Genomic DNA, 57671 nt, shown 5'->3' on the forward strand with positions numbered 1-57671 from the left:
ATACATAATTCCACATTATAATAAAATAAACATAGAACATATTCTTAAATAGTTTTTTAAAATTTAAAAAAAAAAAAGCTCAAGAAAATTCTTGGGCTTTACTTTTTATAAAAAATAAACTCAAAAACTTACCTAATAAAGTGTTTCAAATGATAATCAAATAAGACAAATGCCCTATTTGATATCAATTAAAAAATGCTCATTTTTACCAAGAAAGTTTTGAGTAAAATGAAATTACAATCCATTTTAAAAATAGATTATCTATCACTGTTTTTTATGACAGTTTTTACAGCATTTTCAATAGTTAACAAAGAAATAAGCGTTTTTTATATCATTTATCTTTTTTGGTTTCATGAGTTTCTAAGAAATAGTATTAAAATCGGTTTTTATCTATTTAAAAAAGAAAAAATAGCATTTCCTGAAGTTTATTTAAAGACTATAAAAAGTAAATCATTCATTTTGTTTGTCTATTTTATTTTTATTTTCATCTTTTTTGGATTAATGTTAGATTGGGAAAATACTGATTTGATTATGATAAATTTTGAAGTATTAATGTTTAAAAACACATTATTCAACCTTACAACTGCTCTATTTCTAGCCAGAGAATTAATGTCTTATTATAATAATGAATTAGAGAAAAATTATAAAAACGTATTTTTATCAAATGGTGTTATAATTCTTCATATTTCTATCATCTTAGGAATGTTGATTTGGGGGTTTTTACCTAAAAGCATTTATGAAAACAACAGTTCTAATATTTTATCAGCAATTGTAATAGCACCTTTTTTAATATTGAAACTATTTTTTGAAATTGTAGGAATTAATCATCATTTAAAAAAATAAGAAAGTATTATAAATTCTTTTTAAAACTTCATTTACAAACTACTATTTTTGCACTTATGGAGAATGAAAAGCAAATTACCAAAAAGCTACAAAAAGCAGTAGCACAGGCCATTCAGCAATTTCAGATGATTGTAGAAGGTGATAAAATTATGGTATGTTTATCTGGTGGAAAAGACAGCTACACAATGCTAGAAATGTTGTTGTATTTTCAGAAAGTTGCCCCTATTTCATTTGAGATTATTGCTGTTAATTTAGATCAAAAGCAACCAGGATTTCCAGAAGAAGTTTTGCCAAATTATTTATCGAATTTAGAAATTAACTACAAAATTATAGAAAAAAATACCTATAAAGTTGTAATGGATAAAACTCCAGAAGGTAAAACTACATGCAGTTTATGTTCGCGTTTAAGAAGAGGAACTTTGTATGAAGCTGCTAAAGATTTAGGTTGTAATAAAATTGCTTTAGGCCATCATAAAAATGATATTTTAGAAACTTTTTTTCTAAACTTTTTCTTTTCTGGAAAATTAGAAACCATGCCTCCTAAATTTAAAAATGATGCTGGAGATTTAATCGTTTTAAGACCTCTCGCCTTTTGCAACGAAAGTGATATTGAGCTATTTTCTACTTATAAAAACTTTCCAATAATTCCTTGTAATTTATGTGGATCTCAAGAAAATTTACAACGTAAAAAAGTAAAAGAAATGATTGCTGATTGGGAAACTGAATTCCCAAATAGAAATGCGATTATGATGAATGCTTTGCAAAATGTTTTTCCCTCGCACTTATTAGATCATAATTTATATGATTTTAAGAATTTAGAAAGTAAAGTTCCTGAAGAAGCAATTCAAAATTAATAATTATAAAATCTATAAAACATAAAAAAGCCTATCAATATTTTGATAGGCTTTTCGATAAAAATTAACTAGTGTAATAAAATATATATTATAATACTCTTACGTTTACTGCGTTTAATCCTTTTCTTCCATCTTGTAAGTCGAATTCAACTTCATCGTTTTCACGAATTTCGTCAATTAATCCTGACACATGTACAAAATGTTCTTTGTTGTTTCCTTCTTCTGTGATAAATCCAAATCCTTTAGATTCATTGAAAAATTTTACGGTACCTTTATTCATTATAAAAATTTATTGTGTTGTTAAATTCATTCCTAACAACGTTTATTAAAGGAGCAAAGATAGTGCCAATTACAATACAAAGTTAAAAAAGATCAATTTTCTTTTAAAAAATAGTATTAAAGCTTATAAATAGTGGTTTTAACAGCGTTAAATTCGTTTACGATTTCTTCTAAAACGTCTTTAGCTGGTTTAATATCGTGAATAATTCCTGCAATTTGTCCTATTTCTAGCTCTCCATTCTCTAAATCACCTTCAAAAATTCCTTTTTTAGCTCTCGCTCTTCCCAACAATTTTATCAAATCGTCTTTAGATGGATTTTGTTGATACAAAGCTTGAACTTGTTCATAGAACTTATTCTTTACCAAACGCACAGGAGCTAATTCCTTTAAAGTTAAATGGGTATCACCATCTTTTACATCAACAATGGTATTTTTAAAATTGATGTGAGCAGAAGATTCTAAAGTTGCTGCAAATCTGCTTCCAATTTGTACACCATCTGCACCTAAAACCATAGCTGCCAACATTCCACGTCCAGAACCAATTCCTCCTGCAGCGATTACTGGTATTTTCACTTGTTCTTTAACCATAGGAATTAATGTAAAAGTTGTGGTTTCTTCACGTCCATTATGTCCTCCAGCTTCAAATCCTTCACAAACAACGGCATCAACTCCTGCATCTTCAGCTTTTAAAGCGAACTTAACAGAACTCACAACATGCACTACAGTTATTCCTTTTTCTTTTAAAAATAAGGTCCATGTTTTAGGATTTCCTGCAGAAGTAAAAACAATTTTCACTCCTTCTTCTATGATAATATCCATTATTTTTTCAATATCAGGATATAACATAGGCACATTTACACCAAAAGGTTTGTCTGTTGCTTTTTTACATTTTTGAATATGTTCTCTTAAAACTTCAGGATACATAGAACCTGCACCAATTAAACCTAAACCACCTGCATTAGAAACTGCTGAAGCTAATTTGAAACCAGAAACCCAAACCATTCCTCCTTGAATTATTGGATATTTGATATTAAAAAGTTGTTTGATTTTGTTTTGCATAAAATTGACTCTTGGATTATTGGATAATTAGAAATAAAAAAATATGATTACAAAACAAATCTAGACATCTAAAATCAAAAAATCTAGTTTAAGAAATTACTCCAGAACCTAATAGTTCTTCATCTTTATACCAAGCCACAAATTGCCCTTCCTGAATTGCAGATTGCTTACTTTCGAATTCTACATACAAACCGTTTTCAACCTTATGCAGAGTTGCACTTTGCAATGGTTGTCTGTATCGAATTCTAGCATCAACTTTTAAAATTTCTCCAGTTTTCAAACTTAAATCTTCACGAATCCAATGCATTTCTTCATTTGAGACAAACAACACATTTCTGTACAATCCTTGATGATTTTTACCTTCTCCAGTATAAATTACATTTTCATTTACATCTGTTTCTATTACATACAAGGCTTCTTTTGTGCCACCAACATTCAATCCTTTTCTTTGACCTTTTGTAAAATAATGTGCTCCTTGATGTTTTCCAACTTCTTTTCCATCTTCTTTATGGTAAGAAAACTTGGTTGAGAAATGTTGTAATTCAGCTTCCTTACTTTCAAATTTTGGAACTGACTTTGTATACTGCTCAAAATCAGCAGGAATATTTACAATAACTCCTTCTTTCGGTTGTAATTTTTGTTGTAAAAATTCTGGCAAACGCACTTTACCAATAAAACATAAACCCTGAGAATCTTTCTTTTCTGCAGTTATTAAATCTGCTTTTTTAGCAATTTCTCTTACTTCCGGTTTTGTCAATGTACCAATAGGAAATAATGCTTTTGCCAATTGTTCTTGTGATAATTGACATAAAAAATAAGATTGATCTTTATTATTGTCTTTACCTGCTAATAATTTGTATACAGGTTCACCATCAATAATTCCCTCTCCTTTTCTGCAATAATGACCAGTTGCAACATAATCTGCACCAAGCTTTAAAGCAATATCCATAAAAACATCAAACTTAATTTCTCTATTACAAAGTACATCTGGATTTGGCGTTCTTCCTTTGCTATATTCATCAAACATATAATCTACAATACGTTCTTTGTATTGTTCGCTTAAATCTACTACTTGAAAAGGAATTTCAAGTTTTTCTGCAACAATCATAGCATCATTAGAGTCTTCTAACCAAGGACATTCATTGGAAATTGTTACAGAATCATCGTGCCAATTTTTCATAAAAAGGCCAATTACGTCATATCCCTGTTCTTTTAACAAATGTGCTGTAACACTAGAATCTACACCTCCAGAAAGACCAACAACTACTCGTTTCATTTTTTATTTTTGAGGTTGCAAAGTTACACTTTTGATTATGATTTTTTAAATTGAAAGAATTGATGCAATCATTTAAGATATTGATGAATTCTGTTCAGAGTTAATTCTGTCTTTTCATCTTTAGATTTCAATAATAACTTTTCTCCTTCTATATTAAAATCATAAAAATTAAATTTTGGCGAATTGCTGTAATTTACCATTTCTAGTTGCTGTCTGCCTAAATGTGCTTTAAAAATTCCATATTTTTCTCCTAAAGGATAATTGTAAAGTGTGTATCCGTTTTCAAATCGTAAATGAAGCATGGCGTTTTTTGTTGGATTTAAGGAATCTGATACTTCTTTACCGTTAATTAAAATTGAATCAAATTTCCATAATCCAAATAATTTATTTGCTTCTAAAGTTGGTAAAGCATTTGTTTTTTCTAAACTAATTATTAGTTCTTGTTCTTCTTTTTTACCTTGTAAAGTCATTGAGTTTTCATTTATCAAAACCTTAAAAGAGTCTTCCAAATTCATAAATCCATTTAAACCATTATCATTTTTTACAGTTAACATTTCTGATTCATTTTGATATGACCAAGAACCAATAGAATGCTGCATCCAACCAGTTCCAGAAGCTTGTGTTGAATCTTTGTAAAAGTGAATCCAATTTGGACTTGGAGATAAATCTGTATTACCTATTGTTATTTTTTTAACCAACCACAAACCACTAATTTGGTTTTGAACTTCTGGTTTTATGTCATTTTTACAGGATGCTATAATTCCAAAAATTATAACCATTAAAAATATTCTATTTCTCATTCTTTATATACTCTTTACTTTTTTCAACTTCTTTTTTGTCAGCCACTTCTCCATCCAAATAATACTCCCACTTACCTACTCTTTTTCCATCTTTATAAGTACCAGATTCCTTTAAATTTCCATTCAATTCAAAGTATTTGGCAAGTCCATTTGGTTTATCATTTGAAAAAGTAACTTCTTCAATTAAAATACCATCACTGCTATATTTTTGGGAAACACCATGTTTTAAACCATTTTTATAAATGGATATTTCAGTTTCTTTTCCATTAGGATAGTAATTGATTAACTTACCTTCTAATTTATCTTCTTTGTAAAATTCTTCTGACATTATTTTTCCATCAGGAAAAAAATATTTCCATTCACCAACTCTTAATTTATTTATAAAGAAACCTTTTGTTTGGAGTTTTCCTTTTAAAGAAAAAAAAGAAACAGCTACAGTGTCATTTTTGTCAGAAAAAGTTTTGATAATTGTCGGATTTCCTGAATCAGAAATATCGTAAAATTTAAAAACACCTATTTCTTTTCCGTTTTTAAATTCACCTTCATAACGAATTTTATCATTTGGATAATATTTTTTCCAAATACCAGTTCGTTTTTTATTGGCATCAAATTGATTGATTTTCTGAGCATTAAATTCTAGACCTGAAAAAAAACAACTAAAAAACAATAAAACAAAACAAACTCTTTTTATATTTAACATGGCAAAGATTTTATAGTAAATATACATTAATCTTCTAAAATGAGTATAGAATTTTTAACAGAACAGCTCCAATTAGTAGAAAATGCTAAAAGAGAAAACCGACAAAGAGTTGCAAATATTGTGCTGGAAAATAAGAATTTATTTAAATATTTGGTTGCAATAACTTTTAAAGTAGATGATAAAATATCCATAAAAGCAGCTTGGATTTTAGAATGGATTTGTACACATCATCATTTAGAATGGATTTTACCTCATTTAGATGAGTTTTCTACTAGAATATCAACCTTAAAATTCGATAGTTCAATTAGACCTTGTGCGAAAATTTGCGAACATTTAGCAACAGCTTACTACTCTAAAACAGAAAATGATGTTCAAAAAACACTTACAGAAAATTATATCAAACTCATTGTAGAAGCTGGTTTTGATTGGTTAATTACTCCTCAAAAAATTGCAGTTAGGGCTTACACAATGAACACTTTATATCTATTTGGATTGGAGCAAGATTGGATTCATCCAGAATTAAAACATCTTATAGAAACCAAAATTATACACGAAAGCAAAGGTTGCAAAGCTCGTGGAAAACATGTTCTTTTATTGATAGAAAAACATCAAAAAACTCGTTTATAACTCTATTGAAATCCGTATTTTTGCATTTAATAACAGAACAAAATGAACCTGACACAATTAAATGCCATTTCTCCAATTGATGGGCGTTATCGAAATAAAATCTCAAAACTTGCAAATTATTTTTCTGAAGAGGCTCTAATAAAGTACAGAGTTCGTGTAGAAATAGAATATTTTATTGCTTTATGCGAAATTCCTTTGCCACAATTAACCGATTTTAATCCGGATTTATTTGAAGATTTGCGTAAAATTTATATTGATTTTACTACTGAAGACGCTCAAAAAATAAAAGATATTGAGAAAATTACCAATCATGATGTAAAAGCAGTTGAGTATTTTATCAAAGAAAAATTCGACAAGCTAAACTTGACTAGTTACAAAGAATTTATCCATTTTGGTTTGACTTCTCAAGACATTAATAACACAGCAATTCCTTTGTCTATTCAAGAAGCAATGAATGAAGTTTTTGTCCCTCATTATTTTGAAGTTTTAGAAAAATTAAAAGCCTTGGTTATTGAATGGAAAGACATTTCTATGTTGGCAAGAACGCATGGTCAGCCAGCTTCTCCAACAAGATTAGGTAAAGAAATTAATGTTTTTGTAGTTCGTTTGCAAGAGCAATTTAATTTATTAAATGATATACCAAGTGCTGCTAAATTTGGTGGTGCAACAGGTAATTTTAATGCACACAAAGTTGCTTATCCAAACATTAAATGGAAAAAATTTGGAACAAAATTTGTTCAAAAAAAACTAGGTTTACACCATTCTTTTCCAACCACGCAAATAGAACATTATGATCATTTAGCTGCCTTGTTCGATACTTTAAAACGCATCAATAACATACTGATAGATTTAGACAGAGATTTCTGGACCTATGTTTCTATGGATTATTTTAAACAAAAAATAAAAGCTGGTGAAGTGGGTAGTTCTGCAATGCCACATAAAGTAAATCCTATCGATTTTGAAAATTCTGAAGGAAATTTAGGAATTGCAAACGCTATTTTCGAACACCTTTCTGCTAAATTACCAATTTCTAGATTGCAACGTGATTTAACTGATAGCACAGTTTTACGAAATGTTGGTGTTCCTTTTGGGCATACCATTATTGGTTTTACATCTACCTTAAAAGGATTGAATAAATTATTGTTGAACAAGCAGAAATTCGAGGAAGATTTAGAAAATAATTGGGCTGTTGTTGCAGAAGCTATCCAGACAATTTTAAGACGTGAAGCCTATCCAAACCCTTATGAAGCTTTAAAAGGATTAACAAGAACCAATGCTAAAATTAATCAAAAATCAATTGCCGATTTTATTGATACGTTAGAAATTTCATCAGAAATTAAAGAAGAATTAAAGGCGATTACACCAAGTAATTATACAGGGATTTAAAATGAAGAAAGCTAAAAATTGTTGTAAGTTGGAAGCAAGAAGTTGGAAGTTTAGCAACTTTAGATTGACTTTGGTCTTCGTTCTTCTACCTTTATTCTTTCTTCTTTCTTCCTGTAATTCAGAACTTAAAGACAATTCAGACAGATTTAAAGAAGGTGTTTTCGAAATTCCTGCAGGTAAGGATTTTGTAAAGGAAACGATTATAAGAAAAGACAGTTTTCAGATTAGTAAATATGGAAATCATATTGATACTTTATCGATAAAATGGAAAAATAATTTTTTCTATACGTTAAAATATATCAACCCAAAAAACGATTTACAACAAGAACCCATGTTTATTCAAATTAATAAAATTCATGCAGATTCTTACGATTTTACCGTAAAAATCGGCTTTTCTGAGTACGCAAAAAAAGGTACTATTTATAAAATAAAATAAAATGGAAATTTTTTTACACCTAGAAACATGGGTTTCTTTAGTAACATTAACGTTTCTAGAAATTGTTTTAGGAATAGATAATATTATATTTATATCAATAACTGCTAATAAACTGCCAAAAAATCAAGTTCGAAAAGCAACTTTAATTGGATTGGCTATGGCAATGATTACCAGAATTTTATTGTTGTTTAGTATTACTTTACTAATTGCTTTAAAAAATCCTTTTTTTACGCTAGATATTGGGTGGTTTAAAACCTCAATTACAGGTCAAAGCATTATTTTATTTTTAGGTGGTTTGTTTTTATTGTACAAAAGCACAAAAGAAATTCGACATAAAGTTTCTTCTAAAGAGCACGAAAAAAAAATAAAAACGCCCAAAATTATATCATTAAAAAATGTAATTACACAAATTATATTAATAGATATTGTATTCTCTTTCGATAGTATTTTAACGGCTGTTGGAATGACAAATGGTGTAAATGGTGCATTAACAATTATGGTAATTGCTGTAATAATTTCTATTATAATTATGATGGTTTTCGCAAAGCCTATTAGCGATTTTGTAAATAACAACCCAACAATTCAAATGCTAGCTTTGGCTTTTTTAATATTAATTGGGTTTATGTTAATTACAGAAGGTGCACATTTATCTCATACAGAATTTTTTAACAATTCTGTTGGTGTTATTCCTAAAGGATATTTGTATTTTGCGATCGCTTTTTCATTAGGTGTGGAAATGTTGAATTTAAGAATTAAAAAACGCGAATAATATCAAAACGTTTAAAAAACATATAGGTATTTTTTTAATGGTAATATTTTTATTACCAGTTGCCATTAATTCCATTCACGATTTTTTAAATCACGAACACGCTATTTGTGCCTCTAAAATAGAGCATCATATTCACCAAAAAGACATTGATTGTAACTTACATCTTATAAAGCAAAGTGCTCCTTTTTTAGTAAGTAATAATGTTGAAATGCCTACAAATACTATCATTATTACAAATGATAGTTTACAATATAGTTTCTTAAAAAATCATTATCAATTATCTTTTTCTTTGAGAGGACCGCCTCTTTTTTATATTCAAGCCTAAAATTATTTTTTTGAATATAAAAAACTAAAATGCAGAAACTGTTTTTATTTTTTGTGCTATTGTGTTGTATTTTTACAAACACATTTTCACAAGATTGCAATCTTACTTTTAAAGGTAAAGTTATAGATTTTCATGACAAAACACCAATCATTGGTGCATCTATTGGCATCTTAAATTTAAAAACTTTTACTACCTCAAATTTTGATGGTAAATTTGAAATTAAAAATTTGTGCAAAGGTCAGCTCATTTTAGAAATTAAGCATATTTCTTGCGAAACCAAACAACTTACAATTGACCTTGATCGTAACATATTCAAAGAAATATTTTTAGAACATCATTTAGAAGAGTTAAATGAAGTGGTTGTAAAAACCAATACAAAAGAAGCTCAAACAAGTATAGAAAAATCGATTAAAAAAGATGTGATTTCTCAATACAGTGATAAATCTTTGGGAGATGCTTTAAACACAATTAGTGGTGTATCATCTTTAAACACTGGAAATTCTATTGTAAAACCAATGATTCATGGTTTGCACAGCAGCAGACTTTTAATTATAAATAACAATGTAAGAATGTTCGACCAAGAATGGGGAGATGAACATGCACCAAATATTGATATAAATTCTAGCAGTAGAATTGATGTGATAAAAGGTGCAAATACTTTGCAATATGGAAGTGATGCTATAGGAGGATTAATTTTATTAAAACCAGAAAAATACACAGTTAAAGACAGTTTGTTTGGTAGTTCTTTAGTTTCATTAAATTCTAATGGTTTGGGAGGAAATGTGAATTCTGAAATTGTTAAAACATATAAGTCAGGCTATTATACCAAAATTCAAATGAACTATAGACGATTTGGCGATTTTAATTCGCCCAATTACAACCTTACCAACAGTGGTATAAATAGTCTAAATGGTTCTGTTCAGTTTGGTTACAATAGTTTTGAAAAAGGTTTTGATGCCTTTTATAGCTACGTAAATAACGAATTTGGAATTTTAAAATCTTCTCATATTGGAAATGTGAATGACTTGGTGAATGCTATAAACAGCCAGCAACCAAGAATTATTGAAGATTTTTCTTACACTATTGATGTTCCAAAACAGTCGATTGTTCATCATTTAGCAAAAATTGAAGCCTATAAACGCTACAAAGGTTTTGGGAAATTAACGCTGCAATACGATTTTCAAATCAACAGACGAAAAGAATTCGATTTACGAAGAGGCGATTTAAAAAACACGCCAGTTATTGATTTGAGATTATTTACCACAAGTCTTCAACCTAACTTGCAAATTGATTATTTTGATGATTTAAAAATAAATACAGGTTTGCTAGTTCGCTATCAACAGAATAATGCTGTTGCTGGCACAGGTTCAAGCCCTTTAATTCCAGATTTTGAGAAATTTGATGTAGGTGCATATGTTGTTGGAAATTATACTTTGAATAAAACTACTGAGTTAAGTGCTGGATTTCGTTATGATTTTACAGATGTAAACGCTAGAAAGGAATACAATATAACAGATTGGAATGAAACGTATAATTATGATGAATTGTTTCCAGAATTTGAAAGTGGTCCAGTAGATGGGACAGATATTCCTACAAATCCAAGATTTACATATAATAATATATCTGCAAGTTTGGGATTGTCTAAGAAATTCGAAAATGACCTGCAATTATTAGTAAATTATGGTTTAGCATCAAGAGTACCTAATCCATCTGAATTATTTAGTGATGGATTACATCATAGTGCAGCAAGAATTGAAACAGGTTTGTTAACAATGGGCAAAGAAATAGCAAACAAATTTGTATTGTCTTTAGAAAAAAATAACAGCGATTTCGGATTTTCAATTAGTCCTTATTACAAACGCATCAATGGGTTTATTCAATTGATACCAACTGGAATTACCACTACAATTCGAGGTGCTTTTCCTGTTTGGGAATACAATCAAATTAATGCACAAATTTTTGGAGTTGATATAGATATCAATAAAAAAATTAGTAATAATCTGAATTATACTGGAAGTTTGAGTTTGCTACAAGGAGATAACTTAACAGATGATATTCCTTTAATTCATATGCCAGCCACTAATTTTAGTAATCGATTATCTTATGTAAATGAAAACTTAAATCAACTAACAATTAGTGTAACGAATAAAACCATATTACAACAAAACAGATTTCCAGATTACAACTTTTTTACATTTAATGCCACACAACAACAAGATATTTTTGTAAATATTAGCTCTACACCTCCTACTTATTCTTTATTTGGGTTGCAAACATCAGCTATTTTTGACTTATTTGGTAAAGAAGATTTACAATTAGAATTTAACATAGAAAACATGTTCAATGTTGCTTACAGAGAGCATTTAAACAGATTAAGATATTTTAGTGATGATTTAGGAAGAAACTATAACCTAAAAATTAAAATAAATTATTAAACAAAAATTATAAAAATTTAAAACACAATGAAAACTATAAAATTATTATCAGTATTATTTATTACAACCTTAACCTTCACAGCTTGTTCTGAAGATGATGATCATAATCATGGAAGTGAAGAAGAATTAATTACAACAGTAAGATATACTTTAACCAATGGTAATAACATTGTTACTTTAACTTTTAGCGATCCTGATGGTGAAGGAGGTAATGCTGGAACTTACACTGTTTCTGGTACCCTTTCAGCAAATACAACTTATTCAGGTAGTATACAATTATTAAATGAAACAACATCACCAGCAGAAGATATTACTGAAGAAGTGAAAGCAGAAGCAGATGAACATGAATTTTTCTATACTTCAAATGTTGCTGGCTTAACAATTACTAAGACTGATACAGATAGTAATAATAATCCTTTAGGAGTAACAACTTCTTTAACTACTAGTGCTGCAGGTGCAGGAACCTTTACAATTATTTTAAAACACGAACCTACAAAGCCAAATAATGGGACATCTGCAGGTGCTGGAGGAAGTACTGATGTTGAAGTAACTTTTAACATTACAATCCAATAAATATTATTTATTTTTACGAGGCAAAAAGCAGCTGAAATTTTTAGCTGCTTTTTTATTTTTATCAATTCATTAATTCTTAATATCTTTAAAATATTTTGATTCCAAACCACATATATGCCTGAAGAAATCATTTTAAATGAAATAATTATAGGTTACAGAAATCTGATTGAAAATAGATATCAATATTCTATTTTAAAGAAAAAATACAATTTTCCAGATACTATTAATGAAACTATCGTTAATGATTTAAAAAATTATTTCTTAGAATTTGTATATCCTGATGTAGCCAAAAGAGCTGAACTGAATACCGCTTTTAGCACTTTAGATAATTTTATAAAGCAACCTGAAAAACTATTAAATTTAGTCTTAGAATCTTTTCAATTAATTTTTTCTCATGGAAGACATTTGCCCAAAATATTTAGTGCTGGTTTAAAAGCAATGAAATCTTTTAGAGGAGCCACAAAATTTGAAAATGCTTTGGTAAATGAGGCAATTCAAAACAAGAGTGCACCTCCTTTTACAGAATCAAAAATAAATTCATTAATAAAAAACCTGCCTTATACTGAAATTGAAGAATTTATGAAAAACACAGAAGTTTTTTTTAACATTATTTATGATAAAGAATTGGTAGAAAAAATTAAAGAAATTATTTCTTTTCTGATATTAAAAATGCAAAATAAACCCAAGTTATTTACTCAAAAAGAAATCAAAGGTTTAAAATTGGCTTTAGAAACCATTTCTAAAGGTGAAGAAGTTTTAAATAAATTAGTAAAAAAGGATCAAGAAATTTTAATATCTATTGTTCTACAAATAGAAAAAGATCATTTAAATAAAATATTCTTAAAATAATTTACTGTACATATTTTGTTTTCTTTAAAGTGCTTAAAATAATAAAAGAAGCTAAAAAGAAAATGGCCAAACATAATACAGACCATTGCATAGAATCTGTAATTGCATATAATAAACCGTAAACGAGGGTTCCTAAAACAATGGCTATTTTTTCTGTAACATCGTAAAAACTAAAATACGTTGCATGGTCTTGGGTTACTGGAAGTAATTTTGAATAGGTAGAACGTGTTAAAGATTGGATTGCACCTTGAACAAAACCTAATAAAATTCCTAAACCATAGAAGTAAAAATCTACATTTTCTTGATTTTTATCTAATAAAAAAGCTGCAAAACAAACCAACATCCATATACAAATAGTAACTTTTAAAGCCTTAATATTTCCCCATTTTTCTGACAATCTCGAAAACACAAATGCACCTGCAATAGCCACTATTTGTACTAATAAAATAGTTATAATTAAGTTCATTGTTGGCAAACCTAGTTCACTAGAACCAAAAATTGCAGCCATTAAAATAATGGTTTGCACACCTATACTTAATAAGAAAAACGATATTAAAAAGCGCTTTAAAGTTGGGTAATTCATTACCTCTTTTGCAACAACTTTCAGTTCTTTAAACCCTCTCCATATATAATCTTCTTTAGGTTTTTTATTATACATATCATTAGGCAATCGCTTAAAAGTTATTTGCGCAAAACCTATCCACCAAGCACCCACTAAAACAAAAGAAATTCTTGATGCCATTGCAGATGTAATTCCAAATAAATCTGGCATTTGAATCATTACTAAATTGATTATCAATAGAATTATAGAACCTGAATAACCATAAATAAACCCTTTTGCACTAGCTCTATCTTGTTGTTCTGGATGTGCAACTTCTGGTAAATAAGCATTGTAAAAAACCAAACTTGCCCAAAAACCAATACTTGCTAAAATGGTAAAAATAATACCTATCCAAACAGTGTCTATGCCATCAAAGAAGTACAAACTTGCTACAGACAGTCCTCCTAACGTGCAGAAAAATTTCATAAACTTTTTCTTACTTCCTGTGTAATCTGCAATTCCAGACAAAATAGGAGAAATAAAAGCAACCACTAAAAACGAAAAAGACAGAGCATAACTATACAAACTATCAGGATGACTCCATTCTATTCCTAAGAAAAAAACAGTTTTACCATCTGTAACAGCACTGTAATACAAAGGGAAAACTGCTGTACTAATTACTAAAGAGTATACAGAATTAGCCCAATCATAAAAAGCCCATCCATTTATTAATTTTTTATCTCCAATTTTAAGCATATAAAAGTGTTTCTGTAAATATAATCTATGTATTAATTACCGCTAAAAAAAAATGGCATTTTTTAAAATATAATTTTCAAAAAAAAACCGCCCAAATAGTTTTGGACGGCTGTAAGATATGAATTCTAATTATTTTGCTCTTTATTTAACAACTCCATTCGCATTATACTGTTCTGCATATTTTTTCGCAGTTGGTAAATAAGCTCTTAAATCTGCAATTCTAGATTCGTTGGTTGGGTGCGTGCTTAAAATTTCTGGTCCTTGGCCTCCACTTCCAGCTCTTTCGCTCATTCTTACCCAAACTTCTGCAGCTTCATTTCCATCATAACCTGCCATAATCATAAAAACCAAACCTAGCCTGTCTGCTTCTTGCTCATGTACTCTACTGAATTTTAACATACCTAAACCAGAACCAACACCAAATGCTGTATTCCAAATTTGTTGCGTTTTTGGATCTTTATTAGAAGTCCCTAATGCAACTGCTAAACCACCTAATTGTTGTAATTGTCCTTGAGACATTCTTTCTTGACCATGTTTTGCAAAAGCATGTGCAACCTCATGGCCCATTACTGCTGCAACACCATTTTCATTTGCACAAATTGGCATAATACCTGTATAAAAAACTACTTTCCCACCTGGCATGCACCAAGCATTTACAGTTTTGTCTTCTATTAAATTAAATTCCCATTTATAAGAATTTGCCTCTTCAACCATATTATTAGCTCTCATAAAACGATCTACAGCAGCAGAAATATTTTTTCCAACATTTTTAATTTGGTTGGTCATTTCTCTATTGGTAGATAATTTATTTTCTTCTAAAAAACTACTATATTGTGCAAAGCTTGCAGGTAAAACTTGGGCGTCATTTACAAAATTTACACGACTTCTTCCTGTTATTGGCACAGTACTGCATTCAACAAATAAAAACACTGTAAGTACTAAAATTACTATTTTTTTCATTTTTTGTATTTTTTGATAATTTGAGTGCAATTTATTAATTAAATAACTAATATTTGTGCATAATTAGTTCTTAAAGCAATTATTGTAGATATTATGCATGCTTTCTTCGACAAAGAAAAACTTCCTTCTAGTTTACAAATACCCAAATTTGTTAAAATTGGATTTCAATTTATTTATTTAATATCTTCTAGAGTTACAATTATTATTGCTGCAAAATTATTTACTACTCCTATTAAATTTAAAACTCCTAATAGAGAATTAGCGATGGAAAATTCATCGCAAAAGAAAACATTGCATATTCCAACCCTAAAAAAAGACATACATATTTTATCTTACGGTTTTTCTGATAAAAAAGTATTGTTCACACATGGTTGGGCAGGAAGAAGTACTCAACTTTTTATGATTGCAAATAGGCTTTTAGAAAAAGGATTTATGGTAATTTCTTTTGATGCTCCTTCTCATGGAAAATCGACTGGAAAAACAACTAATTTAAAAGAATATATAGAAGCGATTGATTTTATCAATCAAAACTTAGGGCCCTTTGATGCAGCTATAGGTCATTCTTTTGGGTCTATGGCTATTATGAATATTCAATCTCAAAAACCAATCTTTAAATCTTTAGTTACTGTCGGTTCTGGTGATAAAGTTTCAAATATTTTATTAAATTTTGCAAATAATTTAGGTTTAAATGATAAATTTGGATTTAAATTAATTCAGTTTTTGGAAAAAAAATGGATGATGAAAATCGATGAATATGCCACTCATAAAGCTGCTGAAAATGTTAAAGTTCCAGTTTTAGTAATTCATGATGTATTGGATGGTGATGTAAATGTAAGTTGTGCTATAAATATTCGTCAAAGCTTAAAGAAAGGAAAACTTTTTATCACTCATGGTTTGGGGCACACCAAAATTCTTCGTGATAAAAATATTACAAACAAAATAGTCGATTTTATAAAAGAAAATACATGAAAAAAATAGCAAGTTTATTCGTTTTAGTTTTAATGATAAGTTGTGTTGGCAATGCTCAAAATTCATCCAAAGAAAAGAAAACCTATAAAGTAGAAAAAACCGAGTCTGAATGGAAAAAATTACTTTCTCCATCTGCATTTTATGTTTTAATAGAAGCTGGTACAGAAAGACCTTTTACAAGTCCGTTAAACAAAAATTACGAAAAAGGTACTTTTGTTTGTGCAGCCTGTAAAACACCTTTATACAAATCTGAACACAAGTTCGATTCTGGCACAGGTTGGCCTTCATTTGATAGAGCTATAGACGAAAATGTGGAATTAGATGTAGATTACAAAATTGGGTATGCAAGAACGGAATTAAAATGCAATACTTGTGGGGGCCATTTAGGGCATTCTTTTGATGATGGACCTAAAGATACCACAGGAAAACGTCATTGTATTAATGGAGTTGCCTTAGAGTTTATTGCAAAAAAATAAAATTTAAATAGTATCTTTAAAATCAATTTATTTGTTTTTAAAGATGAAAAAAATAAAATTTCCAAGCGCGCAAACAGTTTTATTAATCATTGCTGCATTTGTTGCTCTTTTAACTTGGTTTATTCCATCAGGACAATATGATAGGTTAAGCTATAATGCTGATGAAAATACCTTTGTAAAAACTTCATCAGAATTAACTGAAACTTTAGAAGCATCACAAAAAACTTTAAATGATTTAGGAGTGAAAATTCCATTAGAAAAATTTACTTCTGGTGCAATTTACAAACCAATTAGTATTCCTGGAACCTACAAAGAATTAGAATCTAGACCACAAGGTTTTGTAGAATTCATACAAGCACCCTTAAAAGGAATTATTGCTGTCGCAGATATTATTATTTTAGTTTTATTTATTGGTGGCTTGGTTGCTATTGTAAATTTTACTGGTGCTTTCGAAGCTGGAATAAATAGACTTTCAGCAGTTTTAAAAGGCAAAGAATATATTTTAATTATAGCTGTTACTTCTTTAATTGCCTTAGGTGGAACTACATTTGGCTTGGCAGAAGAAACCATAGCCTTCTACCCTATTTTAATTCCTATTTTTTTAGCTGCTAAATATGATGCAATTGTTGTTTTAGCGTGTATTTTTATTGGTAGCCAATTGGGTTGTATGATATCTACTATAAATCCTTTTAGTACAATTATAGCCTCTAACGCTGCTGGAATTAATTGGACTACTGGTTTCTTAAGTAGAGTAATCTTTTTCTTTATTGGACTTTTGGCTTGTATATTATATATATTAAGATATGCTCGAAAAGTAAAAAATGACGCTTCAAAATCAATTATTTTTGATCAAAAAGAAGCAATTGAAAAAATGTTTGCTTTTCAAAAATCATCAAAAGAAATCGATTTTAACCTACGTTTAAAATTGGTTCTAATAATTTTTACACTTTGTTTTATTGTAATGGTTTATGGTGTAAGTAATTTAGATTGGTGGTTTTTAGAAATGACTGGAGTTTTCTTTGTAGGCGCGCTTGTAATTGGTTTTTTATGCAGGATTAATGAAACCGTTTTTGTAAATACTTTTATGAAAGGGGCAAGTGATTTATTGGGTGTAGCTTTTATTATTGGGCTTGCAAGAGGTGTTACTGTACTTATGGAAAATGGTTTAATAAGCGATACTTTGTTATTTTATGCCAGTTCATTTACAGAAGGAATGCCTAAAGGAATATTTATAAACGTAATGCTTTTTATTTATAGTGGTTTAACATTTTTTATACCATCATCATCTGGAATGGCAGTTTTAACAATGCCAATTCTCTCTCCACTTGCAGATACTGTCTCTTTGGGTAGAGAACATATTGTAAATGCTTATTTGTTTGGAAATGGGCTATTTAATTTCATTAATCCTACAGGATTAATTTTAGCAGCATTAGCAATGATAAAAGTTGGTTATAACAAATGGTTAAAATTTGTAATTCCTTTGATTTTAATCTTAACATTATTATCCATGATTTTCTTAACAATTACAGTTTACTTTTAATTTAAATATAAATTTTCTTACATTTAAACCTATAATTTTATTTTTATGGACAAAGTTGATATAGCAGATTTATTAGAAGCAAAACATTTAGAACTTTTCGATTGGTTACATAAACAACCTATAGAAAATTGGGAAAAAGGACCTGAAAATAAATGGTCTACAAGCCAACATATTATGCATTTAGTAAATAGTTTACAACTATTAAATAATGCTTTAAGTTACCCTCGTTTTTTTTTAAAATATAAATTCGGAGTTTGTAACAGAGCTCCAAGAGATTATGAAACTGTTGCAAAAAACTATCAACAAAAGTTGATTGAAAATCAAGATAGAGCAAGAACATTTAATCAAAATTTAAAAAAACCTACTTTAAAGGAAAGAGATCGTTTGTTGACAAGGTTTTTAATTCAACAAAAAAAACTACAATACAAGACAAAAAAAATTAGCGAGAAAAATTTAGATACTTTAGTAATTCCTCATCCTTTAATGGGTAAAATGACAGTGAGAGAAATTATTATGTGGACAGCGCATCATACAGAACATCATACAAATACTTTGAAAAAGTTTTATGCTTAAAAAAGTTATTTTAAAACCTCATTTATTTTTCTTTGGGTTATCAATAATCGCCTTTTTATTTTCGTTTTTTGTAAATGAAAATGCATTCGATATAAATGTATTTGGATTATCCTTTCCTATTTCATTTGCAAATCTTTCTTTAGTTTCTGGAGTATTTTTTATATTAATTAGTATCAATTATTTTTCCTTGCATTGGACTGAAAAATTGCCTAAACCAGCATTAACCATAACCCATATAATTTTACAAATCATTGCTTTACTATTTCTATTAACTAACGAAAATTGGAATTGGATTGGAGATAATTCATCAGAGAATTTAATCATTGCAAATGACAATTCTCAAATGGTCATTGTCATATCAATTTTGGTATTTCTATTATCAATTTTCATCCATTTCATAAACTTCTTTACGAGCTTACTTTTAAAGCAAGAATAGTCTTTTTAATTTTTTATAAGCGAACTGTTATATTTATATTTGTGTTTTTAAAAAAATACAAATTATGTTTAATAATTTAAGCGATAAATTAGATAAAGCCTTGCATACCTTAAAAGGTCATGGGCAAATTACAGAAATAAATGTTGCAGAAACTTTAAAAGAAGTTAGAAGAGCACTTTTAGATGCCGATGTTAACTTTAAAATTGCAAAAGATTTTACCAAAAAAGTACAAACTGAAGCTTTAGGCCAGAATGTATTAACTACCCTAAATCCAGGGCAGTTAATGGTTAAATTGGTTAAAGACGAACTAACCAAATTAATGGGTGGTGAGACAGTAGGTGTTAATTTAGGAGGCTCGCCTACCGTAATTTTAATGTCTGGTTTACAAGGTTCTGGTAAAACCACTTTTTCTGGAAAATTAGCTAATTATCTAAAAACAAAAAAGTCTAAACAAGTTCTTTTAGTAGGTTGTGATGTTTACAGACCAGCCGCAATTAATCAATTACAAGTTGTTGGAGAACAAATAGGAGTTGAAGTATATGCAGAGGTTGAGAATAAAAACCCTGTAGAAATTTCTCAAAATGCTATAAAATACGCAAAAGCAAATGGGAAAAATGTTGTAATTATTGATACTGCAGGACGTTTGGCTGTCGATAAAGAAATGATGGCAGAAATTTCTAATATCCACAAAACTGTAAATCCGCAAGAAACACTATTTGTAGTAGATTCTATGACTGGGCAAGATGCTGTAAATACAGCAAAAGCTTTTAACGATATTCTAAATTTTGATGGTGTTGTACTTACTAAATTAGATGGAGACACCAGAGGTGGTGCTGCATTATCTATAAAATCTGTAGTTAATAAACCAATTAAATTTATTGGTACAGGCGAAAAAATGGATGCTATTGATGTTTTTCATCCAGACAGGATGGCTGACAGGATTTTGGGAATGGGAGATGTTATCTCTTTGGTAGAACGTGCTCAAGATCAATATGATGAGGAAGAAGCCAGAAAACTACAGAAGAAAATTGCTAAAAATCAGTTTGGTTTTGATGACTTTTTAAATCAAATTCAGCAAATCAAAAAAATGGGAAGCATGAAAGATTTGGTAGGTATGATTCCTGGAGCTGGAAAAGCAATGAAAGATGTAGATATAGATGATGATGCTTTTAAAGGAATTGAAGCAATTATTCATTCGATGACACCAACAGAAAGAAGCGAGCCTTCGAGTATTGATTCTAGCAGAAAAAAGAGAATTGCAAAAGGATCTGGAACAACGATTCAAGAAGTAAATCAGTTGATGAAACAGTTCAATCAAATGAGTAAAATGATGAAAATGATGCAAGGTGGAGGAAGTAAAAAAATGATGCAAATGATGAAGGGAATGAAATAAGGCTGTATGCAAAATTAAAATATTTTAACATTTATTATTTCGAAATGAGCTTTTAAAGCGATTGAGAAATCTCATCTTAGAACCTTGAAACCTTGAAACCTTGAAACTTAATTAACCAATGACACTTTTAGACGGAAAAAAAACAGCAGCAGACATCAAAGAAGAAATAGCTTTTGAGGTAATTGATCTTAAAAATAAAGGTCATAAAACACCACATTTAGCTGCCATTATTGTTGGTGACAATGGAGCAAGTATTACGTATGTAAATGCAAAAGTAAAAGCTTGTGAAAGAGTAGGTTTTGAATCTACCTTAATTAGACTTTCTGATAAAATTTCTGAAGAAGATTTACTAAATGAAATCGCCATTTTAAATATTGATAAAGATATTGATGGTTTTATTGTGCAATTACCTTTACCAGATCATATAGATGAACAAAAAGTAATCATGGCTGTTGATCCAGATAAAGATGTTGATGGTTTTCACCCAACAAATGTGGGTAAAATGGCTTTAAATTTACCAACTTTTATCTCTGCAACTCCTTTTGGAATTTTAGAATTGTTAGATAGATATAATGTAGAAACTTCTGGTAAACATGTTGTAGTTCTTGGTAGAAGCCATATTGTTGGCAGTCCAATGAGTATTCTTTTATCACAAAAAAGAAAAGTTGGAAACGCTACAGTAACCATATGTCATAGCAGAACAAAAAACCTAAAAGAGATTACTTTACAAGCAGATATTATTATTGCTGCTATTGGTATTCCAGAGTTTTTGAAAGCAGATATGGTTAAAGATAATGTTACCGTAATTGATGTTGGTATTACCAGAATTGCAGATTCTAGCAAAAGAAGTGGTTTTAGATTAATTGGTGATGTTGCTTTTGATGAAGTTGCAGAAAAATCTGAATTTATTACTCCTGTTCCTGGTGGAGTTGGACCAATGACCATAGCAATGCTGTTAAAAAATACACTGCTAGCATGCAAAAGGAAGAACATCGAAAAATAAAATGAACTATAAAAAAAGTACAAGCTCCATATCAGAATTTTTTCAAATTATTATAGGCATCATTCTGACAAGTTTAGGGCTGAAAGCTTTTTTATTACCTAACGGATTTTTAGATGGTGGTGTAACAGGAATTGCTCTTTTAGTAAAAACTCAAGTAGATATAAACATGTCTTACTTGCTCATCCTTTTTAGTATTCCTTTTTTAATTCTAGGCTATTTTACAGTTTCTAAAAGAATTGTTGTAAAATCTATCTTAAGTATTTTAGGAGTTGCACTTTTTATTCATTTCGAGAATTTTCAAACAATTACAAACGATAAATTATTAATTTCAATTTTTGGAGGATTATTAGTTGGTTCTGGTATTGGAATTGCCATTAGAAATGGTTCTGTTTTAGATGGATCTGAAATTTTAGGAATTTATTTAAATGATAAATTAGGCATTAGTATTGGTAAAATAGTAATGGGTTTTAATATTATATTGTTTGGTATTACAGCATTTGCAGTTTCTATGGAAGTAGCTCTTTACTCTATACTTACATACATTGTGGCTGCAAAAGTAACAGATACAGTAATCGAAGGCTTTGAGGATTTTATTGGGGTAACTATTGTTTCTAAAAAATACGACTTAATTAAAATTGCAATTCTAGAAGAGCTAGGAACAGGCTTAACCGTTTACAAAGGCACTTCTGGTTTTGGTAGCAGAGGAGAAGCTGAAGATTTTGACATCATACATTCCATTGTAAATAGAATCGATATTAAAAAAATGTACAAAATTATAAATGATATTGATAAAAACGCATTTATAGTTGAATTCGATGTAAATAGTGTAAAAGGTGGAGTATTAAGACATTACATCAACAAAAAGAAAAATAAAAACTTAGAAATTTTAAAAGCTTCTGTTCAGAAAAATTTAGAAAAATAATTATAAGACCTCTTTTTTAAAATAACTTGGATAAACTTCAATTTTATAAAAATAATCACTTATATAATTAAGAAAACTATTCTTCTTCCCTGTTTACTAAATCCATAGAAAAAGCAGGTAAACAAATTGCAATATATTCGCATTCTACATCAAAAGGATTTGAATATTGCACTCGAACATTTTTTTCTATTTTTATAGATTGCCCTGCTTCTAAAACAATGGTTTCATTATCAATTATAAATTGTTTTTTACCACGAATTATATAGGTATATTCTTCAAATTCTGGAGTTTGAAAAGGTTCGCTCCATTTTGGAGGTGCAATCATGTGTGCAATACTTATTTGTTTATTTCTGTCTGTAGCATTTCCAAAATGTTCTTCAATTAATTTACCATCTGAAGTTGGCACTATAAATGGTGCTTTTTGAAGGGTGTATTTTTTCTTCATAATAATTGGTTTTGCGTAAGCGATTGAAACCTTTCGACTTCGCTCAAGATAAATTCTACCCTTTTGCGAAGAATGAATGAAAGATATAATTGAAAGCGTGATTTTTACCTTTTAAAAAAAAAGGCGAAAACATGCCTAATTAAACCAAACTACAAACGATTTCATTTTTGCCAAATCTGGTATTTGCTCTAAAGCTACTTTCTGAGTACTAAAATCTTTTAAACCCAATTCTTCTTTATCGATGGCAATTGTTGCGTTTAAATTATCTATAAACAAGGTTGCTGATGAAAAAGTTGACTCTACTCTGTTGATGTTATTATTGGCGTTTATTTCTAAAAAACTAGAATTTAAGTTGATACCTGATTCTGTTGTAAATCTTGAATCGTGTATTTCTATGCTTTTAATAGTCGACGAAGAATCGAGTTGCTCTTTTGGCACAATCGTTAAAAGATGCTTCCCTCCTTTTTCAAAAATCAAAAATTTGTCATCATCTTGAAAGTAATCGTTACCTAAAGCGCCTTCACTTAAATTTTTTACAATAGAGTCGTTTTCGAAAATTTTATGAAGCTGACTTATTGTTGTAGAGGCATTTACATGCCCGACTTTTCCTTTTTCTATTTTAAATTTATCGTCATTTCCACAACTTATCATTAAAAAAGTTGCTAAAATTAAAAGTACTAGAGGTGTGTTTTTTTGATTCATTTTATTAGTTTTTACAATACTTAAACGTATTATTTTTCTTTTTGTTATTTCATTACTTTTTTTAAAATTCCGAAAACGGCTCTAATAAACGTAGCACTTGTTAATACTTTTACTAAAGGGTCTTGTCTTGTGCTTCTTCTAGAATACGTTCTAGAGTTTGCTTCTTTGGCTTTTTCTTTGGCTAATCGTTCTTTTTCTTCTTGTTTCTCTGCATCTTCTATTGCTTTTTGTTCTGCTTTATTAATATCATCTATTTTACTATTTAACAGTTCGTAAGCACTTTCTCTGTCTAATTCTTGATTGTATTTGTGTACTATTTTAGAACTATCTATTACTTGTTTTAGCTCTTTGTCTGTTAAAATATCCATTCTACTCATAGGTGCACGCAACATGGTTCTTGCTAATGGAGTAGGAATTCCTTTTTCGTTTAAAACCGATATAAATGCTTCTCCAATACCTAATTGTGTGAGTACTTCTTTGGTATCATAATAGGCTGATGATGGATAATTCTCAGCAGCCAATTTAATTGCTTTTCTGTCTTTGGCTGTAAAAGCTCTTAAAGCATGTTGCACTTTTAAACCCAATTGTGCTAAAATAGCTTCTGGAACATCATTTGGGTTTTGAGTTGCAAAATACAAACCAATACCCTTAGATCTAATTAATTTTACAATACTTTCTATTTGATTTAACAATGCTTTAGAGGCTTCTTGGAAAACCAAATGTGCTTCATCTATAAAAATAATAAGTTCTGGTCTTTCAGAATCTCCTTGCTCTGGAAAAGTTTCGTAAACCTCTGCCAACAATTGCAACATATATGTTGAAAATAGTTTTGGTTTGTCTTGTATATCTGTTAAACGTAAAATAGAAATGACTCCTCTCCCATTTTCGTCAATTCTTGTTAAATCTTCTACATCAAAAGATTTTTCGCCAAAAAATAAATCGCCTCCTTGTTGTTCTATTTCTATAATTTTACGCAAAATTGCGCCTGTGCTTGCTGTAGAAATTAACCCATATTCATTTTGGATTTCTTCTTTGCCTTCATTGGTTACAAATTGTAAAACTTTTTTAAAATCTTTAATATCTAAAAGTGGTAATTTATTGTCATCACAATATTTAAAAATGATTGCAATAATGCCAGATTGCGCTTCTGATAAGTCTAAAATTCTTGATAGCAAAACAGGGCCAAATTCAGAAACTGTTGCACGCATTCTAGTACCATCTTGTTCTGAAATGGTTAAAATTTCTACTGGAAATTTTTTAGCTTCGAAAGGAAAACCAATTTTTGCATGACGTTCATCAATCTTTGGATGCCCAGCACTTGGTTGTGCCAAACCAGATAAATCTCCTTTTACATCCATTAACAAAACAGGAATTCCTTTGTCTGATAAGGTTTCTGCAATTACTTGTAAGGTTTTAGTTTTTCCTGTACCTGTTGCTCCTGCAATTAAACCATGTCTGTTTAAGGTTTTTAGCGGAACTTTTACAATGGCATTTGTTACAGTTTCTTCACCTAACATGGCTGCCCCCAATTCTATATAATCTCCTTTGGTTTGGTAACCTGAATTTATGTAGTTAAAAAATTCTTCTTGTTGACTCATTAATTTAAATTTTGATAAAAATAATCAAAGTTTAAGAAGTGGGAAATTTTTTGATGTTTTTGTTTGGAAATGTTTTTTTGGGAAAGTTCGCTAACGTTTTAGGCTATGTTTTAGTTGCGGTTTTGTTTGGCTAAAAATAAGCAAAAAAATGAAACAACTTCGTGCTTGAGTATTTTTCCAACGCAAAAAATACATTAGCAATTAAATATAGCCAATGTTAGCTGACGTTTTTTATTTCTAGTTTTCTTGGTATCCAATTTCCTTTTTCAGATTTTTTCCAAATTCTCCAATGTTTTTCAGATGGTTTAAAAGGTAATTTAGAACTCAATGTTTTTATAAACTCCAATTCATATTTTCCTAATTTTTCAAATGGAAAAGCAAACCAAACTGAAATTGTTGATTTTTCAGATAGTCTTAAATAAATTTTAGAGTTTTTATTCCTAAAGTCCAATAGAGGTATTAATTTTTGATTTGGTAAAACTTTATTAGTTTTTGGATTCTTAAAATGGAAATTCCATTTAAAATTAAGACTTATTGGGCCAAAAATATTTTTTGGTAATTCACTATTCAGTTTAAGCATTTCAAATCCTTTTTCAATATTGTTTTGAGACAAACTCCAACTCCAATTTTTCAACCAACCATCATTTCTCATTTTTGGAATTCCAAATTTCAAGGTCAACTTAAGAATTAATTTAAGAGAAGAATATTCCTTTTTTTCAGATTGATATAAAGTCAATTCAATTGATTCAGTTTTAGTTCTGTCAGCGAATAAATTCAGAAAATTTAAAGTTTCTTCATAAGTTACTTTTGATGATTTTCTATTCACACTATGCGCTCCTCCTGAGTTAATTGGTAATCCTTCATATGAAATAAATTTATCCATTTTCTTTTATCGCAGATTTTTCACATAAATGACAGCTAACTTTAACACGAATATGTAATGTTTTAATGTTTTATACTCGAAGTTAGCGAATTTATTAGAAAGTAAATTTAGAAACAAACTAAATTACAATTCCAAAATTGAGTTTTTAAAACTAACTGCATTAGTCAATCCAAGCTTTAAAATCTTTTACACGTTCTCTACTTACAATAATTTCGGTTTCTGAATAGGAGTTTAAAATTAATTTTAAGCGTGAATTTGTATAAGAAATAATATCTTTTATCGCATTTATATGCACAATAAAAGTTCTGTTTACTCTAAAAAATTGTTCTGGGTTTAGTTGTTCATCCCAATATTCTAAGGAGTTATCCAACAAATAACTTCTCCTCTCTGTGGTATGAATATAGGTCGATTTGTTTTCGCTGTAAAAACACTCAATATCATCTACAGGAATTATTTTTATATGTTGCCCAACTTTAATAGACAATCTTTTTTTGAATTTTCTATCAATAGGATTTATGAGTAATTTTCTAATATCCTCTAAATTTACTTGTACATCACTTTGTTTTGGTTGTTGTATTTTAAATTGCTTTACTGCAGCTGCTAATTCGTCTTCATCAATAGGTTTTAACAAATAATCTATGGAATTTAGTTTGAATGCTTTAAGTGCATATTCATCGTAAGCTGTAGTAAAAATAATAGCAGATTTTACTTCGATTTCTTCAAAAATTTCGAATGATAATCCATCAGAAAGTTGAATATCTAAGAAAATTAAATCTGGATGTTCGTTGTTTTGTAACCAATTTAAAGATTCTTCTACGGAATGTAACATGACATTTACATCCATTTCTAGAGCCGCCAACATTCTGTTTAACCTTCTTGCTGCTGGTTTTTCGTCTTCTATAATAATTACATTCATAGTACTTTTTTATGTTTTGTTTTGATTGCTGATTGATTTTAAAACTTATTTGTTTTCTTTCATCAACTCTTTAATTTTTCTTTCTTCCCAATCTTTTCCAAAGAAACTTGCAATACCAAAAGTTTCTAAAGCATCTGCAGCTAAGAAAATTCCCCAAATGAACCAAATAGGAATATGTGTGTTACCATCTGAACTAAAATGATTGCTGATTACAAAATCTCCAAAAATTGTGAATGAGAATTTCCAAACAAACATTAAAAACAAATTGACTAAAATATAAGTAATTACGTGTTTGTAAAATTCTTTCATTTTAGCAACTCGCTTTTGGGCTCTTTGTAATTTTTTATCTTCTAAATTTTCCATTACTTAAATTTTTTACCTCGTTGTTCATCTTTTTCCATCATTTCTTTTATTTTTCTCTCTTCCCAATCTTTCCCAAATCCTAAGGATTTAAATCCGAAAACGCCCAACCAATGAAAAAACATTCCTATGCCCCAGAAAAGCCATGTAGAATAGACTCCAAAATTTGTAATTGTTTCTGCAAAAGAATCTCCACTAGACATTAAACCAAAAATAATAATGCCGCTAATAAATATATTAATAATGATAAAAACAGATAAGTGAATGTAAAATCCTTTAATCTCTTTCACTCTTTTTTTAGCTTTTATATAATTCTGTTCTTGTAAAAAATTCGATTCCATGTTATAAAGTGTTTTTTTGAATAATTTCTTGTACTTTTTTCTCTTCCCACTTTTTTCCCAAACCTAATAAATTAAAGCCAAAAACGCCTAACCAATGAAAAAAAAGTCCTAAAAACATGCCTCCTAAAACAAACCAGAAAAAGTGAAAACCTGGCACAAATTTTAAGTTTACAAAGATTACAATTGTTAAAGAAAATATATTTACAAATAAATGAATGTAAAAACCTTTAATGTCTTTGGCTTCCTTTTTTGCTTTGATAAAATACTGTTCTTGTATGTAATTCGGTTCTTCAAAATTATTATTGGCTATTAAATCATCGCCTAAAAGTTCTTTCATTTTTCTCTCTTTCCAATCTTCTTTAAAGCTAAATTTTGTTATGCCAAATACATTTATCCAATGTATAAAAAGCCCTAAAAACCAAGCTGCAAATGCATACCAAAACCATATAAATTCTGAGGCTAATTTTAAATTGATGAATACTAAAAACGGAGGAATAAAAAATGTAGCAACTACATGTGTATAAAAACCTTTAATGTCTTGTACTCTTTTCTGAGCCTTTAAATTTAATTGATGATGTATATAATTTGATTCCATTGTTCTAATTGTTTTCGTTCATGTATTCTCTAATTTTTTTCTCTTCCCAATCTCTTCCAAAGCCTAATAAATTAAATCCGAAAAGACCTAACCAATGAAAAAAAAGTCCTGTGCCCCAACCTAAGAGTGAAAACCAAAACCAATGAAATTCAGGCACAAACTTTAGGTTTACAAAAATAATGATAGGCATTATGAGGCAATAAATAGTTAAGTGAGTATAAAATCCTTTAATTTCTTTTACCCTTTTTTGTGCTTTTAAATAGCTTTGATGTTGTTTAAAATTTGCTTCCATTTTAATATTCTTTTTCGTTCATGTAATCATTAATTTTTCTTTCTTCCCAATCTTTATTAAAAAAATAGTTAATGCCAAAAGTATTGATCATTTGAAACAAAATACCAATGCCCCAATACAACCATATTTTGTAATTATGATAGTTAAAAAAGGCCTCGTTAAAAGTGTCTCCATCATTTATATCACCCACTATAAAAATGGCACTTAAAAAGATGTTTACAACTACATATACTGCCAAATGTTTATAAAATTTACTTACTTTTTCTACTCTCTTTTTTGCAAGAATATATCTTTGTTCTTCTGTAAAATTCGTTTTCATTATCTGTAGTTTTTATGGTTATTTTCTTTATCCATTAACTCTTTTATCTTTTTATCTTCCCAATTTTTCCCAAGGAAAATGTTGTAATTATTCACTTCTAAAAAATGAAAAGTTAATCCTAATCCCCATCCAAAAAGTGGAAACCAAAACCAATAAAACATTGGTGAAAATTTTAAATTGATAAAAATTAAAAAAGGAATTACCAAACAATAAGAGGCCAAATTTTGATAAAATTCTTTTAATTTCTCAACCTTTTCTACGGCTTTCACGTATTTACTATTTTCTATATTATCTTGATACATAATATTTTGCATTTTAATTAAGAGAGGTATACTCACCTTAAATGTTTTGTTATTATTTTCTATTTGAACACTTTTGTTCGTAATTAATCCATATCTATCAGCAATATTTTGCAAACCAATTTTGGTGCTTTTACCAATTGCTTCTTTCGGATTTATATTGTTTTCTATCACCAAATAATTATTCTCTTCGTAAATATTAATGGTTAATGGTTTTGTTGATGAAACCACATTGTGCTTCACTGCATTTTCCAATAAAAGCTGCAATGAAAGTGGCACAATTTTTAATTCTTCGTTGCTAACTGAATCTGGAATATTAAATTTTACAGCATCTTCAAAACGCATTTCTAATAATTCCATGTACGTTTTTGCAAACTTTAACTCTTCTGATAAGGGAATTAAATCTTTATTTCTTTGCTCTAAAACATACCTATAAATTTTAGATAATTTGGTGGTAAATTTCTCAGCTTGATCTGGGTTTTCGCCAATTAAACTCGTTAAAACATTCAAACTGTTAAACAAAAAATGTGGATCTATCTGACTTTTTAGAGACTCAAACTTCGCAGTTTCTGTTTTTGCTACAATTTCTTGTTTGGTGTTTTCTTGTTTTAGTGAATTTTTCCATTCAATCATAAAACCTCTGGCATGTAAAAAGGCAGAAACTCCGAAAGAAAGTATAACATAGAACAAATGAGACCAAACAAAATTCCCTTTAAAAAAAATAGAAGGATCATTTCCAGGAAGTATAATAAATGTAAAATAGTTAATTGCTAAAACAATAGGAACTGTATATAAAACTGTAGATATAATTCCAGCCCAAACCCTCGCATTTGTATCTTCTACCCAACTCCACTTTTTACTCAAAAATTCGTTAATTAAACCTTGTGCAAAACCCAATCCAAAAGAATACATACCAGATATTAAAAACGAATATCCTATGGACTTTAAAGAAAAATCTTGATTGAAAAGAATAAAGAAAACAGCGAAAATAGTAGTAATTTTTAGGCTTACTATAATACCAGATTTTATATCTTTTTTGATTGAGCTTTTGCTAGTATTCATAATTTATAAATGAATAATTAAATTAAAATTTGATGTTTAAAGATACATTTTTATCAGCAACTACAAATTTGGCATTCTCAAAAGTTGGTGGCCCAAAATTCATCACATTGTTAGAAGCACCATAATTTTCTAAAGGCATTCCATTTGGTGCAAAATCCATTAAATCGTTATCATTTTTATCATGATAACAAACCACAGCATAATCGCCTGGCTCAACGTTTTCGAATTCTACTGTGCTTACACCATCAATAATTTTTGCATTTATACTTTGTACAGGTGTTTTCATAAAATCGGCTTTGTTATACAATGCAAAACCAACTTTTCCTTCGTTCGAAGTAACGTTAATTACGGTTGCAGTAATAGACATTTTTTCTTGTGCAATTAAAGAGCTTGATATAAACAGAACTGCAGTTACTAAAAGAGATACTAATAATTTCATGATTTTAATTTTTTATTGTTAATAATGATACAAATGTGCAACAGAAGTCGCTTTTTTAAAATTAAAAAATTCCCAACTGTATTTTTTTAAGGATGAATTGTAAATAGGTTCAAAAAATCAGTAAAATATCAAATTAAAAAAGGATAACAAATTATCAAAAAAAGAAAATATTATCTATTGTGATAAAAATTTTTCAACCAAAATTGCCATTTTGTTTAAATTTGATAAAACTTATAAAATAGCAACCTATTTATCATCATTTATTTTCAGAATTACATACATTTAGCCCATGATTACTCTAAAAAATACTTTTTTTATCTCTTTAAGAATACCCAGGTTGCATTTACGCAATCGCAGTTGCTAATGGTCTTTATTAGTAATACATCTATTTTATTCAACCTTTTTTTATTTTTATTGTGAATCTTTCAAATAAATCATTTTTTTTAGTCAATTTTATATCTTATTATAGTCCTTTAGGGTATTCTAGGTATTTTAGAATTAGGTGTGTCCAATTCAGTAGTGTAAAAGAAATTAATAAATAACATTCCAAAAAAAGAACAATTTAATGGAAATTGTAATTGCCAATAAATCACATAGTATTTACGCCGAAATTATTTGTAAAACCATAGAAGAAGCTGCTCAAGTTAGAGGAACAGGAATTGCTAAGAGAAAGCCAGAATATATCATCACAAAAATGGAAAATGGCAATGCAGTTATTGCCTTAGATGGCGATAAATTTGCAGGTTTTTGTTACATAGAAGCTTGGGGACATGGAAAATTCGTAGCAAATTCTGGACTAATTGTGCATCCAGATTATAGAAATATAGGACTTGCTAAACAGATTAAACAAGTAATATTTAGTCATAGTAGAACCAAATTCCCAGATGCCAAAGTGTTTAGTATTACCACAGGTTTGGCTGTAATGAAATTAAATACAGAATTAGGTTACAAACCAGTAACTTTCTCAGAATTAACAGATGATGAAAGTTTTTGGAATGGCTGTCAAACTTGTAAAAATTTCGATGTTTTAACAAGAACAGAAAGAAAAATGTGCTTATGTACAGGAATGCTTTTCGACCCAACAAAACAAAGTACACAAAATCCAAAAGAAGTAAAAGAAAACGTATTTAAAAGATTAAAAAACATAAAACAAACCTTGTTTTTAAAAAAAGATAAAGAATGAAAAAGTTAGTAATCGCTTATAGTGGTGGTTTAGATACTTCTTACTGTGCAGTAAGTTTATCAAAAAAATACGAAGTACATGCAGTAAGTGTAAATACGGGCGGTTTTACAAAAGAAGATGTAGATAAAATTGAAAAAAACGCCTATAAAATGGGAGTTTCCACCTATAAAAATATAGATGCAGTTGCTACTTTTTATAAAAAAGTAGTAAAATATTTAATTTTTGGAAACGTATTAAAAAACAATACTTATCCTTTGTCTGTAAGTGCAGAAAGAATTATTCAAGCAATAGAAATTGTGGACTATGCAAAAAGTATTGGAGCTGAATATATTGCACATGGAAGCACTGGGGCTGGAAATGACCAAGTTCGTTTTGATATGATTTTCCAAACATTAGCGCCAAATATCGAAATCATTACACCTATTAGAGACGAAAAATTAACAAGACAAGAAGAAATTGAATATTTAAAACAAAATGGTATTAATTTGTCTTGGGAAAAAGCACAATATTCTATTAATAAAGGTCTTTGGGGAACCAGTGTTGGTGGTGCAGAAACGTTGACTTCTTCAAATCCTTTGCCTGAAAGTGCTTATCCTTCTCAAATTGAAAAAGAAGGAATTCAAAAAATGGTGCTTACTTTTAATTCTGGAGAATTAGTTGCAGTAAATGGTAAATTAGATGCCTCAGAAAAATGTATTCAAATGCTGAATTCTATCGCTTCTAAATACGGAATTGGTAGAGATATTCATGTTGGAGATACAATAATTGGTATTAAAGGTAGAGTTGGTTTCGAAGCTCCAGCTGCCTTAATTACTATTAAAGCGCACCATTTATTAGAAAAGCATACACTTACAAAATGGCAATTACAGCATAAAGAATATTTAGCAAGTTTTTATGGAATGCATTTACACGAAGGACAATATTTAGATCCTGTAATGAGAGATATTGAAGCTTTTCTGCAAAATAGTCAATCTAAAGTAACTGGTAGTGTATTTGTTACGTTAAGACCTTATCATTTTTCTTTGGATGGAATTACTTCTTCTAACGATTTAATGAACGCTAAATTTGGAAGCTATGGAGAAGAGAATAAAGGCTGGACTGCTGAAGAAGCTAAAGGATTTATTAAAATTCTTGGCAATCAGAATAAAATCTATCAACAAGTAAATAAAACAGAATAATGTTAGAGACTGGAATTATAGGTGGTGCAGGTTATACAGCAGGAGAATTAATTCGATTATTACTAAATCACCCAAAAACGAACATTAATTTTGTTTATAGCACATCCAATGCTGGCAATAAGTTGTATGCTGTTCATCAAGATTTGTTAGGTTCTACAGAAATCAATTTTTCAAGTGAAATAAATCCAAATATAGATATACTTTTTCTATGCTTAGGACATGGGAATTCTAAGAAATTTTTGCAAGAAAATACATTTTCATCAACCACAAAAATTATTGATTTAAGTAATGATTTCAGATTAACTGGTGATAAAATTTTAGAAGAAAAAGAATTTATTTACGGGCTTCCAGAATTACAAAAAGATGCCATTAAAACTGCAAATTATATTGCAAATCCAGGTTGTTTTGCAACAGCTTTGCAATTGGCTATTTTACCTTTGGCAAAAAACGGTTTTCTAAAAAATGATATACATATTAATGCAGTTACAGGTGCAACTGGTGCAGGAACTTCTCTATCAGAAACAACACATTTTACTTGGAGAGATAATAATTTTTCGCATTACAAAGCATTTAATCATCAACATTTAGGCGAAATCAATCAAACCATCCATCAATTACAACCTAGTTTTAATTTTGATGTAAATTTTGTACCAAACAGAGGTAATTTCTCAAGGGGAATTTTTGCAACAACTTACACCAAGTTTGATGGTTCTATTGAGGATGCAAAATCAATCTATAAATCATTTTATAAAGATGCTGCTTTTACCTTTGTTTCTGATGATGAGATTCACATGAAACAAGTTGTAAATACCAATAAATGTTTTATTCATTTATCAAAACATAATGATAATTTATTGATTACAAGCACGATAGATAATTTATTAAAAGGTGCCTCAGGTCAAGCAATTCAAAATATGAATTTAATGTACAACTTAGAAGAAACGCTTGGTTTGAATTTAAAAGCAAATTATTTTTAAGCCTTACAAAAGTTATAAATACTAAACTTGTTTGAGTACATAATTATAAACAGTTTTAACTTTTGAAACATTCAAACTTTAAAACTTTGAAACTAAAGAAAAAATGAAAATAGCCATTATAGGAACAGGAAATTTAGGGAAATCAATTGCTAAAGGATTGATAACCAACAACGCCATCACTACTTTATATCTTACAAAAAGAAATCTAAAAGGAATTTCAGAGTTTGAAGGGTATAAAAATGTTTTTTTAACGAAAGATAATATAGAAGCCGTTCAAAATTCAGATATTTTAATTTTTGCAGTTCAACCTGCTCATTTTGATGGAATTCTTAATACTATAAAAACACATTTAACCGAAAAACATGTGCTAATTTCAACCATTACTGGTTATGATATTTTACGCATAGAAAACATTGTTGGCGAAGATAAATTTATTATTAGAGCTATGCCAAATACTGCAATTGCAGTTGGTAAATCTATGACGTGCATGTGTAGCAATACTCAAGGTGAAAAACGTATAAAAATTGCAGAAGCAATTTTTAATAGATTAGGGCATTCTTTGAGCATTCCAGAATCTCAAATGCAAGCTGCAACTGTTGTTTGTGCAAGTGGTATTGCTTTTTGGATGCGTTTAATTAGAGCAACTACACAAGCTGCAATTCAATTGGGTTTCGATTCTAAAGAAGCGCAAGAACTGGCTATGTATACTTGCGAAGGCGCAGCGAATTTATTAATATCGAATGGAAATCATCCAGAAGAAGAAATAGACAGAGTTACCACTCCAAAAGGTTGTACAATAGAAGGTTTAAACGAAATGGAACATAAAGGTTTAAGTTCTTCTTTAATTCAAGGTATGGTTGCTTCTTTCAATAAAATTAGTAACATTAAAAAAGAGCAAATATGAATTTATTTAATGTTTATCCCTTGTTTGATATCACTCCAGTAAGAGCAAAAGATGTTTTTGTGTATGATGAAAATGGAGTAGAATATTTAGATTTGTATGGTGGTCATGCAGTTATTTCTATTGGACATTCACATCCTAAATATGTAAAAAACATTAGTGAGCAAGTTGCCAAAATAGGTTTTTATAGCAACTCTATTCAAAATCCAATTCAAGAAGAATTAGGCTCGAAATTGATTGAAATGTCAAATTGCAAAGGGTATGAATTATTCTTATGTAATTCTGGTGCAGAAGCCAATGAAAACGCATTAAAATTAGCTTCATTTCATAACAATAAAAAGAAAATAATTGCTTTTAAAAATAGTTTTCATGGTAGAACTTCTGCTGCTGTAGCTGCCACAGATAATGCAAAAATAATTGCTCCACTAAATGCACAACAAGAAGTAGAAATTTTAGAATTAGGTGATTTGGAATCTTTAGAAAAATCGCTTGCTAAAGATGATGTTTGTGCAGTAATTATAGAGTGCATTCAAGGTGTTGGAGGTTTAGATGAAAGCACAACCGAATTTTACGAAGGAATTGATACACTTTGTAAAAAATACAATACGTGTTTTATTGCAGATGAAGTACAATCTGGTTTTGGAAGAACAGGTGATTTTTTTGCCTTTCAAAAATATAAAGTAACTCCAGATATTATTTCGATTGCTAAAGGAATGGGAAATGGTTTTCCAGTTGGCGGAATTTTAATTCATCCTTCCATAAAAGCCTCTTTTGGTTTATTGGGAACCACTTTTGGCGGAAATCACTTGGCATGCATAGCTTCTTTAACTGTTTTAAATGTTATTAAAGAAGAAAACCTGATGCAAAATGCAAAAGATATGGAAGCCTATTTTATTCAGAAATCGAAATCAGTTCCAAAATTAAAAGCTTTAAAAGGTAGAGGATTAATGTTAGGTTTAGAGTTTGATTTCCCAATTGCAGAACTCAGAAAAAATTTAATTTATAAACATAAAATTTTTACAGGAAGTGCGAAAAATCCTAATGTAATTAGAATTTTGCCTTCTTTAACCGTTAAAAAAGAACATTTAGATGTGTTTTTTAACGCACTAAATAGTGAACTTCAATGAAAAATTTCACTTCAATTGATGATATAGATAATATCGAATCTTGGATACAAGAAGCTAGAGAAATTAAAGCGAATCCGTTAAAAAACAAAAAGTTAGGCAAACACAAAACGTTAGGTTTATTGTTTTTTAATTCAAGTTTACGTACAAGATTAAGCACACAAAAAGCAGCTTTAAATTTAGGAATGCACGCAATTGTGATGAATGTTTCTGGTGATGCTTGGGGAATTGAATTTGGAGATGGAACCATTATGAATGGCAATACTGCTGAGCACATTAAAGAAGCTGCAGCTGTAGTTTCACAATATTGTGACGTAATTGCAGTTAGGGCCTTCCCTACTTTGATTGATAAAGAAAAAGACGAATCTGAGCAAGTTTTAAAATCGTTTGTAAAATATGCTTCTATACCAATTGTAAATATGGAAAGTGCCACTGGTCATCCTTTGCAAGGTTTTACTGATGCCATTACAATTACCGAAAATAGCCCCAAAAAAAGACCAAAAGTAGTATTAAGTTGGGCTCCACATGTAAAATCTTTACCTCATGCAGTTGGTAATAGTTTTGTGCAAGCCATGCAAAAAATGGATGTTGAATTTGTAATAACAAATCCTGAAGGATATAATTTGAATCCAGAAATTACAAAAAAAACACCCATTTATCACAATCAAAAAGAAGCTTTAAAAGATGCAGATTTTGTATATACAAAAAACTGGAGTTCTTATGATGATTATGGAAAAATTCTAAATACAGACCCAAATTGGATGATTACCAAAGAAAAAATAGGTAATGCAAAATTTATGCATTGTTTGCCTGTTAGAAGAAATGTTGTGGTCGAAGATGCTGTTTTAGACAGCGAAAATTCATTAGTTATTCAGCAGGCAAATAATAGAACCTTTGCTGCACAATTGGTTTTGAAAAAAATATTAGAGAATTTATAAAATTTTTGTCATTCTGAACTTGTTTCAGAATCTCACAAATAGTTAATTATAATTTAGTTAAAAAGAAACTGAAATAAATTCAGTCCAAATGGAAAAATTATCAATCATAAAAATTGGAGGAAATATCATTGAAGATGAAACTTCTTTAAATGAATTTCTGCAATTATTTTCTAATTTAGAGGGTAAAAAAATTCTGGTTCATGGAGGAGGAAAAAAGGCGACTCAAATTTCTGCAAAATTAGGAATTGAGGCTAAAATGAACAATGGAAGACGAATTACAGACGCAGAAACTTTAGAAGTAATAACGATGGTTTATGGTGGTTTGGTCAACAAAAATATGGTAGCAAAATTGCAAGCTCTTAATACAAATGCGATTGGTTTGACTGGTGCAGATATCAACAGTATAAAATCAGATAAAAGACCAGTAAAAGAGATTGATTATGGATTTGTAGGTGATGTAAAAAAAGTGAATCATGTTGCTATTGATAAATTAATGAAAGCGGATTTTACACCGGTTTTTTGTGCTATTACACATGATGGAAATGGACAATTACTAAATACAAATGCAGATACCATTACAAGTACAATTGCTGTTGGTATGAGCAAAATTTATGAAACTTCCATTTATTATTGTTTTGAATTGAATGGTGTTTTAAGCGATTTTAATGATAAAAAATCCGTTATTAAAATCATTAATTCAGAAATCTATCAACAATTGTTAGAAGACAAAATTATTGTGGATGGTATGTTGCCCAAATTAGAAAATTGTTTTGATGCGCTTAAAAATGGAGTGCACCAAGTAAAAATGGGAAATACAACCATGTTAACCAAAGAAAACGAATTATATACAACAATTACTTTATAAAATGGAACTTGATCAATTAACACAAAACGCAATTTCACTTTTAAAAAGTTTAATCGAAAAGCAATCTTTTTCATCAGAAGAAGAAAACACGGCTTTGTTGATTGAAGGTTGGTTTAACGAGTATAAAATGTCGTTTAAAAGAACAAAAAATAATGTTTGGGCAACTAACAAATTTTTTGATGACAGCAAGCCAACCATTTTATTAAACTCACATCATGACACAGTAAAACCAAATTCTGCCTACACAAATAATCCTTTCGAAGCCATTGTAAAAGAAGGAAAATTATATGGTTTAGGTAGTAATGATGCAGGTGGCTGCTTGGTTTCGTTAATTGCAACGTTTACACATTTCTATGCCAAAGAAAATTTAAAATACAACCTAGTTATTGTGGCTTCTGCAGAAGAAGAAAGCAGTGGCCCAAATGGTTTGAATAGCATGCTTGCAATCATTCCTAAAATTGATGTTGCCATTGTTGGTGAACCCACTTTAATGAATTTAGCCATTGCAGAAAAAGGTTTGGTGGTTTTTGATGCAGTTGTAAAAGGCACTCCAAGTCATGCAGCACATCCAAATAATGACAATTCTATTTACAATACAATCAGTGTTTTACAATGGTTTAAAGATTTTAAATTCGATAAAACTTCAGACGCTTTAGGTGATGTAAAAATGACAGTTACGCAAATTGCTGCTGGTTCTCAGCACAATGTAGTTCCTGCTCATGTAGATTTGGTAATTGATGTTCGTGTGAATGATGCTTATACAAATCAAGAAATTGCAGCTATTTTACAAGAAAAAGCACCTTGTAAAATTACGCCTAGAAGTTTACGATTGAACTCCTCCTCTATTTCTAAAAATCACGATTTGGTAAAAGCAGGAATTTCTATGGGCAGAGAAACTTATGGTTCTCCAACTTTATCAGATCAATCTGTGTTAACTTGTCAATCTTTAAAATTAGGACCTGGAGATAGCACACGTTCTCATTCTGCTGATGAGTTTATTTACATCAACGAAATTGAAGAAGGAATTGAAATATATGTGGAATTGTTGAATCGTGTAATAATAAAATAGTATTGGTTGATGGTTCTTCGTTGTTGGTTTTAAAAACTCCAACCAAAAACCATTAACTAAGAACCAAAAACCAAGAAAATATGAAACTTTGGGATAAAGGATTTTCAATAGATAAACAAATAGAAAATTTTACTGTTGGTAATGATAGAGAAATTGACATGCACATTGCAAAATATGATGTTCAGGCTTCTTTAGCACATGCAATAATGTTGGAATCTATTGGTATAATTTCTGCTGATGAATTAGCTGACTTAAAGAAAGGTTTGCAAGAATTAGCTTCTGATATAGAAAGTGGAACGTTTACAATTGAAGCTTCTTTTGAAGATGTACATTCAAAAATTGAATGGGAATTAACCCAAAATTTTGGAGAAGTTGGTAAAAAAATTCATACTGCACGTTCTAGAAACGATCAAGTTTTAGTGGCTTTACAATTGTATTATAAAGAAAATTTAGCCATCATCAATCATAAAACAAAAACACTTTTTGACACACTTTTAAATCTTGCAGAAACGCATAAAAACAGCTTATTACCTGGTTATACGCATTTGCAAGTAGCAATGCCATCTTCTTTTGGATTGTGGTTTTCAGCCTATGCAGAATTGTTAATTGATGATGTTTATATGCTCAATGCAGTATCGAAAGTAGTTGATCAAAATCCTTTGGGTTCTGCAGCTGGTTATGGAAGTTCTTTTCCTATTGATAGAGAATTAACGACCAAAGAACTCAATTTTGCCACATTAAAATACAATGTGGTTGCTGCTCAATTAAGCAGAGGAAAAAGTGAACGTTCAATTGCTGCAGCTTTAGGAGGTTTGTGCAACACTATGGCTCGTTTTGCAATGGATGTTTGTTTGTATATGAGTCAGAATTTTAGTTTTATTTCTTTTCCTGATGAATTAACCACAGGAAGTAGCATTATGCCTCACAAAAAAAATCCTGATGTGTTTGAATTGATTCGTGGAAAATGTAATAAAATTCAGGCTTTACATACAGAAATGGTTCTGATTACCAACAATTTACCATCTGGTTATCATAGGGATTTTCAGTTATTGAAAGAAAATATCATCAATGCTTTTGAAGATGTAAAAGACATTTTAGACATTTTTAATTATGCCATTCAGCAAATCATTGTAAAAGATATTGATTTGAATGATGAAAAATATCAGTATTTATTTACAGTTGATAGTATTAATAATTTAGTTATTGATGGGATGTCTTTTAGAGAAGCCTATCAAAAAATTGGCGGGCAAGTACAAGCAGGAACTTACAAACCAGATTTAGGAAAACAACACACGCATGTTGGAAGTATTCATAATTTAGGGTTGGATAAGATTAGAGAAAAGTATCCTAGATAGTTTGTTTTTAGTTTTTATGTGCTTTGTTTAAATTTTTCATCCTCTAAACTATTGCACTGTTTTGTTTTTTGCAAGCCGTATTTTCTTCCATTTTTAACTTCGAAATTACGGTATAAACTACCATTTAACCTCCAGGACTTTTGCATGCCATCTAAATTATCATTCTTATAATTATATTCTTTAAAAGGTTGTCCGTTCTTATACCAATTTTTTTGAATACCCTCTTTTTTTTCATCAAAATAATTGTATTCAAATTTTAAATTACCTGATTCTTCCCAATAACCATAATGTTTACCTATTGCTAAATTATTTCTATATAATCTTACCTCAAAAGGGTTTCCAGATTCGAAAAAACTTTGATAAATTCCATGTAGTTTACCTTCTAAAACTGAACTGTATGTTTTAACATTATAGCCCTTTTGTACTTTATAAATAATGCCAGAAAACAATTTGTTATTATAATAATATAATCCATTTTTATAAGATGCATTTTTATCAGAAAAAAAGATGGTGTCATTTGGCACTAAAGAGATATTTACATTATAATCTAATTTTTTAGCTATTTTATTAGGTGAATTTATTTTACTTTTATTACAAGCGAATAAAAGAATGCAGATCATTAAAATATAAATAGTTGTATTTTTAAAAAAAAAATATTTTTTCATATAGAAAAAAATTAATCTCTAAAAGTACCCTTTGTTCCATGATAAGAACCAGATTTAATAACATACAAACCAGATGTAGAATATACGTTATTACTTATATGGTAATGATAAATAGCTTCTGAAAAATTATCTGTAACACTTATATGACCTCCATTATCATCTAAATCACTAGGATAAGAACCATCCATATCTTTTCTACCATAGATAGGAAAACCATCTCTTAAAAACCCAATTAAATTAGAATCATCAACACTTAAATACGTTCCTTCACAATGATAATGATAATCTTCATTTGGTCCTGGATGAGCTCCAGTACTATCGAATGTACCCCATGCATTTTCTTGTAATACACCACCACCTTCATAATCATTATAAATTGGAGCACCATTTAAAGCCATTCCTACAGGACCCAAATCGGTTTGTTCTTTGTTTGTTGCTTCGCTTGGTTTGGTAGGAATTGTCATAACGTAATTAAAAGTAGTCATACTTGTGTTTGCGTTTGCATGGTTTGTTCCAGGAAAATCTTCATACATTTCATGTCCTTGGCCCCAATAAGGTGTTTTATGGTCTGGTAAGCCTGTGCTACTAATAGAAATAAAATCTCCATTTACTTCTACAGAAACTCCATCTGTATAACTATTTTTAAAATTATTTTCTACCACACTTGTAACATCTACACTTCCTGCAGTAACGTCATCTATAGTATCATTTTCTGTAGTATTAGAGCTACAACCGATTAAAAGAAACGCAAAAACAATTGAACAAAAAATTTTTCTCATTATAATTTAAATTTTAGTATTTACACTTTAGATGCTTCTTTTCTAGAAAACTTGCGTAAAAAATGTTTTTTTTATTCAAAAAAATAAATAATAATTTTTTTTTAAGTAAGTGTTTGATAATTAAAAATTTAGATAATTTAATTATTCCATTCAGCAAGTAATTGTAAAGGATATTGATTTGAATGATGAAAAATATCAGTATTTATTTACAGTTGATAGCATTAATAATTTGGTAGTTGATGGGATGTCTTTTAGAGAAGCCTATCAAAAAATTGGTGGACAAGTACAAGCAGGAACTTACAAACCAGATTTAGGAAAACAACACACGCATGTTGGAAGTATTCATAATTTAGGATTGGATAAGATTAGGGAGAAGTATCCTAAAAAATAAAAGTGTTTATTTAATTTCTAATGTATTCCAAATCAAATTAATTAATTTTTTCCCTTGAGAATTTTCTATGTCATCCATTTCCATTGTCATTATCAATAAACCAGAATCTTTTTTCCCAATTGAAGCAACTTCATAAATGTTTATCTCATTGTTATATTTTAACACAGCTCTATCTACTTGAATTTTTAAGCCAGAAACTAGCACTCTTTCATAATCTTCTCTTTCCAATTTGAATCCGTAATTAACACTTTCTTTTGTAACTTCATTAATCATTAATTCATTGAGAGTTGTTGGATTAACTGTTGAGTATTTTTGAATAATAAAACCAGAACCTTCAGCAGTCATTAAAAATAATTGTTCAATTCCCTCATCTATAATTGTTTTTCCAACTTTGTACTCTTTAGGGAATTTAAAGCTAAAAGCTTCATCAGAATATGATAATGTGTCTTTCTGTTTTACTTTAACTTTCAATAAATTATTATCAATTTTCAACTCATAATTTTTATCTAACTCTATTTCAAATACCTTTCCATTTATTTCTATTTTAAAATTCTCTTGAGAAAAAATAAAATTGGTTGCGAGAAAGATTAGTGCAAATAGTGAATTTTTCATATGTTTTTTTTTGAACAAAGTGAATAATGATATAATTTTGTTTTACTGAATACATCAGATTTTAGCGAAGGTATATTTTTCTATCCTTAAAAACAAACTAAATTAATTTTAAAAAATCCTTTTAAAAAGCGCCTTCGAAAACAACCTTTTTTGCATTTTAGAAAAAATTTGTACTTCTTGCGCTAAAGTAGTTTCCTCATCTAAAAATTGTAAGATTTTTTGTGGAGCAATATTCTCGAACATTTTAGAAAAAATAGCAGCACCCAAATGATTCTTGGTATACAAAATATCTAGTAATAATAAATCATACATCCAGAATCTTGTTTTTGTATGGAAATTGATTAAAGCTTTTTCTTCCTTTAAATGCTGAATTAATTTAGCTGTATTTCTATCAATATTTTTAAAGGTAAAACCTGTACTTGCTTTGCTCCAACCACCTGTAGTTCCAATATTTATGATGTTTTTAGAATTGTATTCCCAAAATTTATAAGAAGTCATTGGAATGGAACCTTGCTCTTTTTCCAATATTTCGTACTCTGTAATACCTTTTTTTGTTAAATATTCTTCAATAGCAATCTCATAATCTTTGTAAGGCAAAAGCTTTTCAGAAAACAGGGTATATTCAAAAAGTGCTTCGTTTTTTTGGTAAGGCAACACATACATAAAACGAGTATTTCCTTTTTGTGGAATAGAAAAATCCATAAAAGTAGCCACATTTTCATCAAAAATGTTTTCTTTGGTTTTTATAAAAAACCCAACAAAATGTTGCTGTAAAACTGGGTATTTTGTTTGCTTTTTATAAGCATCTGTAAACAAAATACTGTTTAAAATTGTCGTTGTTTTAAAAATTGTATCATTCGTTTTTACTTCTGCTATATTTCCTAATTGATTGATGCCGAGAACATTAGCTTCTTGAAAGGTAATATTAGATTTTGTTTCTAAGTGCTTCCAAATTTTAGCATAAAAATCGGCACTTCTGATCATTTTATATTGATAAGGAAATATGCTTTCTTGTTTGTGAATTACATCACTTTTAAAAATAATTTCTTTCCAAGAAGTCTGTAGAATATCATCCCAAGTGCCAATTCCTTTTTCCCAAAAACACCAAGTTCGATCGTTTTTGGTTTTCTTTTCCTTGTCTAAAATCAAAATTGTTTTATCATCAAAAAAAGGTTCTTTTGACATTCTGTAAGCCATCATTAAACCAGATGCTCCTCCTCCAACAATTATATAGTCGTAAGTATTCAATTCTATTTTTATAAAATATATTTACTATTCATTAAAAAAATGAAAACCTTTTCATTTTCATAAAAAGGTTTTTTTATTATTAAAATTAAATTGATTTTTCTAAAATCATCAATTTATAAATATTGTTTAAAATATTTAAAAGGTACAAACAACATTCCAAAACATTGGCTATCCTCTTTTCCCATATTTTTGTGATGCACTTTGTGCGCCATTCTTAAACCTTTTAAATACCAATTATTGGTTTTTTTAAACCACTTAAAACGTTGATGAATTAAAACATCGTGAATTAAAAAATAGGCAATTCCATAGCACAAAATACCCAAACCTATGTAAAACAAAAACGTATATTCTGTATAAGTTCCAAAAAGGAAAAGCAACATACTAGGCACTGCAAATACTACAAAAAAAGCATCATTTTTTTCAAAAACATGTGGGTAACCTGGCTCATGATGATCTTCGTGTAAAAACCAACCAAAACCGTGCATAATGTATTTATGTGTGCACCAAGTTATTCCTTCCATAATTATAAAAACCAATAATGTAATTAAGAAATACATTTTAAATAATTTTTAATTTATATTTTACGTAACTTCTAGCTAAAAGATTTATTTTCATTGGATTAGAAATACGAATTCTTGTATCCATAATTTGCGTAGAAGGCACTTTGTTTAATTTCTTTAATAATTTTCTGTAATATCTATAAGCCATATACACTCCAAATTTAGCTTCTACAGGCAATTTTAAAATTCCGTTTGTAAAAGCATAATCGAAATCTTCTTCAATTTCTTTAATAATTAAATCTTTTGAAGTTGTGTTTAGTTGACCTAAATCTACATTTGGAAAATAAGAACGATTCAAAACTTCGTAATCATCTTTTAAATCTCTTAAAAAATTAACTTTCTGAAAAGCAGAACCCAAACGCATTGCTGCATCTTTTAGCTCATTGTATTTTTGTTCATCACCATTTACAAAAACCTTTAAACACATTAAACCAACAACATCTGCAGAACCATAAATATATTCTGCATATTCTTCTTGTGTTTCATATTCGGTTTTAAACAAGTCAGCTTTCATACTTTTTAGAAAAGCTTGCACCATTTCATCTGGAATATTATATCTTTTTATTGTTTGCTGAAAAGAATTTAAAATAGGATTTAGACTAATTCCCTGAGATTTCGCCAAGTAATAATCGCGCTCAAAATGAGCCATTAATTCTTCTTTATTATAATCATGAAAGGTATCTACAATTTCATCAGCAAAACGAACAAAACCATAAATATTATAGATATCTGCTCTTATTTTTGGTGACAACATGTTCACAGCCATAGAAAATGAAGTGCTATAACTTTTTGTAACTAATTTGCTACAATCATTAGAAACACTATCAAATAATTCTTTCATACTACTTTTGATTTTTTATAATTAAATCTGCGGCTATTTTACCAGATATTAAAGCTGGAGGAACTCCTGGTCCTGGAACTGTTAATTGTCCTGTAAAATACAAATTCTTTACTTTTTTACTTTTTATTTTTGGTCTTAAAAAAGCCGTTTGAAACAACGTGTTAGCCAAACCGTAAGCATTTCCTTTGTATGAATTATATTCACTAATGAAATCATTTACGCAAAAAGATTTTTTAAAAATAATATTTTTTTTGACATCTTGATTCGTTAAATGCTCTAATCTTGTAATTATTTTGTTAAAATATTCTTCTCTTAATTCTTCAGTATCCTTAAGCCCTGGTGCTAAGGGAATTAGAAAAGTTGCTGCTTCTTTATACTCTGGAGCTAAATTGGCATCTGTAATGCTAGAAAAACTTGCGTAAAACAAAGGATTGTCTGGCCATTTTGGAGTATCGTAAATATCTTTTGCATGCACATCAAAATCAGAATCAAAGAATAAAGTATGATGAGAAACGTTTTCTATTTTTTTACCAAACCCTACATAAAATAATAAAGATGAAGGCGCAAAAGTTCTTTTCGACCAATATTTTTCTGAATATTGACGAACTTTTTCATCTAATAAAGTTTCTGTATGATGGTAATCTGCTCCACTTAAAACCAAATCGGTTTTTAAATCATTACCATTTACTTTTAAACCAATAACTTCGTTTTCAGAATTTGTAACTATCTTTTCTATGTTCGAATTTACTTTAAAATTTACGCCTAAACTTGTAGCCAAAGCAACCATACCTTCTACAACTTTATACATTCCTCCTATTGGATGCCAAGTACCTAAACCAAAATCAGCATAATTCATAAAATTGTAAAATGCTGGAGTATTGCTTGGTTTGGCACCTAAAAACAATACTGGAAATTCTAATATTTTGATGAGTTTTTGACTTTTAATATTTTTTCTAACTTGATCTCTAATTGTAGAAAAAAATTGAGAAACTCTTGCTATTGTTGTTGGTGTTACCAATTCTAAAGGAGAAACTCCAGGTTTGTAAACCAAATCTAAAACCGCAGTTTCGTAGTTTGCTTTAGCGGAATCTAAAAACTTTTTCAAATGTTTCGAACTCCCTTTTTCTTCTTCTTCAAAAATTTTATAAATTTCTTCTAAATTTCCAGGGATTGTAATGGAATCATCTTTATCAAAATAAACTTCATACGCTGGTTTTAGACGTTCTAATTGATAATAGTCTGAAGGTTTTTTTCCAAAATCTGCAAAAAATCTTTCGAAAACATCTGGCATCCAATACCAAGTTGGACCAATATCGAAGGTAAAACCCTCATTTTTATACTGTCTTGCTCTGCCTCCTAAAGTGGAGTTTTTTTCTAATACAGTTACATTATAACCTTGTTTTGCAAGATAACAAGAGGCTGCCAGGGATGAAAAACCCGAACCGATTATATGAATATTTTTACCCATGATTTTATTTGTTTAACAAATGTATGTATTAATTAAACAATTTTAATTTTTGATGTGAAATTTATAAGACTTTTAACAAATCTGAAATAGAATTTTGCAATTGAATGTTTGGAGAAAGTTTTAAATGTTTCACCTTTTCTACTTTTCTACCAGCAGCAATAAATTCATTTTTAGTATTACTCATAACTTCATTAATCTCTTTGAAATAATCCTCAATCTTATCATCATAAGGTTGAATTGTTAATGATGTAATAAAACAAACTTCTCTGTCGCTTTCTAAAAAATAGTTAAGGTTGTTTAGTGGTAAACTTTGCCCTAAATAAATTGTATGAAATCCTCTTAATACTAATTCGTAATTTAAGTACAATAAGCCTAATTCGTGAATTTCATTTTCAGGTAAAAACAATACATATGTTTTATTGGTATTGTTAATGCTGTACTGCAATTTTTCTGTATTAATTTGAATTTTCTGCGTAATTAAATTAGAGATGAAATGCTCGTGTGCAGGCAACAAAGTTTCTGTATGCCATAAAAGGCCTATATCTTCTAAAAAAGGTATAAAGACGTCTTTAAAAATTTCTCTAAAGGTTTTTTTATGTAAAAGCTTATTGTAAGTATTGTTAAAAAGAATTTTATCGAACTGAAACATAGATACTTTAAAAGTATTTATTGCTTCATCATTGGTTGCAGTATTAAATGCTAATTCTCTAGATTTAAGAATAATTTCATCCTCAGACATTGCTGCAATCTTGGATATTTTAAAATTATTATTGTTTAACAAAACGATGTTTAACAACTTTGTTAAATTTTGGGGTGTATAGAATCGAATGTTTGTATCCGTTCTTTGGGGCTCTAATAAACCATACCTTTTTTCCCAAATTCTTATAGTATGTGCTTTTATTCCAGAAATATTTTCTAAATCTCTAATTGTAAAATCTTGCTTAATATTGTTCAAAACATTTCGTTTTCGGTTGAACAAAGTTATAAAAATATTGCTTACAAAAATATTATTTATGAAAAATGTAACATTTTAGCGTAAAATTGTACTAATAAATAAACTAACGAATTTAGAGTGCAGAAAGATTTAGAAAATAAATTTTTATTGGATTTTGAGCAAAATCAAAATATTGCCCATAAGATTTGTAGGGTTTATACTACAAATCAAAATGCTCATAACGATTTATTTCAGGAAATAACTATTCAACTTTGGAAAAACTATCCAAAATTTAGAGGAGATGCTAAATTTAGTACTTGGATGTATAGAGTTGCTTTAAATACAGCAATTTCACTTTACAGAAAATCTACAAGAAGAGTTAAAACTGAAGACATAAGTACTATAGAGTTTAAGATAAAATCTGTAGATTATGATGATACTGAAGAGTTGCAATTAAAAGCTTTGTATGCTGCCATACATAAATTAAACGATATTGACAAAGCTCTTATTTTTTTGTATTTAGAAGATAAACCTTACAAAGAAATTGCAGAAACCTTAGGCATTACTGGTGTAAATGCAAGAGTAAAAATGAATAGAGCAAAAGAAAAATTAAAAAATATACTAAACCCATAATTATGGATTTTTTAGAAAATTATAAAAAAGCTTGGGTTAATCAACCTGAAGAAACGAGTAAACTTTCCTCTTTGGAAATTTACAAATTAGCGCACTCAAAATCATCATCTATTGTAAAATGGATTTTTATTATTGGAATTCTGGAGTTTATTTTTTGGGGAGGTATTAATCTTATTGTTCCAGATAGTTTTTATAAAGTTTATGATGATTTAAATCTAAATGGTTTTATAAAACTTTTTATGAAATTACACTACTTGGTAATTATTGTTTTCTTATTCTTATTCTATAAAAACTATAAGAGAATATCATTAGAAGATAACACCAAAAAACTGATTCACAATATTTTAAATATTAGAAAAACCGTGAAATATTACGTTTACTATAATTTGGCAACTGTTTTTTTGGTAAGTGTAATACTAAATTCTGTATTGCTAAATGACAAGGATATAATGATGAAAATGATAAATCCAAACAATTTAGCTATGGATATGAGTCAAATTATAACCATAACTGTTGTAAGTCAAGTTATTGCTTTAATTATAATTTTGGTTTTGCTTTGGTTATTTTATAAGCTAGTTTATGGAATTTTACTTAAAAAATTAAATAGAAATTATAAAGAATTAATTAAATTAGATGAATTAAAATAATTCAGTTTTATGAAAAAAATAATTCTACTATGTTTTCTAAGTTTTTCGGCATCTATGTTTTCTCAGAAAAAAGATTTTTGGGACAATGTTCAATTTGGTGGTGGTTTTACTTTGGGTTTTGGTTCTCAAACAACCATAGGTATTTCTCCAAGTGCTATTTATAATTTTGATAATGGTTTTGCTCTTGGAGCAGGTTTGGGATATTTATACAGTGAAATTAACGACTTTACTACAAATGTTTATAGCACAAGTATTATAGGTCTGTATCAAACAAATTTTGGCGTTCAATTTTCTACAGACTTCGATTACTATTTTGCGAATCAATCAGATTTTAATGGAGGTACATTCAGTTCTAATTTTCCTGCATTGCATTTAGGAATTGCTTATAATCAAGGTAGATTTTCTGTTGGAGTTCGTTACGATGTTTTATATGATGCTAATAAAAGTGTTTTTGCTTCTCCAATTTCACCAGTTGTTCGATTTTATTTCTAAAAATTTTTCAATTCTTTTAAAAGAATTTCATGCATGTTATCAGTATAATCTAAATGTGTAACAATTCTTATTTTTCCTTCGCCCATAGGTGTTAATAAAATATTTTTTTCTTTCATTTTATTAATAAAATTGTCAGAACCTATTTTATCATTTACATAAAAAATTAAGATATTAGTTTCAACTGGTTCTATTTTAGTGATGTAAGAACAAGTTTCTAAGACTTCTGCAATCTCTTTCGCTTTTTTATGATCTTCTGATAAACGTTCAATATTATTGTCCAAAGCATAGGTTGCTGCTGCTGCCAAAAAACCAACTTGACGCATTCCTCCTCCAAGCAATTTTCTTATTCTTAATGCCTTACATATATTTTCTTTAGAACCTAATAAAAGCGAACCAATTGGTGCTCCTAAACCTTTTGACAAACAAATGGAAATCGTATCAAACAATTGCCCATATTGCTTCGGATTTTCATTTTTGGCAACCAAAGCATTAAACAAACGTGCACCATCTAAATGAAATCCTAAATTATTTTTCTTAGTAATTTTCTCAATTTTTTCTAATTCGCTAAAATCCCAACAAGCTCCTCCTCCTTTATTTGTTGTGTTTTCGATACAAACCAATTTTGTAAATGGCAAATAAATCTGTGGCTGTACAGCAGCCATTTCTTCTATTTGATTTGCTTTAAACATACCTCTGTTGCCATCAATTAATTTACAGGTTACACCAGAATTAAAAGCAACGCCTCCACTTTCATAATTATAAATATGAGCATATTTATCACAAATAACCAAATCTCCAGGTTGTGTTTGAATTTTTATGGCAGTTTGGTTTGCCATAGTTCCAGATGGAAAAAACAGAGCGTCTTCCATACCAAAAAGTTTTGCGGCCTTTTCTTGCAACGCATTTACTGTTGGATCGCTTTTAAAAACATCATCTCCAACTTTTGCTTGCATCATTGTCTCCAACATTTCTGGAGTTGGTTTGGTTACAGTGTCCGAAATTAAATCTATTATCATTCTGTTTTTTAATTTTTTAATTACCAATTGGGGAACCATCAGGAATTTGTGGAACTTCAGATTTTTTAAATGATGTAGGATTTTTTACAAAATCATCTATCATTTTAATCATAGATAAATTGTATATTTTTTGAGTTCCTTCAGATTTAAAATTTTTAAAGATGGTTTTAATTTCATCTAACTTAAAAAATACAATCGCATTTACTTGCTTGTATTGATTTTCATAGGAAGCCAAATAAAACAATTGCTCTAAAACCTGTTGATTTACAACATTTTGCAACTCTTGATCATACGCATCTTTATGACTTTTTTTGATAGATTTTTCAATCAATTCATCAATCAATTCTTCCAATCCTAATTGCGAATTGTCTAAACTTTTGTGTGCAATTAATCTAGACATTCTTTGTGGATGTAACAACAAGCTCAACGTCATTTCAGAGGCAGTTTCTACTGCAGAAAAAGCATCAAAAGCAACTCCTAATTTGCTTTTAAAAGATTCGCGAGTTCTATTATAACCAATGGCTCTTGGTGGAAAAAGTTCCAATTTTTCTTTCGGAATTGCAATTTCATCAACAGCAATTGTATTTAAAATAGCTTCTAAAGCTTTTCTTTCGGTTTCTCCAGAAACTCTTTCTACAATTTTTTGATTACCTCCTTTAACAGCATAAGAATACTCCAAACCACCAATTAATTTTACAGTGGCTTCTGTTTGGAATCGATGCAAGAAATAAATGGGTACAAAAACATCTTCTAAAACAGAATAAGGTTCATTTGTTTTAATATTATCCTTAGAAAAATTGTTAATTGCTGTTTTTCTAACTGCTAATAAACTGTTTAATTCATCATAAATAGTTTCTCCATTATCCCATAAATGAGCTGTTGCACTTGCACTTCCTTGTGGTCTTGCATCATCATCTGACAGATATTTTAATCCGCTTGCAAATGCATTTTCTAAAATGGAGTTTAATTCTTTTTCTTCGTTTTTATCAGCCTCAAAATCTTGATACGAATAGGCAACAATTACTTTATCCCAGGCTCCAATTTTGGCATCATAAGCATCAGAAAAATCAATTTTTCCATTTTTTAAAGAAAACTTTGGATGTGGATAATCCATTACAGAAGTTCGTCCATTAGTACTTGCTGCAAAGTTGTGAGAGAATCCTAAAGTATGCCCAATTTCGTGCGCAGACAATTGTCTAATTCTTGCAATTGCCATTTGTAAAGCAAAATCATCATCAACTGTATTGTTTTTATAGGGTGCTTGCAAAGCTTGTGCTATTAAAAAATCTTGACGAATTCGCAAACTTCCTAAACTAACATGACCTTTTAAAATTTCTCCAGTTCTTGGATCAGAAATATTGCTACCATAACTCCAACCTCTCGTAGATCTATGTACCCATTGCACAACATTGTAACGAATATCTAACATATCTGCACCTTCAGGTAACATTTTAAACTGAAAAGCATCTTTGTAACCAATTGCTTCAAAAGCTTGATTCCACCAACGTCCACCCTCTAAAAGTGCACTTCTTACAGGTTCTGGAGTTCCTCTATCTAAATAATAAATAATAGGTTCTACTGCTTCAGAAATTGCAGCTTCTGGATTCTTTTTTTCTAATCTGTGTCTGTAAATAAAACGTTTTGTAATCGATTCGTTTACAGGTGTAGAATAATCTAAATAACTCATTTGCCAAGAACCAGATCTTGGATCATAAGCTCTTGGTTTGTAATTATTATCTGGTAATTCCACAAAAGAATGATGTTGATGAACAGTTACCAAACTTGCATCTGGAGTAACACTTGCAATATTATACCCTTTTGGAGTTCCGCTAAAAGTTAACATTAAATCGAACTCAACATTTTTTGGAAATGCTTTTGTACGCTCTAAATAAAAAGCAGATTTACTTTTATCTAAACTATAATTTCCTTGATTATTTCTTGCTAATGTTGATGATACACCAAATGCATCTCGCATAAAAAAATCGGTGGCATCTACTAAATAAAGTCCATTTTTTTCTTCTTTGATGATAAAACCATGTAAAACCGATTTTGCAAATGCTTCTTTTACAGAGTTTTTTTCTTCTTGATTATCTGTAATCGCTCTAAAATTTTGATTGGGTTGAATTAGTAAAATTTTATTCCCTGCTTTTTTAAAATGTACTACAACTCCATCTCCTAATTTTCCTCTATCCAATCCAATATCATTTGATCCAATTCCTTGCGAAAGTGAATTTACATATAGAAAATCGGTATTTAATTTTTCTATTTGCAGGTATATTTTATCGGTATTTTCATCATAATAAAAAGGCATATAACCCTCATACTTTGTGAATCCTTTTTGAAGATTTTTACTATCTTTTTCTAAGAAAAACTGTGAAAATCCATTTAAAGAAAAAGAAATAAAAAGTAAAAAAAATAGTGATTTTTTCATGGTTTAATTATTTTTTATAAATCTATGAAATAAGGAGCAGTTTAAAAACCCGAAATCTTAAAAATTGATTTATTTTTGTTCAACTTATGATTACACAAGACCAACTTAAAGATATTGCTACAAGAATTGAGAAATTAAAATCTTATTTAGAGATTGATAAAAAACTCATAGAAATAGCTAATGAAGAAGAAAAAACAGCAAATCCAGATTTTTGGAACGACCCAAAAGCTGCCGAAAATTTGATGAAAGAATTGCGTTTTAAAAAAAATTGGGTAGAGGATTACAACAAAATTATCAGATTTAATGAAGATTTAAACGTGTTCTACGAATTCTATAAAGAAGATGAAGCTGAAGAGGAAGATGTTGAAAATCAATATGATAAAACAATTTCACTTTTAGAAGATATTGAGTTTAAAAATATGCTTTCTGAAGAAGGAGATTCTTTGTCTGCAGTGATACAAATTACTGCTGGTGCTGGAGGAACAGAAAGTTGCGATTGGGCAGAAATGTTGTTTAGAATGTATACAATGTGGTCTGAAAAACAAGGTTTTAAGTTAAAAACTTTAAACTATCAAGCAGGAGATGCTGCAGGAATTAAAACGGTTACTGTAGAAGTTGATGGTGATTATGCTTTTGGTTGGTTAAAAGGTGAAAATGGTGTACATAGATTAGTACGAATTTCTCCTTTCGATTCGAATGCAAAACGTCATACAAGTTTTGCTTCTGTTTATGTGTATCCTGTTGCAGACGATTCTATAGAAATTGAAATCAATCCTGCAGATATCGAAATTGTTACTGCACGTTCAAGTGGTGCTGGAGGACAAAATGTAAACAAAGTAGAAACCAAAGTTCAATTATTTCATAAACCTTCTGGTATTCAAATTCAGTGTTCTAATTCTCGCTCTCAACATGATAATAGAGCTACAGCAATGCAAATGCTAAAGTCTCAATTGTATGAAATTGAGCTACAAAAACAGCAAGCTGCAAGAGATAATATTGAAGCTAACAAAATGAAAAATGAATGGGGCAGCCAAATTAGAAATTATGTAATGCATCCTTATAAATTAGTTAAAGATGTTAGAACTGCTCATGAAACTGGAAACGTAGATGCTGTAATGGATGGAAATATTAATGCATTTCTAAAGGCATATTTAATGTTGAATGGACAAAAGAGTAGTTAGTTGTTAGTTGTTAGTTGTTCGTTGTTCGTTGTTAGCAAAAATATAAACTTCAATTTAATGTCAAATTTGAAACTTTGAAACTTTGAAACTTTGAAACTTTGAAACTAAAAAAAATAAAATGATAAAAATATACCACAATCCAAGATGCACTAAATCTAGAGAAGGTTTAGCCATTCTAGAAAATTCTGGAAAAGAATTCGAAATTGTTAAATATTTAGAAAATACATTGTCAGAAAAAGAATTAAGCGAAATTGTAAAAAAGTTAAACATTCCTCCTATTGATTTGGTAAGAAAAAATGAGAAAATTTGGAAAGATTATTATAAAGGAAAAGATTTATCTGATACCGAAATTATCTCAGCTATGGCTAAAAATCCGAAATTAATTGAACGTCCAATTATCATCAAAAACAATAAAGGTATCATTGGTAGACCCTCTTCAAAGATTTTAGAATTTTTCTAAATAAGAACTCTTAAAATTGTTTAACTCTTTTTTAACTCTTTTAGACTAAACTTAAACGCAACTTTGCAGTCAAAACAGAAAAACTAATATATTTTGAAAAAAAATATCCTATTCTTATTTTGCTTTTTTTTATCAGTTGCTAACTTTTTTTCACAAGAAAATTCAGATGCTGACCAAATTATCATATCAGGAAAAGTAGTAGATGCTGTTTCTAATCAACCTTTAGAGTATGCAACTATTGTTTTAAAAAATACTAAAACCAATAAAATTTCTGGTGGTATTACAAATTTTGAAGGAGAGTTTAGTGTGAAATCGCCTAAAGGATTTTATGAAATAAGTGTAGAATTTATATCTTTTGAATCTAAAAAATATCCAAATAAAAATATTACTAGCAATTTAAATTTAGGAATTATAAAGTTATCTGAAGATTCCAAGTCTTTAAGTGAAGTGGTTATTGTTGCAGAAAAGACCACAGTAGATATTCGTTTAGACAAAAAAGTTTTTAATATTGGTAAAGATTTATCAATTCGTGGTGGAAATGCAAGTGATGTTTTAGGAAACGTACCATCAGTGCAAGTGGATGTAGAAGGAAATGTTAGTTTACGTGGTAACGAAAATGTGACTATTTTAATAGATGGAAGACCAAGTGCTTTAGTAGGCATAAATGGTGCAAATGCATTAAGACAAATTCCTGCAGAAGCCATCGAAAAAATAGAAGTGATTACATCTCCATCTGCAAGGTATGATGCAGAAGGAACAGCAGGTATTTTAAATATTATTTTAAGAAAAAACAAATTAGTTGGTTTTAATGGTTCATTGCAATTAGATTTGGGATACCCAACAAGAGTTGGTGGCGCTTTTAATGCAAACTGGAGAACAGACAAATGGAATTTTTTTACAAATACTGGTTTAAGATATAATGAAACTCCTGGAAATGCTTTTAACGATGCAAAATATTTCTCACCAACTGCACAAAATGCTAGGGTAATAGAGCAGCGAAATTTTGACAGATTAAGTAGATCTTTATTTACAAGCTTTGGGGCAGAATATTATATTAAAGATAATTCAAGCATCATTGGTAATATCATTTTTAACAATGGAAATGATGATGATGTAAATACCAATGTAATAGATAGATTTGACACAAATGGAAATTTAACAGAAGCTACCAAAAGAATTGAAAACGAAAGCGAAGATGAAAAAAGAATTCAATACACCTTAGATTATGTAAATAATTTTGATAAAACTGGAAAAAAATTAAGCGTTAACTTACAATATTCTACAGAAGCCGAAGATATAAACAATAACATTCCAGAAATAAATAGACTTATCAATTTTACAGATGAAATAGAATTAGTACTAGAAGACCAAGATGAAACAAGTGCCTTATTACAAGTAGATTATGTTTTACCTGTAGGAGAAAATATTCAATACGAAGTAGGTTATAGAGGTAATTATCGCGATCTTTTTAATGGTTTTTTTCTAGAACAAACCGATTTTAAAAACAATAAACCTACAGAAACTCTCTTAGATAACTCTTTTAATTACAAAGAATTAATAAACGCAGCCTATTTTCAATATGGTCAAAAGTTTAATAAAATTTCATTCCTAGCAGGTTTACGTTATGAATATACCTCTGTAGAAATAGACCAAGCTGACTCTAATACACCTAAAAAAAGCAGCTATGGAAATTTTTTTCCTACACTTAATTTAGGATTCGAGCTAAAAGATGGTGAAAATATTACTTTAGGCTATAACAGAAGGGTTAGAAGACCAAGAGGAAGAAGCTTAAATCCTTTTCCAAGTAGATCTAGTGAAAGCAATATTTACACAGGTAATGTAAATTTAAACCCTGTTTTTACTGATGCAATAGATCTTGGGTATCTAAAACGTTGGGATAAATTTACTCTTAGTACCTCTTTATATTACAACAGAAGTGAAGATAATTGGGAAAGAATACAAGAAGATACTGGCGAAATTACTGATAATGGAGACCCAATAACAAGAAGATTTCCAATAAACTTATCATTAGAAGAAAGAATTGGTTTTGAATTTACCTTAAATTATAGACCCTTTAAAGCTTGGAATATTAATAGTGATTTTAATTTATTCCATACAACAACAGATGGAGATTATGTAAATCCAACTACAAACGTTCCTATAAGTTTCGATTTTGAAAACACCGCATTTTTTATCCGATTAAATCAAAAAATAACCTTGCCAAGTAAAATAGATTTACAAATCAACTCTAACTATTCTGGAGCCAACCAAAATGCACAATCATCAAACCAAGGTATTTTTAGTATGAACATTGCAGCAAGTAAAGATTTGTTTAATGATAAAGCTTCTTTAAGTTTTAATATAGATGATGTTTTTAATGCCAGAAGAAGACAAAGTACAACCATAATTCCAGGTTTTTCAGAGCAGTATTCTGAGTTTCAATGGAGAGAGCGTCAAATAACGCTAAGCTTTGTATATCGTTTTAATCAACAAAAAACAAAAAAAGAAAGAGGAGAAAGAAACGAAAATGGTGGAGAAGATTTTGAAGGATAATATTTTGGGCGTTTTAACAGGCTTTACAATACAATCTTTTGTTCATTCTTCACAAAAGGATTTCCTCTTCAATCCCTAACGCACTTACTCAAACTCAAAAAAAAACTCGTTCAAGAAATTGAACGAGTTTTTTTACTAA

Annotated in this window: 62 protein-coding genes and 1 pseudogene; 34 read left to right on the top strand and 29 right to left on the bottom strand. The window is 29.2% G+C overall.

The window, feature by feature from the left end; all coding sequences use genetic code 11:
- Positions 1-195 precede the first annotated feature (195 nt).
- Together WAO74_RS01590 and ttcA are read left to right on the top strand one after the other, a co-directional pair.
- Positions 196-843 (top strand): hypothetical protein, encoded by a 648-nt coding sequence (locus tag WAO74_RS01590; protein ID WP_422159117.1) that lies wholly within the window; start codon positions 196-198, stop codon positions 841-843.
- Positions 844-899: 56 nt separating this feature from the next.
- A complete protein-coding gene (ttcA, locus tag WAO74_RS01595; protein WP_422159118.1) occupies positions 900-1697 on the top strand; it encodes a tRNA 2-thiocytidine(32) synthetase TtcA in 798 nt (265 codons plus the stop codon).
- Between the two features lie 88 nt (positions 1698-1785).
- Here ttcA and WAO74_RS01600 read toward each other — a convergent pair whose 3' ends face one another.
- The 5 genes from WAO74_RS01600 to WAO74_RS01620 form a co-directional block, all read right to left on the bottom strand.
- A complete protein-coding gene (locus tag WAO74_RS01600) occupies positions 1786-1977 on the bottom strand; it encodes a cold-shock protein (protein ID WP_091892668.1) in 192 nt (63 codons plus the stop codon).
- A 116-nt stretch (positions 1978-2093) separates the two neighbouring features.
- Positions 2094-3035: an NAD(P)H-dependent flavin oxidoreductase gene (locus tag WAO74_RS01605; RefSeq protein ID WP_422159120.1), complete on the bottom strand. Its 942-nt coding sequence runs from the start codon at positions 3033-3035 to the stop codon at positions 2094-2096.
- An 88-nt stretch (positions 3036-3123) separates the two neighbouring features.
- Positions 3124-4311 (bottom strand): tRNA 2-thiouridine(34) synthase MnmA, encoded by a 1188-nt coding sequence (gene mnmA / locus WAO74_RS01610; protein WP_422159121.1) that lies wholly within the window; start codon positions 4309-4311, stop codon positions 3124-3126.
- A 68-nt stretch (positions 4312-4379) separates the two neighbouring features.
- Entirely contained in the window at positions 4380-5111 is a 732-nt protein-coding gene (locus tag WAO74_RS01615) for a hypothetical protein (protein ID WP_422159123.1), read from the bottom strand.
- Positions 5101-5811 carry a toxin-antitoxin system YwqK family antitoxin gene (locus tag WAO74_RS01620; protein WP_422159125.1) on the bottom strand — a complete coding sequence of 237 codons (711 nt, stop codon included), beginning with the start codon at positions 5809-5811 and terminating at the stop codon, positions 5101-5103. The genes WAO74_RS01615 and WAO74_RS01620 overlap by 11 nt, the downstream gene beginning before the upstream one ends.
- Before the next feature lie 39 nt (positions 5812-5850).
- Here WAO74_RS01620 and WAO74_RS01625 point away from each other — a divergent pair, with 39 nt between their 5' ends.
- The 8 genes from WAO74_RS01625 (at position 5851) to WAO74_RS01660 (ending at position 13211) form a co-directional block, all read left to right on the top strand.
- On the top strand, positions 5851-6438 hold the full coding sequence (locus WAO74_RS01625; RefSeq protein WP_422159127.1) for an adenylosuccinate lyase: 588 nt from the start codon (positions 5851-5853) through the stop codon (positions 6436-6438).
- Between the two features lie 42 nt (positions 6439-6480).
- The gene (gene purB / locus WAO74_RS01630; RefSeq protein ID WP_422159128.1) at positions 6481-7824 is read left to right on the top strand and encodes an adenylosuccinate lyase; all 1344 of its coding nucleotides are present in this window, start codon (positions 6481-6483) and stop codon (positions 7822-7824) included.
- Position 7825: 1 nt separating this feature from the next.
- On the top strand, positions 7826-8260 hold the full coding sequence (locus WAO74_RS01635; RefSeq protein ID WP_422159130.1) for a hypothetical protein: 435 nt from the start codon (positions 7826-7828) through the stop codon (positions 8258-8260).
- 1 nt (position 8261) lies between these two features.
- Positions 8262-9029 (top strand): TerC family protein, encoded by a 768-nt coding sequence (locus WAO74_RS01640; protein WP_422159132.1) that lies wholly within the window; start codon positions 8262-8264, stop codon positions 9027-9029.
- Between the two features lie 37 nt (positions 9030-9066).
- A complete protein-coding gene (locus WAO74_RS01645; protein WP_422159134.1) occupies positions 9067-9354 on the top strand; it encodes a hypothetical protein in 288 nt (95 codons plus the stop codon).
- Positions 9355-9383: 29 nt separating this feature from the next.
- Positions 9384-11789, top strand: coding sequence for a TonB-dependent receptor (locus WAO74_RS01650; protein WP_422159136.1), 2406 nt, complete (start codon positions 9384-9386; stop codon positions 11787-11789).
- 27 nt (positions 11790-11816) lie between these two features.
- Entirely contained in the window at positions 11817-12362 is a 546-nt protein-coding gene (locus WAO74_RS01655) for a type 1 periplasmic binding fold superfamily protein (RefSeq protein ID WP_422159138.1), read from the top strand.
- Between the two features lie 114 nt (positions 12363-12476).
- A complete protein-coding gene (locus tag WAO74_RS01660) occupies positions 12477-13211 on the top strand; it encodes a hypothetical protein (RefSeq protein ID WP_422159140.1) in 735 nt (244 codons plus the stop codon).
- A 1-nt stretch (position 13212) separates the two neighbouring features.
- On the opposite strand, the gene WAO74_RS01665 is transcribed toward WAO74_RS01660, so the two are convergent.
- Positions 13213-14508 carry an MFS transporter gene (locus WAO74_RS01665; protein ID WP_422159141.1) on the bottom strand — a complete coding sequence of 432 codons (1296 nt, stop codon included), beginning with the start codon at positions 14506-14508 and terminating at the stop codon, positions 13213-13215.
- 141 nt (positions 14509-14649) lie between these two features.
- Positions 14650-15468: a M48 family metallopeptidase gene (locus tag WAO74_RS01670; protein ID WP_422159143.1), complete on the bottom strand. Its 819-nt coding sequence runs from the start codon at positions 15466-15468 to the stop codon at positions 14650-14652.
- Between the two features lie 93 nt (positions 15469-15561).
- On the opposite strand from WAO74_RS01670, the gene WAO74_RS01675 reads away from it, so the two are divergent.
- From WAO74_RS01675 to WAO74_RS01710, 8 genes are all read left to right on the top strand, one after another.
- On the top strand, positions 15562-16437 hold the full coding sequence (locus WAO74_RS01675; protein WP_422159144.1) for an alpha/beta hydrolase family protein: 876 nt from the start codon (positions 15562-15564) through the stop codon (positions 16435-16437).
- Positions 16434-16913 (top strand): peptide-methionine (R)-S-oxide reductase MsrB, encoded by a 480-nt coding sequence (gene msrB / locus WAO74_RS01680; RefSeq protein WP_422159145.1) that lies wholly within the window; start codon positions 16434-16436, stop codon positions 16911-16913. Before WAO74_RS01675 ends, msrB begins: the two co-directional genes overlap by 4 nt.
- A gap of 43 nt (positions 16914-16956) precedes the next feature.
- Positions 16957-18453, top strand: coding sequence for a YfcC family protein (locus WAO74_RS01685; RefSeq protein ID WP_422159146.1), 1497 nt, complete (start codon positions 16957-16959; stop codon positions 18451-18453).
- A gap of 45 nt (positions 18454-18498) precedes the next feature.
- Complete coding sequence (locus tag WAO74_RS01690; protein WP_422159147.1) at positions 18499-19026, top strand: DinB family protein; 528 nt, start codon at positions 18499-18501, stop codon at positions 19024-19026.
- Positions 19019-19462: a hypothetical protein gene (locus WAO74_RS01695; protein WP_422159149.1), complete on the top strand. Its 444-nt coding sequence runs from the start codon at positions 19019-19021 to the stop codon at positions 19460-19462. The genes WAO74_RS01690 and WAO74_RS01695 overlap by 8 nt, the downstream gene beginning before the upstream one ends.
- Positions 19463-19526: 64 nt before the next feature.
- Complete coding sequence (ffh, locus tag WAO74_RS01700; RefSeq protein WP_422159151.1) at positions 19527-20855, top strand: signal recognition particle protein; 1329 nt, start codon at positions 19527-19529, stop codon at positions 20853-20855.
- Positions 20856-20973: 118 nt separating this feature from the next.
- Positions 20974-21858, top strand: coding sequence for a bifunctional methylenetetrahydrofolate dehydrogenase/methenyltetrahydrofolate cyclohydrolase FolD (gene folD, locus WAO74_RS01705; protein WP_422159153.1), 885 nt, complete (start codon positions 20974-20976; stop codon positions 21856-21858).
- A gap of 1 nt (position 21859) precedes the next feature.
- The gene (locus WAO74_RS01710; RefSeq protein ID WP_422159155.1) at positions 21860-22780 is read left to right on the top strand and encodes a YitT family protein; all 921 of its coding nucleotides are present in this window, start codon (positions 21860-21862) and stop codon (positions 22778-22780) included.
- Between the two features lie 76 nt (positions 22781-22856).
- Here the strand turns inward: WAO74_RS01710 and WAO74_RS01715 are convergent, their stop codons facing one another.
- From WAO74_RS01715 to WAO74_RS01770, 12 genes are all read right to left on the bottom strand, one after another.
- Entirely contained in the window at positions 22857-23225 is a 369-nt protein-coding gene (locus tag WAO74_RS01715; RefSeq protein WP_422159157.1) for a cupin domain-containing protein, read from the bottom strand.
- Between the two features lie 135 nt (positions 23226-23360).
- On the bottom strand, positions 23361-23927 hold the full coding sequence (locus tag WAO74_RS01720; protein WP_422159159.1) for a hypothetical protein: 567 nt from the start codon (positions 23925-23927) through the stop codon (positions 23361-23363).
- A gap of 44 nt (positions 23928-23971) precedes the next feature.
- Positions 23972-25525, bottom strand: coding sequence for a helicase HerA-like domain-containing protein (locus WAO74_RS01725; protein ID WP_422159161.1), 1554 nt, complete (start codon positions 25523-25525; stop codon positions 23972-23974).
- A 217-nt stretch (positions 25526-25742) separates the two neighbouring features.
- Positions 25743-26408, bottom strand: coding sequence for a hypothetical protein (locus tag WAO74_RS01730; RefSeq protein ID WP_422159163.1), 666 nt, complete (start codon positions 26406-26408; stop codon positions 25743-25745).
- Between the two features lie 160 nt (positions 26409-26568).
- Entirely contained in the window at positions 26569-27324 is a 756-nt protein-coding gene (locus tag WAO74_RS01735; RefSeq protein WP_422159165.1) for a LytR/AlgR family response regulator transcription factor, read from the bottom strand.
- A 45-nt stretch (positions 27325-27369) separates the two neighbouring features.
- Positions 27370-27687 carry a 2TM domain-containing protein gene (locus WAO74_RS01740; RefSeq protein ID WP_422159167.1) on the bottom strand — a complete coding sequence of 106 codons (318 nt, stop codon included), beginning with the start codon at positions 27685-27687 and terminating at the stop codon, positions 27370-27372.
- Positions 27687-28025 carry a 2TM domain-containing protein gene (locus WAO74_RS01745; RefSeq protein ID WP_422159169.1) on the bottom strand — a complete coding sequence of 113 codons (339 nt, stop codon included), beginning with the start codon at positions 28023-28025 and terminating at the stop codon, positions 27687-27689. Before WAO74_RS01745 ends, WAO74_RS01740 begins: the two co-directional genes overlap by 1 nt.
- Before the next feature lies 1 nt (position 28026).
- Positions 28027-28620 (bottom strand): 2TM domain-containing protein, encoded by a 594-nt coding sequence (locus tag WAO74_RS01750; RefSeq protein ID WP_422159171.1) that lies wholly within the window; start codon positions 28618-28620, stop codon positions 28027-28029.
- A 4-nt stretch (positions 28621-28624) separates the two neighbouring features.
- A complete protein-coding gene (locus WAO74_RS01755) occupies positions 28625-28912 on the bottom strand; it encodes a 2TM domain-containing protein (RefSeq protein WP_422159173.1) in 288 nt (95 codons plus the stop codon).
- A gap of 1 nt (position 28913) precedes the next feature.
- Positions 28914-29231 (bottom strand): 2TM domain-containing protein, encoded by a 318-nt coding sequence (locus tag WAO74_RS01760; protein WP_422159175.1) that lies wholly within the window; start codon positions 29229-29231, stop codon positions 28914-28916.
- Complete coding sequence (locus WAO74_RS01765) at positions 29231-30592, bottom strand: histidine kinase (protein WP_422159177.1); 1362 nt, start codon at positions 30590-30592, stop codon at positions 29231-29233. The genes WAO74_RS01760 and WAO74_RS01765 overlap by 1 nt, the downstream gene beginning before the upstream one ends.
- Positions 30593-30614: 22 nt before the next feature.
- Positions 30615-31031: a DUF2141 domain-containing protein gene (locus WAO74_RS01770; RefSeq protein WP_422159179.1), complete on the bottom strand. Its 417-nt coding sequence runs from the start codon at positions 31029-31031 to the stop codon at positions 30615-30617.
- A 565-nt stretch (positions 31032-31596) separates the two neighbouring features.
- On the opposite strand from WAO74_RS01770, the gene WAO74_RS01775 reads away from it, so the two are divergent.
- The 9 genes from WAO74_RS01775 (at position 31597) to argH (ending at position 40621) form a co-directional block, all read left to right on the top strand.
- On the top strand, positions 31597-32214 hold the full coding sequence (locus tag WAO74_RS01775) for a GNAT family N-acetyltransferase (protein WP_422159180.1): 618 nt from the start codon (positions 31597-31599) through the stop codon (positions 32212-32214).
- Complete coding sequence (locus WAO74_RS01780) at positions 32211-33392, top strand: argininosuccinate synthase (protein WP_422159182.1); 1182 nt, start codon at positions 32211-32213, stop codon at positions 33390-33392. The genes WAO74_RS01775 and WAO74_RS01780 overlap by 4 nt, the downstream gene beginning before the upstream one ends.
- On the top strand, positions 33392-34369 hold the full coding sequence (gene argC, locus WAO74_RS01785) for an N-acetyl-gamma-glutamyl-phosphate reductase (protein ID WP_422159184.1): 978 nt from the start codon (positions 33392-33394) through the stop codon (positions 34367-34369). The genes WAO74_RS01780 and argC overlap by 1 nt, the downstream gene beginning before the upstream one ends.
- A gap of 103 nt (positions 34370-34472) precedes the next feature.
- Entirely contained in the window at positions 34473-35273 is an 801-nt protein-coding gene (gene proC / locus WAO74_RS01790; protein WP_422159186.1) for a pyrroline-5-carboxylate reductase, read from the top strand.
- Positions 35270-36397, top strand: coding sequence for an aspartate aminotransferase family protein (locus tag WAO74_RS01795; RefSeq protein WP_422159188.1), 1128 nt, complete (start codon positions 35270-35272; stop codon positions 36395-36397). The genes proC and WAO74_RS01795 overlap by 4 nt, the downstream gene beginning before the upstream one ends.
- Positions 36394-37332 (top strand): N-acetylornithine carbamoyltransferase, encoded by a 939-nt coding sequence (locus tag WAO74_RS01800; protein WP_422159190.1) that lies wholly within the window; start codon positions 36394-36396, stop codon positions 37330-37332. Before WAO74_RS01795 ends, WAO74_RS01800 begins: the two co-directional genes overlap by 4 nt.
- Positions 37333-37420: 88 nt before the next feature.
- Positions 37421-38197, top strand: coding sequence for an acetylglutamate kinase (argB, locus tag WAO74_RS01805; protein ID WP_422159192.1), 777 nt, complete (start codon positions 37421-37423; stop codon positions 38195-38197).
- A gap of 1 nt (position 38198) precedes the next feature.
- Complete coding sequence (locus WAO74_RS01810; RefSeq protein WP_422159194.1) at positions 38199-39266, top strand: M20 family metallo-hydrolase; 1068 nt, start codon at positions 38199-38201, stop codon at positions 39264-39266.
- An 80-nt stretch (positions 39267-39346) separates the two neighbouring features.
- Entirely contained in the window at positions 39347-40621 is a 1275-nt protein-coding gene (gene argH / locus WAO74_RS01815) for an argininosuccinate lyase (RefSeq protein ID WP_422159195.1), read from the top strand.
- 14 nt (positions 40622-40635) lie between these two features.
- Here the strand turns inward: argH and WAO74_RS01820 are convergent, their stop codons facing one another.
- Together WAO74_RS01820 and WAO74_RS01825 are read right to left on the bottom strand one after the other, a co-directional pair.
- The gene (locus tag WAO74_RS01820; RefSeq protein WP_422159197.1) at positions 40636-41286 is read right to left on the bottom strand and encodes a toxin-antitoxin system YwqK family antitoxin; all 651 of its coding nucleotides are present in this window, start codon (positions 41284-41286) and stop codon (positions 40636-40638) included.
- A gap of 11 nt (positions 41287-41297) precedes the next feature.
- The gene (locus WAO74_RS01825) at positions 41298-42065 is read right to left on the bottom strand and encodes a YHYH protein (protein WP_422159198.1); all 768 of its coding nucleotides are present in this window, start codon (positions 42063-42065) and stop codon (positions 41298-41300) included.
- Positions 42066-42201: 136 nt separating this feature from the next.
- Between WAO74_RS01825 and WAO74_RS01830 the strand changes: the two are divergent.
- Positions 42202-42456: pseudogene (locus WAO74_RS01830) on the top strand (argininosuccinate lyase); the annotation flags it as partial.
- Between the two features lie 6 nt (positions 42457-42462).
- Here the strand turns inward: WAO74_RS01830 and WAO74_RS01835 are convergent.
- The 6 genes from WAO74_RS01835 to WAO74_RS01860 form a co-directional block, all read right to left on the bottom strand.
- The gene (locus tag WAO74_RS01835) at positions 42463-43068 is read right to left on the bottom strand and encodes a hypothetical protein (RefSeq protein ID WP_422159199.1); all 606 of its coding nucleotides are present in this window, start codon (positions 43066-43068) and stop codon (positions 42463-42465) included.
- Positions 43069-43176: 108 nt separating this feature from the next.
- Positions 43177-44316 carry a lycopene cyclase family protein gene (locus WAO74_RS01840; RefSeq protein WP_422159201.1) on the bottom strand — a complete coding sequence of 380 codons (1140 nt, stop codon included), beginning with the start codon at positions 44314-44316 and terminating at the stop codon, positions 43177-43179.
- Positions 44317-44429: 113 nt separating this feature from the next.
- Positions 44430-44873, bottom strand: coding sequence for a beta-carotene hydroxylase (locus WAO74_RS01845; protein ID WP_422159202.1), 444 nt, complete (start codon positions 44871-44873; stop codon positions 44430-44432).
- Position 44874: 1 nt separating this feature from the next.
- Positions 44875-45717 (bottom strand): phytoene/squalene synthase family protein, encoded by an 843-nt coding sequence (locus tag WAO74_RS01850; RefSeq protein ID WP_422159204.1) that lies wholly within the window; start codon positions 45715-45717, stop codon positions 44875-44877.
- Between the two features lies 1 nt (position 45718).
- Complete coding sequence (locus WAO74_RS01855) at positions 45719-47185, bottom strand: phytoene desaturase family protein (RefSeq protein ID WP_422159205.1); 1467 nt, start codon at positions 47183-47185, stop codon at positions 45719-45721.
- Between the two features lie 61 nt (positions 47186-47246).
- On the bottom strand, positions 47247-48140 hold the full coding sequence (locus WAO74_RS01860) for a MerR family transcriptional regulator (protein WP_422159207.1): 894 nt from the start codon (positions 48138-48140) through the stop codon (positions 47247-47249).
- A 117-nt stretch (positions 48141-48257) separates the two neighbouring features.
- Here WAO74_RS01860 and WAO74_RS01865 point away from each other — a divergent pair, with 117 nt between their 5' ends.
- Genes WAO74_RS01865 through WAO74_RS01875 form a run of 3 tightly spaced genes read left to right on the top strand, consistent with a single transcriptional unit; the run spans position 48258 to position 49891 of the window.
- Positions 48258-48752, top strand: coding sequence for an RNA polymerase sigma factor (locus WAO74_RS01865; protein ID WP_422159209.1), 495 nt, complete (start codon positions 48258-48260; stop codon positions 48750-48752).
- 2 nt (positions 48753-48754) lie between these two features.
- Positions 48755-49399 carry a hypothetical protein gene (locus tag WAO74_RS01870; RefSeq protein WP_422159211.1) on the top strand — a complete coding sequence of 215 codons (645 nt, stop codon included), beginning with the start codon at positions 48755-48757 and terminating at the stop codon, positions 49397-49399.
- Positions 49400-49408: 9 nt separating this feature from the next.
- Positions 49409-49891 (top strand): alpha-ketoglutarate decarboxylase, encoded by a 483-nt coding sequence (locus WAO74_RS01875; RefSeq protein ID WP_422159212.1) that lies wholly within the window; start codon positions 49409-49411, stop codon positions 49889-49891.
- On the opposite strand, the gene WAO74_RS01880 is transcribed toward WAO74_RS01875, so the two are convergent.
- Positions 49888-50907, bottom strand: coding sequence for a threonine aldolase family protein (locus tag WAO74_RS01880; RefSeq protein WP_422159214.1), 1020 nt, complete (start codon positions 50905-50907; stop codon positions 49888-49890). The two genes, WAO74_RS01875 and WAO74_RS01880, sit on opposite strands and share 4 nt — an antisense overlap.
- Positions 50908-50923: 16 nt before the next feature.
- On the bottom strand, positions 50924-53338 hold the full coding sequence (locus WAO74_RS01885) for a zinc-dependent metalloprotease (protein WP_422159216.1): 2415 nt from the start codon (positions 53336-53338) through the stop codon (positions 50924-50926).
- An 86-nt stretch (positions 53339-53424) separates the two neighbouring features.
- Between WAO74_RS01885 and prfB the strand changes: the two genes are divergently transcribed.
- The 3 genes from prfB (at position 53425) to WAO74_RS01900 (ending at position 57532) form a co-directional block, all read left to right on the top strand.
- On the top strand, positions 53425-54519 hold the full coding sequence (prfB, locus tag WAO74_RS01890) for a peptide chain release factor 2 (protein WP_422159218.1): 1095 nt from the start codon (positions 53425-53427) through the stop codon (positions 54517-54519).
- Between the two features lie 118 nt (positions 54520-54637).
- Entirely contained in the window at positions 54638-54979 is a 342-nt protein-coding gene (gene arsC / locus WAO74_RS01895) for an arsenate reductase (glutaredoxin) (RefSeq protein ID WP_422159220.1), read from the top strand.
- 93 nt (positions 54980-55072) lie between these two features.
- Positions 55073-57532 carry an outer membrane beta-barrel protein gene (locus tag WAO74_RS01900; protein WP_422159221.1) on the top strand — a complete coding sequence of 820 codons (2460 nt, stop codon included), beginning with the start codon at positions 55073-55075 and terminating at the stop codon, positions 57530-57532.
- Positions 57533-57671 lie beyond the last annotated feature (139 nt).

This window comes from Polaribacter sp. (genome assembly GCF_049276715.1).
Lineage (GTDB): Bacteria > Bacteroidota > Bacteroidia > Flavobacteriales > Flavobacteriaceae > Polaribacter.

Coding starts and splice junctions, on each gene's coding strand:
- WAO74_RS01590 (WP_422159117.1), top strand. CDS start 196: ATGCTCATTTTTACCAAGAAAGTTTTGAGTAAAATGAAATTACAATCC.
- ttcA (WP_422159118.1), top strand. CDS start 900: ATGGAGAATGAAAAGCAAATTACCAAAAAGCTACAAAAAGCAGTAGCA.
- WAO74_RS01600 (WP_091892668.1), bottom strand. CDS start 1,977: ATGAATAAAGGTACCGTAAAATTTTTCAATGAATCTAAAGGATTTGGA.
- WAO74_RS01605 (WP_422159120.1), bottom strand. CDS start 3,035: ATGCAAAACAAAATCAAACAACTTTTTAATATCAAATATCCAATAATT.
- mnmA (WP_422159121.1), bottom strand. CDS start 4,311: ATGAAACGAGTAGTTGTTGGTCTTTCTGGAGGTGTAGATTCTAGTGTT.
- WAO74_RS01615 (WP_422159123.1), bottom strand. CDS start 5,111: ATGAGAAATAGAATATTTTTAATGGTTATAATTTTTGGAATTATAGCA.
- WAO74_RS01620 (WP_422159125.1), bottom strand. CDS start 5,811: ATGTTAAATATAAAAAGAGTTTGTTTTGTTTTATTGTTTTTTAGTTGT.
- WAO74_RS01625 (WP_422159127.1), top strand. CDS start 5,851: ATGAGTATAGAATTTTTAACAGAACAGCTCCAATTAGTAGAAAATGCT.
- purB (WP_422159128.1), top strand. CDS start 6,481: ATGAACCTGACACAATTAAATGCCATTTCTCCAATTGATGGGCGTTAT.
- WAO74_RS01635 (WP_422159130.1), top strand. CDS start 7,826: ATGAAGAAAGCTAAAAATTGTTGTAAGTTGGAAGCAAGAAGTTGGAAG.
- WAO74_RS01640 (WP_422159132.1), top strand. CDS start 8,262: ATGGAAATTTTTTTACACCTAGAAACATGGGTTTCTTTAGTAACATTA.
- WAO74_RS01645 (WP_422159134.1), top strand. CDS start 9,067: ATGGTAATATTTTTATTACCAGTTGCCATTAATTCCATTCACGATTTT.
- WAO74_RS01650 (WP_422159136.1), top strand. CDS start 9,384: ATGCAGAAACTGTTTTTATTTTTTGTGCTATTGTGTTGTATTTTTACA.
- WAO74_RS01655 (WP_422159138.1), top strand. CDS start 11,817: ATGAAAACTATAAAATTATTATCAGTATTATTTATTACAACCTTAACC.
- WAO74_RS01660 (WP_422159140.1), top strand. CDS start 12,477: ATGCCTGAAGAAATCATTTTAAATGAAATAATTATAGGTTACAGAAAT.
- WAO74_RS01665 (WP_422159141.1), bottom strand. CDS start 14,508: ATGCTTAAAATTGGAGATAAAAAATTAATAAATGGATGGGCTTTTTAT.
- WAO74_RS01670 (WP_422159143.1), bottom strand. CDS start 15,468: ATGAAAAAAATAGTAATTTTAGTACTTACAGTGTTTTTATTTGTTGAA.
- WAO74_RS01675 (WP_422159144.1), top strand. CDS start 15,562: ATGCATGCTTTCTTCGACAAAGAAAAACTTCCTTCTAGTTTACAAATA.
- msrB (WP_422159145.1), top strand. CDS start 16,434: ATGAAAAAAATAGCAAGTTTATTCGTTTTAGTTTTAATGATAAGTTGT.
- WAO74_RS01685 (WP_422159146.1), top strand. CDS start 16,957: ATGAAAAAAATAAAATTTCCAAGCGCGCAAACAGTTTTATTAATCATT.
- WAO74_RS01690 (WP_422159147.1), top strand. CDS start 18,499: ATGGACAAAGTTGATATAGCAGATTTATTAGAAGCAAAACATTTAGAA.
- WAO74_RS01695 (WP_422159149.1), top strand. CDS start 19,019: ATGCTTAAAAAAGTTATTTTAAAACCTCATTTATTTTTCTTTGGGTTA.
- ffh (WP_422159151.1), top strand. CDS start 19,527: ATGTTTAATAATTTAAGCGATAAATTAGATAAAGCCTTGCATACCTTA.
- folD (WP_422159153.1), top strand. CDS start 20,974: ATGACACTTTTAGACGGAAAAAAAACAGCAGCAGACATCAAAGAAGAA.
- WAO74_RS01710 (WP_422159155.1), top strand. CDS start 21,860: ATGAACTATAAAAAAAGTACAAGCTCCATATCAGAATTTTTTCAAATT.
- WAO74_RS01715 (WP_422159157.1), bottom strand. CDS start 23,225: ATGAAGAAAAAATACACCCTTCAAAAAGCACCATTTATAGTGCCAACT.
- WAO74_RS01720 (WP_422159159.1), bottom strand. CDS start 23,927: ATGAATCAAAAAAACACACCTCTAGTACTTTTAATTTTAGCAACTTTT.
- WAO74_RS01725 (WP_422159161.1), bottom strand. CDS start 25,525: ATGAGTCAACAAGAAGAATTTTTTAACTACATAAATTCAGGTTACCAA.
- WAO74_RS01730 (WP_422159163.1), bottom strand. CDS start 26,408: ATGGATAAATTTATTTCATATGAAGGATTACCAATTAACTCAGGAGGA.
- WAO74_RS01735 (WP_422159165.1), bottom strand. CDS start 27,324: ATGAATGTAATTATTATAGAAGACGAAAAACCAGCAGCAAGAAGGTTA.
- WAO74_RS01740 (WP_422159167.1), bottom strand. CDS start 27,687: ATGGAAAATTTAGAAGATAAAAAATTACAAAGAGCCCAAAAGCGAGTT.
- WAO74_RS01745 (WP_422159169.1), bottom strand. CDS start 28,025: ATGGAATCGAATTTTTTACAAGAACAGAATTATATAAAAGCTAAAAAA.
- WAO74_RS01750 (WP_422159171.1), bottom strand. CDS start 28,620: ATGGAATCAAATTATATACATCATCAATTAAATTTAAAGGCTCAGAAA.
- WAO74_RS01755 (WP_422159173.1), bottom strand. CDS start 28,912: ATGGAAGCAAATTTTAAACAACATCAAAGCTATTTAAAAGCACAAAAA.
- WAO74_RS01760 (WP_422159175.1), bottom strand. CDS start 29,231: ATGAAAACGAATTTTACAGAAGAACAAAGATATATTCTTGCAAAAAAG.
- WAO74_RS01765 (WP_422159177.1), bottom strand. CDS start 30,592: ATGAATACTAGCAAAAGCTCAATCAAAAAAGATATAAAATCTGGTATT.
- WAO74_RS01770 (WP_422159179.1), bottom strand. CDS start 31,031: ATGAAATTATTAGTATCTCTTTTAGTAACTGCAGTTCTGTTTATATCA.
- WAO74_RS01775 (WP_422159180.1), top strand. CDS start 31,597: ATGGAAATTGTAATTGCCAATAAATCACATAGTATTTACGCCGAAATT.
- WAO74_RS01780 (WP_422159182.1), top strand. CDS start 32,211: ATGAAAAAGTTAGTAATCGCTTATAGTGGTGGTTTAGATACTTCTTAC.
- argC (WP_422159184.1), top strand. CDS start 33,392: ATGTTAGAGACTGGAATTATAGGTGGTGCAGGTTATACAGCAGGAGAA.
- proC (WP_422159186.1), top strand. CDS start 34,473: ATGAAAATAGCCATTATAGGAACAGGAAATTTAGGGAAATCAATTGCT.
- WAO74_RS01795 (WP_422159188.1), top strand. CDS start 35,270: ATGAATTTATTTAATGTTTATCCCTTGTTTGATATCACTCCAGTAAGA.
- WAO74_RS01800 (WP_422159190.1), top strand. CDS start 36,394: ATGAAAAATTTCACTTCAATTGATGATATAGATAATATCGAATCTTGG.
- argB (WP_422159192.1), top strand. CDS start 37,421: ATGGAAAAATTATCAATCATAAAAATTGGAGGAAATATCATTGAAGAT.
- WAO74_RS01810 (WP_422159194.1), top strand. CDS start 38,199: ATGGAACTTGATCAATTAACACAAAACGCAATTTCACTTTTAAAAAGT.
- argH (WP_422159195.1), top strand. CDS start 39,347: ATGAAACTTTGGGATAAAGGATTTTCAATAGATAAACAAATAGAAAAT.
- WAO74_RS01820 (WP_422159197.1), bottom strand. CDS start 41,286: ATGAAAAAATATTTTTTTTTTAAAAATACAACTATTTATATTTTAATG.
- WAO74_RS01825 (WP_422159198.1), bottom strand. CDS start 42,065: ATGAGAAAAATTTTTTGTTCAATTGTTTTTGCGTTTCTTTTAATCGGT.
- WAO74_RS01835 (WP_422159199.1), bottom strand. CDS start 43,068: ATGAAAAATTCACTATTTGCACTAATCTTTCTCGCAACCAATTTTATT.
- WAO74_RS01845 (WP_422159202.1), bottom strand. CDS start 44,873: ATGTATTTCTTAATTACATTATTGGTTTTTATAATTATGGAAGGAATA.
- WAO74_RS01850 (WP_422159204.1), bottom strand. CDS start 45,717: ATGAAAGAATTATTTGATAGTGTTTCTAATGATTGTAGCAAATTAGTT.
- WAO74_RS01855 (WP_422159205.1), bottom strand. CDS start 47,185: ATGGGTAAAAATATTCATATAATCGGTTCGGGTTTTTCATCCCTGGCA.
- WAO74_RS01870 (WP_422159211.1), top strand. CDS start 48,755: ATGGATTTTTTAGAAAATTATAAAAAAGCTTGGGTTAATCAACCTGAA.
- WAO74_RS01875 (WP_422159212.1), top strand. CDS start 49,409: ATGAAAAAAATAATTCTACTATGTTTTCTAAGTTTTTCGGCATCTATG.
- WAO74_RS01880 (WP_422159214.1), bottom strand. CDS start 50,907: ATGATAATAGATTTAATTTCGGACACTGTAACCAAACCAACTCCAGAA.
- WAO74_RS01885 (WP_422159216.1), bottom strand. CDS start 53,338: ATGAAAAAATCACTATTTTTTTTACTTTTTATTTCTTTTTCTTTAAAT.
- prfB (WP_422159218.1), top strand. CDS start 53,425: ATGATTACACAAGACCAACTTAAAGATATTGCTACAAGAATTGAGAAA.
- arsC (WP_422159220.1), top strand. CDS start 54,638: ATGATAAAAATATACCACAATCCAAGATGCACTAAATCTAGAGAAGGT.